Origin of the sequence: Nitrobacter sp. 62-23, from assembly GCF_001897285.1 — a bacterium.
Taxonomy (GTDB): domain Bacteria; phylum Pseudomonadota; class Alphaproteobacteria; order Rhizobiales; family Xanthobacteraceae; genus Nitrobacter.
The window spans coordinates 1-44,773 of the sequence record NZ_MKSM01000114.1 but is presented as its reverse complement, the minus strand read 5'-3'; the positions used below and the strand labels follow the sequence as shown (position 1 = coordinate 44,773).

39 protein-coding genes are annotated in these 44,773 nt (G+C 61.6%); 26 read left to right on the top strand and 13 right to left on the bottom strand.

Annotated elements, in window-relative coordinates; all coding sequences use genetic code 11:
- The first annotated feature begins 322 nt into the window (after positions 1-322).
- From BGO16_RS12970 to BGO16_RS12925, 10 genes are all read left to right on the top strand, one after another.
- Entirely contained in the window at positions 323-2,650 is a 2,328-nt protein-coding gene (locus BGO16_RS12970; protein ID WP_292619147.1) for an EAL domain-containing protein, read from the top strand.
- A gap of 195 nt (positions 2,651-2,845) precedes the next feature.
- Positions 2,846-3,589: a hypothetical protein gene (locus BGO16_RS12965; RefSeq protein ID WP_292619146.1), complete on the top strand. Its 744-nt coding sequence runs from the start codon at positions 2,846-2,848 to the stop codon at positions 3,587-3,589.
- 317 nt (positions 3,590-3,906) lie between these two features.
- Positions 3,907-4,404, top strand: coding sequence for a peptidoglycan-associated lipoprotein Pal (gene pal, locus BGO16_RS12960; RefSeq protein ID WP_292619145.1), 498 nt, complete (start codon positions 3,907-3,909; stop codon positions 4,402-4,404).
- Between the two features lie 362 nt (positions 4,405-4,766).
- On the top strand, positions 4,767-5,255 hold the full coding sequence (locus BGO16_RS12955) for a Na+/H+ antiporter subunit E (RefSeq protein WP_292619144.1): 489 nt from the start codon (positions 4,767-4,769) through the stop codon (positions 5,253-5,255).
- Positions 5,248-5,517 (top strand): monovalent cation/H+ antiporter complex subunit F, encoded by a 270-nt coding sequence (locus BGO16_RS12950; RefSeq protein ID WP_292619143.1) that lies wholly within the window; start codon positions 5,248-5,250, stop codon positions 5,515-5,517. The genes BGO16_RS12955 and BGO16_RS12950 overlap by 8 nt, the downstream gene beginning before the upstream one ends.
- Positions 5,514-5,801, top strand: coding sequence for a monovalent cation/H(+) antiporter subunit G (locus BGO16_RS12945; RefSeq protein WP_292619142.1), 288 nt, complete (start codon positions 5,514-5,516; stop codon positions 5,799-5,801). The genes BGO16_RS12950 and BGO16_RS12945 overlap by 4 nt, the downstream gene beginning before the upstream one ends.
- Positions 5,798-6,751 carry a hydrogenase subunit MbhD domain-containing protein gene (locus BGO16_RS12940; protein ID WP_292619141.1) on the top strand — a complete coding sequence of 318 codons (954 nt, stop codon included), beginning with the start codon at positions 5,798-5,800 and terminating at the stop codon, positions 6,749-6,751. Before BGO16_RS12945 ends, BGO16_RS12940 begins: the two co-directional genes overlap by 4 nt.
- Complete coding sequence (locus tag BGO16_RS12935; protein WP_292619140.1) at positions 6,748-7,086, top strand: NADH-quinone oxidoreductase subunit K; 339 nt, start codon at positions 6,748-6,750, stop codon at positions 7,084-7,086. The genes BGO16_RS12940 and BGO16_RS12935 overlap by 4 nt, the downstream gene beginning before the upstream one ends.
- The gene (locus BGO16_RS12930; RefSeq protein WP_292619139.1) at positions 7,086-8,585 is read left to right on the top strand and encodes a proton-conducting transporter membrane subunit; all 1,500 of its coding nucleotides are present in this window, start codon (positions 7,086-7,088) and stop codon (positions 8,583-8,585) included. Before BGO16_RS12935 ends, BGO16_RS12930 begins: the two co-directional genes overlap by 1 nt.
- The gene (locus BGO16_RS12925; protein WP_292619138.1) at positions 8,582-10,192 is read left to right on the top strand and encodes a complex I subunit 5 family protein; all 1,611 of its coding nucleotides are present in this window, start codon (positions 8,582-8,584) and stop codon (positions 10,190-10,192) included. Before BGO16_RS12930 ends, BGO16_RS12925 begins: the two co-directional genes overlap by 4 nt.
- A 59-nt stretch (positions 10,193-10,251) precedes the next feature.
- Here the strand turns inward: BGO16_RS12925 and BGO16_RS12920 are convergent, their stop codons facing one another.
- Entirely contained in the window at positions 10,252-10,962 is a 711-nt protein-coding gene (locus BGO16_RS12920) for a carbonic anhydrase family protein (RefSeq protein WP_292619137.1), read from the bottom strand.
- Between the two features lie 550 nt (positions 10,963-11,512).
- On the opposite strand from BGO16_RS12920, the gene BGO16_RS12915 reads away from it, so the two are divergent.
- Positions 11,513-12,586, top strand: coding sequence for an alpha/beta fold hydrolase (locus tag BGO16_RS12915; RefSeq protein WP_292619136.1), 1,074 nt, complete (start codon positions 11,513-11,515; stop codon positions 12,584-12,586).
- 204 nt (positions 12,587-12,790) lie between these two features.
- On the opposite strand, the gene BGO16_RS12910 is transcribed toward BGO16_RS12915, so the two are convergent.
- A complete protein-coding gene (locus BGO16_RS12910) occupies positions 12,791-13,261 on the bottom strand; it encodes a DUF992 domain-containing protein (RefSeq protein WP_292619135.1) in 471 nt (156 codons plus the stop codon).
- Positions 13,262-14,128: 867 nt separating this feature from the next.
- Between BGO16_RS12910 and BGO16_RS12905 the strand changes: the two genes are divergently transcribed.
- The 7 genes from BGO16_RS12905 to BGO16_RS12875 all read left to right on the top strand — a co-directional run bounded on the left by BGO16_RS12905 (position 14,129) and on the right by BGO16_RS12875 (position 24,278).
- The gene (locus tag BGO16_RS12905; RefSeq protein ID WP_292619134.1) at positions 14,129-14,437 is read left to right on the top strand and encodes a hypothetical protein; all 309 of its coding nucleotides are present in this window, start codon (positions 14,129-14,131) and stop codon (positions 14,435-14,437) included.
- A gap of 60 nt (positions 14,438-14,497) precedes the next feature.
- Positions 14,498-15,400: a polyphosphate kinase 2 family protein gene (locus BGO16_RS12900; protein ID WP_292619133.1), complete on the top strand. Its 903-nt coding sequence runs from the start codon at positions 14,498-14,500 to the stop codon at positions 15,398-15,400.
- Positions 15,401-15,414: 14 nt separating this feature from the next.
- Entirely contained in the window at positions 15,415-17,067 is a 1,653-nt protein-coding gene (locus BGO16_RS12895) for a Na/Pi symporter (RefSeq protein ID WP_292619131.1), read from the top strand.
- A 41-nt stretch (positions 17,068-17,108) separates the two neighbouring features.
- A complete protein-coding gene (locus tag BGO16_RS12890) occupies positions 17,109-19,307 on the top strand; it encodes an HAD-IC family P-type ATPase (RefSeq protein ID WP_292619130.1) in 2,199 nt (732 codons plus the stop codon).
- Positions 19,308-19,309: 2 nt separating this feature from the next.
- Entirely contained in the window at positions 19,310-19,837 is a 528-nt protein-coding gene (locus BGO16_RS12885) for a cation transporting ATPase C-terminal domain-containing protein (protein ID WP_292619148.1), read from the top strand.
- 263 nt (positions 19,838-20,100) lie between these two features.
- Complete coding sequence (locus BGO16_RS12880; RefSeq protein WP_292619129.1) at positions 20,101-21,216, top strand: efflux RND transporter periplasmic adaptor subunit; 1,116 nt, start codon at positions 20,101-20,103, stop codon at positions 21,214-21,216.
- A complete protein-coding gene (locus tag BGO16_RS12875; protein ID WP_292619128.1) occupies positions 21,213-24,278 on the top strand; it encodes an efflux RND transporter permease subunit in 3,066 nt (1,021 codons plus the stop codon). Before BGO16_RS12880 ends, BGO16_RS12875 begins: the two co-directional genes overlap by 4 nt.
- Before the next feature lie 294 nt (positions 24,279-24,572).
- Here BGO16_RS12875 and BGO16_RS12870 read toward each other — a convergent pair whose 3' ends face one another.
- Both BGO16_RS12870 and BGO16_RS12865 read right to left on the bottom strand, forming a co-directional pair.
- Positions 24,573-26,582: a TonB-dependent receptor gene (locus tag BGO16_RS12870; protein WP_292619127.1), complete on the bottom strand. Its 2,010-nt coding sequence runs from the start codon at positions 26,580-26,582 to the stop codon at positions 24,573-24,575.
- A gap of 386 nt (positions 26,583-26,968) precedes the next feature.
- Positions 26,969-27,247 (bottom strand): hypothetical protein, encoded by a 279-nt coding sequence (locus tag BGO16_RS12865; RefSeq protein WP_292619126.1) that lies wholly within the window; start codon positions 27,245-27,247, stop codon positions 26,969-26,971.
- Positions 27,248-27,509: 262 nt separating this feature from the next.
- Between BGO16_RS12865 and BGO16_RS12860 the strand changes: the two genes are divergently transcribed.
- The gene (locus tag BGO16_RS12860; RefSeq protein ID WP_292619125.1) at positions 27,510-28,949 is read left to right on the top strand and encodes a GntP family permease; all 1,440 of its coding nucleotides are present in this window, start codon (positions 27,510-27,512) and stop codon (positions 28,947-28,949) included.
- Between the two features lie 353 nt (positions 28,950-29,302).
- The gene (locus BGO16_RS12855) at positions 29,303-29,959 is read left to right on the top strand and encodes an urease accessory UreF family protein (protein WP_292619124.1); all 657 of its coding nucleotides are present in this window, start codon (positions 29,303-29,305) and stop codon (positions 29,957-29,959) included.
- Positions 29,960-29,965: 6 nt separating this feature from the next.
- Here the strand turns inward: BGO16_RS12855 and BGO16_RS12850 are convergent, their stop codons facing one another.
- Genes BGO16_RS12850 through BGO16_RS12825 form a run of 6 tightly spaced genes read right to left on the bottom strand, consistent with a single transcriptional unit; the run spans position 29,966 to position 34,569 of the window.
- Entirely contained in the window at positions 29,966-31,009 is a 1,044-nt protein-coding gene (locus BGO16_RS12850; protein WP_292619123.1) for an urea transporter, read from the bottom strand.
- Between the two features lie 56 nt (positions 31,010-31,065).
- Positions 31,066-32,769 carry an urease subunit alpha gene (gene ureC, locus BGO16_RS12845; RefSeq protein WP_292619121.1) on the bottom strand — a complete coding sequence of 568 codons (1,704 nt, stop codon included), beginning with the start codon at positions 32,767-32,769 and terminating at the stop codon, positions 31,066-31,068.
- 9 nt (positions 32,770-32,778) lie between these two features.
- Positions 32,779-33,084, bottom strand: a complete 306-nt coding sequence (locus BGO16_RS12840) for an urease subunit beta (protein WP_292619120.1) — start codon at positions 33,082-33,084, stop codon at positions 32,779-32,781.
- Positions 33,085-33,094: 10 nt separating this feature from the next.
- Positions 33,095-33,397, bottom strand: coding sequence for an urease subunit gamma (gene ureA, locus BGO16_RS12835; protein WP_292619119.1), 303 nt, complete (start codon positions 33,395-33,397; stop codon positions 33,095-33,097).
- A gap of 27 nt (positions 33,398-33,424) precedes the next feature.
- Positions 33,425-34,159 carry an urease accessory protein UreD gene (locus tag BGO16_RS12830; protein WP_363092014.1) on the bottom strand — a complete coding sequence of 245 codons (735 nt, stop codon included), beginning with the start codon at positions 34,157-34,159 and terminating at the stop codon, positions 33,425-33,427.
- Between the two features lie 26 nt (positions 34,160-34,185).
- On the bottom strand, positions 34,186-34,569 hold the full coding sequence (locus tag BGO16_RS12825) for a hypothetical protein (protein ID WP_292619150.1): 384 nt from the start codon (positions 34,567-34,569) through the stop codon (positions 34,186-34,188).
- Between the two features lie 90 nt (positions 34,570-34,659).
- Here BGO16_RS12825 and BGO16_RS12820 point away from each other — a divergent pair, with 90 nt between their 5' ends.
- Positions 34,660-35,211: an urease accessory protein UreE gene (locus BGO16_RS12820; protein ID WP_292619117.1), complete on the top strand. Its 552-nt coding sequence runs from the start codon at positions 34,660-34,662 to the stop codon at positions 35,209-35,211.
- 34 nt (positions 35,212-35,245) lie between these two features.
- Positions 35,246-35,878, top strand: a complete 633-nt coding sequence (ureG, locus tag BGO16_RS12815) for an urease accessory protein UreG (RefSeq protein WP_292619116.1) — start codon at positions 35,246-35,248, stop codon at positions 35,876-35,878.
- Between the two features lie 298 nt (positions 35,879-36,176).
- On the opposite strand, the gene BGO16_RS12810 is transcribed toward ureG, so the two are convergent.
- Together BGO16_RS12810 and BGO16_RS12805 are read right to left on the bottom strand one after the other, a co-directional pair.
- Complete coding sequence (locus tag BGO16_RS12810; RefSeq protein WP_292619115.1) at positions 36,177-36,734, bottom strand: DUF1269 domain-containing protein; 558 nt, start codon at positions 36,732-36,734, stop codon at positions 36,177-36,179.
- A gap of 45 nt (positions 36,735-36,779) precedes the next feature.
- Entirely contained in the window at positions 36,780-37,265 is a 486-nt protein-coding gene (locus BGO16_RS12805; protein WP_292619114.1) for a DUF992 domain-containing protein, read from the bottom strand.
- Between the two features lie 795 nt (positions 37,266-38,060).
- On the opposite strand from BGO16_RS12805, the gene BGO16_RS12800 reads away from it, so the two are divergent.
- A complete protein-coding gene (locus BGO16_RS12800) occupies positions 38,061-39,755 on the top strand; it encodes an alpha/beta-hydrolase family protein (RefSeq protein WP_292619113.1) in 1,695 nt (564 codons plus the stop codon).
- Between the two features lie 21 nt (positions 39,756-39,776).
- Here BGO16_RS12800 and BGO16_RS12795 read toward each other — a convergent pair whose 3' ends face one another.
- Complete coding sequence (locus BGO16_RS12795; protein ID WP_292619111.1) at positions 39,777-40,478, bottom strand: sulfite exporter TauE/SafE family protein; 702 nt, start codon at positions 40,476-40,478, stop codon at positions 39,777-39,779.
- Between the two features lie 613 nt (positions 40,479-41,091).
- On the opposite strand from BGO16_RS12795, the gene ybgF reads away from it, so the two are divergent.
- The 3 genes from ybgF to ftsH form a co-directional block, all read left to right on the top strand.
- Positions 41,092-42,048, top strand: a complete 957-nt coding sequence (gene ybgF, locus BGO16_RS12790) for a tol-pal system protein YbgF (RefSeq protein WP_292619109.1) — start codon at positions 41,092-41,094, stop codon at positions 42,046-42,048.
- Between the two features lie 149 nt (positions 42,049-42,197).
- Complete coding sequence (tilS, locus tag BGO16_RS12785) at positions 42,198-43,232, top strand: tRNA lysidine(34) synthetase TilS (protein ID WP_292619108.1); 1,035 nt, start codon at positions 42,198-42,200, stop codon at positions 43,230-43,232.
- Between the two features lie 388 nt (positions 43,233-43,620).
- Positions 43,621-44,773, top strand: a 1,153-nt coding sequence (gene ftsH, locus BGO16_RS12780) for an ATP-dependent zinc metalloprotease FtsH (protein ID WP_292619107.1), incomplete at its 3' end; no start/stop codon positions are given.

Here is a 44,773-nt window from a genome sequence, read left to right as displayed (position 1 = left end):
GGGAATCCTTATTGAGTACGGACCCTAGTGGTCCAATTCTAACATTTGCATCCCGTTGCCGCAGGGAGTTCTTGCAAATGTTAGAATCAAAGGGCCACTAGCAGCTATCAGGTTTCTAGTGGAGTTTTGAATTTGACATTCGCCTGACAAGTTCGCTGCAAAGTGGGTAGCGAATGTTAAATTCGCTCCACTAGCTGCCTGATTCAGGAGGCAAATCCGTTTTTCTGCGATCGGCTCAATGTCTCGCTAACGATGTTCGCTCAGAAAGGCTTCACCAGCGTTCGGTAACACTGTGCATCTCGAATAAGGATGCGCGCGCCCGATGCAATTGGCCGATCACCATCGCGATACTGATACGATGTCGCCGGCGATATACGCCGCGCTCGTGGGGTCGCTGTTTCAGAATCCGGCGCCGATGTTCGCCGGCGCGGTTTGTGCGGCGATTGCCGCCACCATGACCGCGTTGAAGACCGGCAACCATCTGTTGTGGCCCTGCGCGGTATCGCTCGTTCTGGTCGGTGCGCTCCGCAGTTACGACATGGTGAAGTACAAGCGCCGCCGTTCGGACCTGACCGTGGCGGAGGCAGCCAGTTGGGAGATACGGTACCAGGTCGGCGCGGTGCTCTACGCAATTGCGCTCGGCGCGTGGTGCGCCATCTCGCTTTTGATGACCGACGATGCGGTTGCGCATATGATCTGTATCGCGGTCACCACGGGATACGTGGCGGCCGGCGCCGGCCGCGCCTACGGGCGCCCCTGGATCTTCCACCTCCAGATTCTGCTGACCTGCGGACCGATGGCCACGGCGATGGCGCTGCGTCTGGACCCCTACTACGTGGGAATGGCGCTTCTCACCGTGCTGTACTTCCTCGGCCTTGAGAGGATCACCACGCGATTGCAGGCGATTTTCGTCCGTGCCCTGATCGCGCGTGAACGCGAAGCCGCACTCGCCGCCCAGTTCGACACTGCGCTGAACAACATGCCGCATGGCCTGTGCATGTTCGGCGCCAACGGCCGCCTCGGCGTGATGAACTATCGCTTCAGTGAAATGATGCATCTCGCCGAAGGATTCGTGCGTCGCAATGTCGGCGCGGCGGACGTCATCGCGGCATGCGTGGCGGCCGGAAAGATGTCGTCCGAAAACGGGCGGACGATCATTTCGGAACTCGAGAATTCGCAGGCTGGCGCGATCGTGACCGCCGATGCGGACGCCGAACACGGCCGGGCGCTATCCTGGACGTTCCAGCCGATGGCTTGCGGAGGAACCGTCGTTCTGGTCGAGGACATCACCGAGCGGCGCAAGGCGGAGGCGCGGATCAGCCACCTCGCCCGTTTCGATTCGCTGACGGAGTTGCCCAACAGGCTCAGCTTCCGCGACGAAATCGAACGTCTGCTGGCATTGCCGGGCGGCGAGTTGCGGCTCTCGGCGCTGCTGTTCATCGATCTCGATCAATTCAAGCAGATCAACGATACGCTTGGCCATCCCTGCGGCGACCGCCTGTTGTGCATCGTCGCCGACCGGCTCCGGGGAATGCTGCGCCCGGAGGATTTCGTGGCGCGATTCGGCGGCGACGAATTCGTCGTGTTCCAGCAGAACATCCAGTCGCCGGAGGAGGCGGCCGCGCTGGCCCGTCGCATCGTCGAACGACTCACCGAGCGATACGAAGTCGATCGCCACCTTGTCGAGATCGGCGCGAGCATCGGCATCGCGCTGACGTCGCCAGGCGCCACCGCCGACACCCTTCTCAAGAACGCCGATATGGCGCTCTACCGGGCCAAGGCGGGTGGTCGCGGCGCATTCTGCTTCTTCCGCAGCGAGATGGCGGAAACCGTCGAAGCGCGCCGCACCCTCGAACTCGATCTGCGCAAGGCGCTGGCCAACGAAGAGTTCGAGCTGTTCTATCAGCCGCTGGTCAATCTGAGGTCGGGACGGATCATGGCTTGCGAGGCGCTGCTGCGCTGGAATCATCCGACGCGCGGAACGGTGTCGCCGATAGACATCATTCCGGTGGCGGAGGAGATGGGCCTCATCATCGATCTCGGCCGCTGGATTTTGCGCAAGGCCTGCATGGAATGCATGACGTGGCCGGAGGCCGTCAGCGTCGCCGTCAATTTCTCGTCGCAGCAGTTCCACCAGCGCGAGATCCTGAGCGAAGTCCGCTATGCGCTGGAGGTCTCAGGTCTTCCGGCGCACCGCCTGGAGATCGAGATCACGGAATCGTCCTTGCTGCGCAATACCCAGTGGACGCTTGATGCCCTGACTCAGTTGCGCTCGGCGGGCGTGAAGATTTCCCTCGACGATTTCGGCACCGGCTATTCGAGCCTCAGCTATCTGCACAACTTCCCGCTTCAGAAGGTCAAGATCGACCGCTCGTTCCTCGAAGGGATCGATACGGACCGCCCGCTGACGCTATTGCGCGGCGTGGCGCGGCTGAGCGCCGATCTCGGCATGTCCGTTGTCGTCGAAGGCATCGAAACCAACGAGCAGCTCGAACTGATCAGCGCCGATGGCACGGTAACGGAAGCGCAGGGCTATCTGTTCAGCCGGCCGGTGTCCGCGGCCCGTATCCGTCAACTGCTGGATGCCTCCCATGGACGGCGTCAGCGCGGCGACAATGTAAAAATCCTCCCGTCACGGTCGATTGCCTGAATTTTTTCCACGATTCTCCCGACCTGAAATTGAAATCTTCTCATTCGATGAGGAGTGCAACCGATGCGATTTAACACTATTGTTATGATAAGAGGATACGGATTAACGCTAATGCTTTGTTGTCTTTGCAATGTGTTAGCAAAGCGTTAACCTTCGGTTGTCGGCTGGGATTCAAGGTGGATCGGGGGTGTTCCAATGAGTTCAGCTCAACAGACGATTACCAAGCCAGCAGATCGCGGCATCGAGCTTCTCGATCGCATCGACTATCGCCTGATGGACACGCGGGCGGAGAGGGATCTCATCTATCGCCTGCGATATCGGGCCTATTTGAAGGAAGGGGCGATCGAGCCCAATCCCGATCATAAAATCACCGATCGGTTCGACGATATGCCGAACTCCTGGGTTTTCGGCGTTTATCTGGATGGCGTGCTCGCCAGTTCCATCCGCCTCAGCATTTCCTCGCCGGAATCTCCGCTTTGTCCGTCGGTGGAGGTGTTCCAGGATTATCTTCAGCCGGAGGTCGATCAGGGCAAGGTCATGGTTGACCCGACCCGCTTTGTCGCCGATCCCGAAATCGCGGGACGATTTCCGGAATTGCCATACCTCACGCTTCGGCTGTGCTTCGTCGCCTGCAGCTTTTTTCACGCCGATCTTGGTCTGGCCACCGTCCGCGCCGAGCACCGAACATTCTACACCCGCCTGTTCAACCATCAGCCGCTGAGCCCGCCGCGCCTCTATCCGGGGCTGATCAAGCCGATTTGCCTGATGGCGGTCGATTTTCCGGCCTCGCGCGAAAAGGTCTTCGCCCGCTATCCTTACCTGCGCTCGAGCTATTTCGAACGGCGGATGTTGTTCGAGCGAAGGAGCGGAGCCGCGGCGTCTGTGCTGACCGGTTCTACGCTTCCGTTCGCGCGAGTCTCGACCGCCCCGAAGTTTTGATCCGGAACCGGTCGTCTCTCCGTCCTGTCAGGCTCGATGGACCATCCTCGATAGGCCGACCGCCCCTCCGGTATGATGCCTGACTCCAAACGCTGTGGCCCGAAAACGATATTGAATGTGAATCGCGCCGTGAAAACCGGTGGCACTTCACCGTCACGCCACATTTGCAACTCATTAACTATTGCAGCGCTTCTTTTCGCAAAACTTGGCATTTGATGCAGTCGGGCAACGTCTCATCAAGGTTGACGGAACGTTCGCTTAACCATCGCCCTGTAGAGCGGATGACAGTGGAAAAACGTGAGCGTGGAGGCTCCGGAATGTTACATCAGAAGCGAATCCTCCGGGGATTGAAGCTGGTCGCCGTGCTCGCGGCGGCGCTGTCGATGGGGGCCTGCGCCAACAAGAACGGCATGGGCGGCGCGGATGGCGCCATGGCCGGCGCCGCTACGCCGGGCAGTCAGCAGGATTTCGTGGTCAACGTCGGCGACCGCGTCTTCTTCGAAAGCGACCAGACCAACCTGTCGCCGCAGGCAATTACGACGCTGGAGAAGCAGGCGCGCTGGCTGCAGACCTATCCTCGCTATTCTTTCACGATCGAAGGCCATGCCGACGAACGCGGCACCCGCGAGTACAACATCGCGCTTGGCGCACGTCGTGCGCAAACGGTTCGGGCCTTCCTCGCATCGCGCGGCATCGACGCGGGCCGGATGCGTACGATCTCCTACGGCAAGGAGCGACCGGTCGCCGTCTGCAACGACATCTCCTGCTGGTCCCAGAATCGCCGTGCCGTCACGGTGTTGAACGCCAGCTCCTGAAAACGTCGCGCATCTCTAGTTTCCGACCGGCGTCCCTTCGGGCGCCGGTTTTGTTTTGAAGCGGTGTCCGAGAATTTCGAACTGGCGCGTTTTTTAGCGATCGCCGCTGTGATCCGGCTCGACGCCCGGAATCAGTTTGAGTGCTAGGGAGGACGCGCAAACGGTGATGAGCGAAATGCAGGCCGTGGTGGTCGCGTGCATCGCGGCTCGAGCTACGCGAGACAGCGTGTCGATCCGGGTAAGGACCAGCCTGCCGGAGTCTCGGGAGCGATCACTGTCCGGCAGGACAGCCATGAAAACGTTGCTGACCATGCGCGAGGATGTTAGCCTGAATGCTCAAATCGAAGAGGTGAGCTATTTCGATGTCCGGTCATACGCCTTTGATGATGAGGGCTGCCGTTGCTCGTCTCGTCTTCTTTCTTGGCATATGGCTTGTGATTGCGGGTTGGAGCGAAGAGAATCTTGCCGTCGGTTTGGTGGCGTCCGCGCTTGCTCTGTGGATCAGTCTGTCGCTCTTGCCGCCCAGCGCGGTCCGCCTGCGTCTTGTCCAGCTTGCCAGACTTAGCTTTCGTTTTCTGAGTTGCTCGATCATCGCTGGCGTGGATGTCGCCCGCCGCGCGCTTCTGCCGCGCGTTGATCTACGTCCTGGATTTGCCGACGTTCCCGTTACCCTGCCGCCCGGCGGAGCTCGCAATGTCTTTCTCGTCTATCAGAGCCTTCAGCCGGGTACCTCGCCGATAGGTGTGGAAGGCGACATGCTTCAGGTGCATTGCCTCGACATTTCGCAGCCGACAGCGGAAGCCATCAAGGCGGACGAGACCCTGTTCAAAGCGGCGATCTGTCATGAATGAACTGCTTCTCGCCGCGGCGGGCCTGATCATACTCATGGTTGCGGTTGGACTTGCGCGCATTTCGCGCGGCTCGGACGTGGAAGGATTGATGGCGGTCCAACTGCTCGGTACCGGCGGCATCGCAGCATTATTACTGATTGCGTATGCGACGAGCGTTCCCGGCGTGGAGGATGTTGCGCTGGGTCTTGCCTTGCTCGCCGCGTTTGCCACCATTGCTCTGGTCAATCTGCTCGATGCTGAACAAGGAGACGGGGAAGCGTGATCGCGTTTCTCGACCTCTTGAGTATCGCCGCCATCGCTGCCGGCACGTTTTTCTTTTTCGCCGGAACAGTTGGCCTTCTGCGTTTTCCGGATTCGCTCAGCCGTCTGCATGCTCTGACCAAGGTCGACAATCTCGGCCTTGGCCTGATCGTGCTTGGCCTGCTCCCGCGTGCCGAAAGCGCGCTTTCAGCGCTTAAGCTGGTTGTCATCTGGGCCTTGGTTCTGCTCTCCGGCGCCTCGACTGCGCAATTGATTGGTCGCGCGCTGAGGCGAGGCCGCAAATGAGTCTTCTCCCCTATCTCGACATCTGTCTCGCCCTTTTAGTCGTCGCCGTCGCCTTCTGGACCATCGCGGCGCGAGACCTGTTCGCTTCGGTGGTCGGCTATGTCGCCTACGGGTTGTTGCTCGCTTTCGTCTGGATCCGCCTCTATGCGCCGGATGTTGCCTTGACCGAGGCGGCCGTTGGCGGAGGGGTCACCGGCGTCCTGCTTATTACCGCCGGCAAAAGACTCGGAGGGCTCAGGAATGTCGGGCAGGGCGAGCGACCGGGATTCGGCCTCAGCCTCGTCGCCGGCGTGCTCGCCGCGGCTGTCGCCGGCGCCTTGTGCGCTGTCATCCTGATGCTGCCTGATCCGCCGCCGTCGCTCGCACCGGAAGCCGTTGCCGCCATCCACGGCGCCGGCGCCGGCCTTGGCAACCCCATCACGGCGGTGTTGATGTCCTATCGCTCCTTCGACACCATGCTTGAGAAGATGGTTCTGATCCTGGCTGTAGTCGGGGTCTGGTCGGTGGGCGCCGACAACGCCTGGGGCGGAGCGCCGGCGCCGTTTCGCGTATCCAAACCCGACGCTCCCATGGTTTTCCTCGCCCAGATGCTGGCGCCAGTCGGCGTGCTCATTGGCATTCATATATTTTGGGTCGGCGCCGACGAGCCCGGCGGCGCCTTTCAGGGCGGCGCCCTGCTTGCGGCCATGTGGATGGTGACGATGATGGCGGGAGTGGCGCAGCCGCCCCGCGTCGACGCAAGGTGGCTCCGCGTGGCGCTGGTCGCCGGACCTGCGGTATTCCTCGTCATCGGCCTCGCGGGCGGTGTTGTGGCAGGAAGCTTCTTTGCTTATCCGCCCGCCCTCGCCAAGCCGATCATTCTGTTCATCGAAGCGTTCATGGTGTTGTCCATAGCGGCGGCGTTGCCGATGCTCGTCGCCGGTTCACCGGGCGAGAGACCTGATCGATGACGCCATCGGTTATAGCAGGATTGCTCGGCGCGGCTCTGGTTGGTCTCGGACTCTATGGTCTCATTCTCCATCCACATCCGTTGCGCAAATTACTCGCCTTCAATCTGATCGGCAGCGGTGTTTTCCTCGTTTTCGGCATCGTGGCGCGGCGCGGCGCGGCTGCCGGCTTGCGCTTCGACCCGGTCCCGCAAGCCATGATCATCACCGGAATCGTCGTCGCCTTCGCCGCCAGCGCGGTTGCGGTGGCGCTCATCCTGCGCCTGTCCGCGGTGGGCAGGCGCGTCACGTTGGACCCCGAGGTCCCGACCCGGCCGGACGGCGGGGACGCGAAGTGATGACCGAGCTGTGGACGACCACGCCTGGCGGCTACCTCATCGTTCTTGCGATTCTGCTGCCGCTTGCAGGAATCATTCTGTCCTTCACGCTTGGGGGCCGCAGCGCCGAGCGCGTCGCTCTCGGCTCGACGCCATTCGGACTGGCGCTGGCCTGTGCGATCGCGCTCCATGTCGGTCGAGCGGGCAAGCCCATCGTCTACGTGATCGGCGCGCTGGAGCCGCCGCTCGGTATCGCTTTGCGCGCCGACGGCATATCGGCGATCATGCTGATCACCACCGCGGTTATTGTAACGGCCGCCGCATTATACGCCCGCGCGAAATTCGCCACGCCTGACGGCATCCGGGAAAGCCGAAGCTCCCTGATTTTCTGGATCATGCTTCAGTCGATCTGGGCCGCGCTGATCATCATTTTCGTCAGCGGCGACCTCTTCAACCTTTACGTCGCGCTGGAACTGCTTACCTTCGCTGCGGTGCCTCTCGTTTGTATCGATGGCCGCCCGGAGACGCTCGTCGCCGCATTGCGCTATCTCCTCTTCGCCCTGTTCGGATCGATTTGCTATCTGCTTGGCGTCGCCCTGCTCTACGGGGCGCACGGAACGCTGGACATTCCGCTTCTCGCCCAAAGGGTTCAGTCCACGCCCGTTGTTTGGACGGCAGCCGCTCTTATGACCGGCGGTCTGCTCGCCAAGACGGCTCTTTTCCCTTTGCATCTCTGGCTGCCGCCCGCTCACGCCAACGCGCCGGCGGCGGCAAGCGCGGTGCTGTCCAGCCTGGTTGTCAAAGGCTCGTTCTTTCTCACGCTGCGGCTGTGGTTCTATGTCCTTCCCGGCCTTTCCGCGGATCAGGCAGCGATGGTTATCGGCTGTCTCGGTTCGGCGGCGATTATCGCGGGCAGCGTCATGGCATTGCGTCAAGCGCGGCTGAAATTGTTGATCGCCTATTCGACGGTGGCCCAGATCGGTTACCTCTTTCTGGTGTTTCCGCTCGCTACAGGCGCGCAGAGCTGGAGCGCGATGAGCTGGAGTGCCTGCTTCATGCAGATTCTCGCCCATGCATTCGCGAAAGCCGCGATGTTTTTCTCCGCTGGCCTGCTCGCCGAAGCGCTTGGCCATGACCAGATCGCAAGGCTTGGCGGCGCGGCGCGCGTGCTGCCTTTGACCTTCCTGACCATCGCTCTCAGCGGATTGTCCCTGATGGGATTGCCGCCGAGCGGCGGCTTCAGCGCCAAATGGCTGATGCTGCAAGCTTCCATCATATCAGGCCAGTGGTTCTGGACGCTTCCCATTCTAGCCGGCGGGCTGCTTGCCGCCGGCTATGTCTACCGCATTCTCGCGCCCGCATTGTCCGATGACCGGATCTCGTTGAAATCGTCGCCGAAGCGCAGCCAGGAGGTTCTTGCGCTTGGTCTTGCGATGATCGCCATCGCACTCGGCTTCATGCCGCAGACTTTCTCTGACATTCTTGAAATAGGCCGTCCAATAGCGGCGGCGCTGCCATGACTGATCTTTTCCCCATCTTGCTGGTTGCGAGCCTGGGCACGCCCCTGGCCTTCCTTGCCGCCTGCTTTGTCAAAGGCTGGCGGCGTCAGGTCCTTGCCCTGCAATGGCTCGCCCCAACGCCCGCTCTCGCGACCGGTCTGGCCGGCCTGACCCGTGCGCCGCTCACCTACGACCTGCCTGTCTCGGGCTTCACCCTGCGCCTCGATCCGCCAAGCGCGCTGCTTCTCGCCGGCGCGGCGCTGCTTTGGATCATCATCAGCGCCGCGATTTGGCGCGACCGCCAGCCGGATAACCGCTGGGGCCTTTCCTGGCTTCTCACCATGACAGGCAATCTGGGGGTCTTTATCGCGGGCGACCTTGTCTCATTCTATCTTTTGTATGCGCTCGCCAGCATTCCTGCCTACGGCCTGTTCGCGTTTTCCGACGACGGCGAGCGCAAACGTGCCGGCGCGATCTATATGGCTTTCACCATTCTCGGTGAGGCGCTTCTGCTGCTTGCCTTCGCAATGCTCATCGCAGGCGAGCCGCACGGCAGCGCGAACATCGCCGATGTCATGGCCGCCTTGCCGACCTCACCCTGGCGAGATGCCATTCTGGGGCTGATCATTGCCGGCTTCGGAATGAAGATGGGCATGATCCCTTTCAATGGCTGGATGCCGCTGACCTATAGCGCGGCGCCTATTCCTGCCGCCGCGGTGCTGAGCGGCGCGGGCGTCAAGGCCGGCGTGATCGGGTTGCTGCGCTTCCTGCCGCTTGGTCTTCCGCTGGAAGGGTGGGGCGATGCCCTGGTGGTCATGGGCTTTCTTTGCGCCTTTTACGGTGTCGCTTTTGGCCTGGTCCAGCAAAACACCAAGGTCGTGCTGGCATATTCCAGCATCAGCCAGATGGGCGTCATTATGGCTGCCTTTGGCGTGGCGCTCGTGAAAGGACAAGCCGGCGCTGCTCTGGAGGTCGGCTTTTATGCCGCAAACCACCTGCTGGTCAAAGCTGCCTTGTTTCTGACTATCGGCGTGCTGGCGATACGAGGCGGAAGGCTTTCCCGCGCGACGTATATTCTTGCTGCCCTGCTTGCCCTGAGCCTTGCCGGCTTGCCGTTGACAGGCGGCGCCCTGGCCAAGATTGCAACGAAGGCGCAATTCGCCGGCGGCGCGGAGGCGGTTCTCGCCACCCTGTCTTCAATCGGCACCGCGATGTTGATGACACATTTCCTGATCTGTCTTGCAACCTCGCCGTCCGGCGCCGCACAGGAATGCCCGGCCGGCTTCGTCCCTCTCTGGCCCGGCATTGCGCTTGGCGCGATCCTGCTGCCGTGGGCCTTTTATCCGGCAGTCGGCGATATCTCATATGCGTTTGAATGGGGCACCCTTGTCGATGGGCTCTGGCCGGTGGCGCTCGGTGTTGGCCTTGCTCTGATACTGCGGCGGATCGACCGGTTCTTGCCCCGCGTTCCGGTCGGCGACAGCATTGTCCTTGAGGAGGCCGCGTTCGGCCGCCTTCTGGGTATCGGCTCATCCTTCAAAGCGCTTGACGCCCGTCTCTGCCAATGGTCGGCGGCGTGCGTCTCATTGCTTCTGATCACTCTCGCTCTGCTGGCGGCGAGTCTTTAGGACGTTTTCGAGAGCGTTGTAAACGATCGAAGCCGTCGGCTGTCGTCGCTTCGCTTTCCTTAACTCAACCACTTCACCCGTCCGGTGGCGAGATCGTGCATGGCGGCAACGGTGCGCAGTTCACCTTTCTCTGCCAGCGCCTTCAGGATCGTGCTCCGCTTTGTCAAATCCGCCGCGGCCATGCGGGCGTTGGTCTCGGCCACCGCCTGGACGAAGGCGTCGTTTTTCGATGAAGGCTTGCCCTCGGCCTTGGTGGCCGAAACCGCCGGCTGAATGTGGGCGAGCGCTCCGGTCAGATGGCCGAGCTTGACGCCATCGATTGCGCCCATGACCGCGCCGCAACTGGAATGTCCGAGCACCACGATGGCGCGCGCGCCGGCGACCTGGGTAGCGAACTCCAGACTGCCGATGATGTCGTCGTTGACGAAGTTGCCGGCAATACGGGCGCAGAATACGTCGCCGATGCGCTGGTCGAACACCAGTTCAGGCGGGACCCGCGAATCGATGCAGCCGACGATGGCCGCGAACGGTGCCTGCGCCTTCGCGGTCTCGCGAACTTGCGCCATCAGATCGCAATTGACGGTTGCGCCGGCGACGAAACGATCATTGCCGGCCTTGAGGCGTGCGATCGCCTCGTCGGGACTGGTGTGCTTCTGCCGGTCTGGCGTGAACACCGCACATTCCGCAGGCTCGGCGCGCGCGCTCCCGGCGGTAGCGCCTGCAAACAGAGCAAACGAAACGCACCCACAGAACAAACGGCGATTCAGCATTGGAAAGCTCCTTCCGGGACCGGGGATGTCCCGCTCTCTGTCTGTCAGAGTCTTGAGAGCGGTACTTTGCACGGCATCGAGCTTAGGCGGGCTTTTGCTGCGGGACAAGGGAGCCGGAGTGGCGCGCCTGAGTAGTTTCAGCGGCGCCTTGGTGGTGAGCAATTGCTTTCGGAAGATGGCGATCGGGTGTGTCCGGATCTCAGCAGGATGTCAGCTTCAATCGGTCGAACGGTCTCCAATTTATCGCGAGCGGGAATCGAAACCGGGCCCTTGGATGGCGATCTTGTCTGATAACGGGAAACCGGCTAGACGTGAACGACATAAGCCATGTACTGCATTCATTCATGACTTTGCCTTGGCCGAGCACCGGAAATACTTCCGGACCACCTGCCCCTTCGAAAGCACCTTCGCCGTCGGGCGTTACCGTACTATCCGATCGACGGTGTGCGTCGAACAGGGGTGCAGTCGCGATGGTTTTCAGGCCGGTCACGGGCGCACCGGAGAAGCCGGCGCCGATTCAGGGAGTGATCTTTTGACCTGCAGGATTCGCTTGCTGACAGTAGCGGCCCTGGCGTCCACGATTTTTTGCGGGGGATGCGCAGGACAACTGGCGCAGGGCGCATTGGTGCCGGTCGAGCCGGTCAATGTGAACGGAATCTCGCATGTGCCAGTGCTCATCGCCACGACGCGAAGCCGCTCGGCAGCCGATGCCGGTGAAATGTTCAACGGCAGCCCGGCGGGCGCCATGTCGTACGCGTCAGTCACTGTGTCGATCCCTCCTGATATCCTGCGAAGGACCGGCGAGGTGCAGTGGCCCACCTCTGCGCCGGGTGATCCCCGGCAAAATTTCGTAACTGTTTCGGCGAACTATCTGGAAAAGCCAACCTTCGTCTCGGACCTTTCGGCCGCCGCCAAGCGCAACGGGCGCGGCAAGGTGCTGGTCTTCATTCACGGGTTCAACAACCGGTTCGATCAGGCCGTCTATCGTTTCGCCCAGATCGCGCATGACTCGGGGGTTTCTGCTGTACCTGTCCTGTTTTCCTGGCCGTCGCGCGGCTTTGCCAGTCTGCGCGCCTACGAGGACGACCTCAATATCGCAGAGACATCCAGCGGAGCCATCGCGCAGTTGCTCGACACGATCGTGAAAAACCCCGACGTGCAAGAGGTGACGGTCCTGTGTCATTCGATGGGTTGTTGGCCCACGGTGGAGGCGCTCCACGCAAGCGCGCAGCGGACTGGCAGGATCGCGAACAAGATCAAGAATGTGATGCTGGTTGCGCCCGATGTCGACGTCGATCTGTTTCGTGCGCGGATGCTGGAAATGGGAAAGAAGAGGCCGCGTTTCGCATTGTTCGTGTCACAGGACGACCTCGCCCTCAGATTGTCCGGATCGATCCGGGGCGGAGCCACACGGCTCGGCAAGGTCAATCCCGATCAGGAGCCTTACAGGAGCGAGTTTCGACGCGAAGGCATCTTGGTGTTTGATTTGACGGGCATGCGCGGACTTGCGCACTCGCGCGCGTTTCGCGAGGTCACATCGGTCATGGGCATGATCGAGCGACGGTTCGCCGAAGGTCAGCAGATGACGGACACTGGTCCCGGAACAGAAGTCGCAGGCCGATAAATTCCAGGAATTTCAAAGGCGGGCAAGCCGCCGTGGGTCAAGCCCGAAAACATGCTTCTCTATAAAGGCTGTAAAACGCATGAAGCCCCGCTTCTGATGGAGAAGCGGGGCTTCTATGGTTTAGTTTGACGCGTTTTCGTTACACGGCATCCAATCCCCGCATTGAGTCCAAGGACATGCTTTGTTCGAAAACGTTGTGCGTGCTTATCGCAGCGTCAACTTCGATACGCCGAGCGCCAGATTCACTCCGATCTGACCCTCGACCGATAGCGGCTGGAGGGAAATCGTGCGGTGGGATCCGCCGACGAGAACATTGGCACCCAGCCCGACACCGATCGACGCGCTGCCGCTTACCCCGGCATAGCTGCCTCGCAGCGAACCGCACGCCACATGTGAGGTCGGCGCGAAGACCGCCCACAACAGCCTTCCGCCGCCGGTGATGCCGACATCGAGTCCGACGCGGCCGATGGTTCCGTTATAGTTACAGCGTCGGGCGTTGGCATTCGGGGTAAAGACACATTGCAGATGCTGCACCGAGCCGACGATTAATCCGACTCGCGGCGCAGCGTGACACGTCAATCCGCCGACACGAGCTTGCTGCGCTCGTGCGGAAGCCGGTGCCGTCAAGGCGACCGTGGTCGCACAGAGAATGGTCGCGAAGCAGAGTTTCCACATTTGTCTCTCCAACCAGGTTTTTCTTGTGACGTTTCGCCATCGGGCATTTTCGCCTCGCACAAGCGAGGCGCAAAAGAAAGTCTAAACAAACTTCCACCTCAGTTAAGCTCGCCGGCAACATGCTATGTCACCGTCGATCTCGTTCTTCGGCCGTCAACGAGAGCATTTGGTGAAAACAGGATCGTCGCCAATGCTCTGTCTCTTGAGCTTACGCAATTCCGGACACGCAACCGCCCGCACTTTTGCCTGAACTGCTCCAAGCGATGCCGGTATCGTAGACGAATGAATCCCTGCAGAACTGCAGCGTCAGTAAATCTGCCGAAGTAGTATGACTTTGCATCGGGAGGAGCCGATCTGAATATCTGGCGGAGATCTATAGGAGATCTATAAACGGCTGCGTCGTATCTTGTTTTACTGCATCGCATATGATGACAGATGAGACAAGTGGCTCGAAATACCGACGTCGGTCTCTTGTGAAGGTCGGAAATGCGCGGCTCTCTAATCTTGGCGGCATGAGCGCCGACGCGCGGATACCTTGGTGCAGACTGCTTGAACCAACTCATCACGCTTGCGGCGTGGGCGGCCATGCGTTTGTGCTTCTCGTAACGCTCTCGCAGATCACGCCGATCTGTCTCTGGACCGCGAGAGGAATTGCGCTTGAACACACGGCGCTTTTCTCATGTTGGACGATCCTGGTCGAACGATCCGACTTTGCTGAGTTGGATCAGTGGATTGGAGCATATTAGATTTGGCACATTTTCTAGATCGGAGCACGATTGCAATGTCCGGGGCGAATGCAATCTCCGCGACCGATCATCACTTTGTCTATTTTTGAAGCGTGTTGGCTGACAGTGTTAATTTGACAAAATGATTGCTCGCGTTGCAGATTCCGCATGTACAGCAGTTGGACAAGTTTTTCTGGCGTTAATTCCGGATGTGAATTCCTGGTTTTGCGGCTGCGGAGGCAAGCGCGACTATTTTGTCTTATCCCGACTCATTTCCGGTTTTCTTTTTCTGATCCATTTCCGGAAAAATATGACGGCGTGGTTTGTTCGTGACCGCGAGGCGCGGGACGTGTCGTTCCCCCGCCATCGACGGCTGCCGCCGCCGCGCAGCGATAATCAGGGAGAAGGGAGAGAAAAGCAGGATCAGGCCGCCTCGAAGTCTCGTATTTGAGGGTGCCCTCGTACTTTGAGGACAGCCTTCTGAGGACAACTCCCAATGGCTCGAAGTGTAATGACTCGAAGTGAAATAGTCGACGCGGTCAAGAAATACACCGACCCATTTCGAGTACAGAAGGGGAGGGGATTCCGCCTGAAGGACTTCGATCCGGGCGACACGCTCGGGCTCAAGATGAACAAGCAGGAGGCGTCACGGCTTCTCCAGCGCGGCTCGGAATGGCTCGCGATGGAGCAGGACATGCTTTATGCGCAGGACTCCTGGTCGGTGCTGCTGGTGTTCCAGGCCATGGACGCGGCGGGAAAGGACGGCACGATCAAGCACGTCATGTCGCGCGTCAATCCGCAGGGCTGCGACGTGTTTTCGTTCAAGCAACCGTCGAGCAAGGAGCTGTCGCACGATTTCCTTTGGCGCTATGCCCAGATGGCGCCCCGGCGTGGCCGCATCGGCATCTTCAACCGCTCCTACTACGAGGAGACGCTTGTGGTGCGGGTGCATCAGCAACTGCTCAAGGCGCAGAAGATTCCTGCCGAACTGGTCGGGCGAAACATATGGGATGAGCGCCTCGCCGATATTGCCCGCTTCGAGGACTATCTGACGCGGCAGGGCACCGTCATTCTGAAGTTCTATCTCAACCTGTCATATGAGGAGCAAAAGAAGCGCTTCATGCAGCGCCTCGACAGGCCCGAGAAGAATTGGAAATTCTCGGCAAGCGACGTTCGCGAGCGCCGCCACTGGGACGACTACATGAAGGCTTATGAAGAGGCGATCCGCGCGACCGCCTCGAAGGCCGCGCCCTGGTTCGTGGTGCCCGCCGACAACAAATGGTTCACGCGCCTTGTCGTTGCCGCCGCCATCGTCGAAGCCATGGAGAAGCTCAACCTCGAATACCCCAAGGTCTCGCCGGAGCAGATGAAAGATCTCGCCGCGGCGCGAGCGGAACTCAAGCAACAAAAATAGGCGCCGGACCGTCCATGTCGACCGCGATTGCGATTCTTGGAGGCGTCGGGCTGTTCCTGCTCGGCATGACCGTCATGACCGACGGATTGAAAGCGCTGGCAGGATCTTCCTTGCGCACCGTGCTTGGCAAGGCGGCGGCCACGCCGCTCTCGGGCGCCTTCTGGGGCGGAATCATAACCCTGCTGGTGCAGTCGTCGAGCGCGGTGACCATGACGACGATTGGTCTCGTCAACGCCGGGCTGCTGACCTTTCCGCAAGGGCTCGGCTTGGTGTTCGGCGCCAATGTCGGCACGACCGGAACGGGCTGGCTGGTGGCGTTGATCGGCGTGCGCGTCTCGCTTTCGGCCTACGCGTTGCCGCTGATCTTCATCGGCGCCCTGACCAAGCTGCTGGCCGGCGGGCGGATCGCGTCGGCGGGCAGCGCGCTCGCGGGCTTCGCGCTGGTGCTTTATGGGCTGACCACGCTCCAGCAGGGCATGGGCGGCCTTGCGGAGAGCCTGAACCCGTCCGACCTCCCCGCGGTGATCGGCATGCCGGGGATCGGTTGGGCGGCCGGTTGGGGAGGCCTTTTCATCCTGATCATCGTCGGCCTCGCCATGACGGCGGTGATGCAGTCCTCCACGGCGGCCATCGCCGTCACCATCGCGGCCTTCTACGCCGGGGCGGTGAGCCTGGAACAGGGCACCGCCCTGATCATCGGGCAGAACATCGGAACAGCGACGAGTTCGGCCATGGCGGCCATCGGCGCGAGCGTGACGGCCAAACGTCTCGCGCTCGCTTATGTGCTGTTCAAGCTGATCGCGGCCGTGATCGCAATCCTCGCCTTCCCACTGACCGTGACGCTGATGGCGCGCCTCACCGCGTCGGCCGACGGGACGACGCTGCTTGCCGCCTACCACACCGCCTACAACGTCGTCGGCGTTGCGGTGCTGCTCCCCGCGACGCAGTGGTTTACGCGCGTCGTGGAACGGATCCTGCCGTCGAAGGAAACTGCGCTGGAGCGCGCGCTGGATCCGAGCGCGCTCTCCAACCCGGTGATCGCAGTCGAGACCGCCCGGCGCGTCGTGGCGGATATCCTCGGGACGACGGCCGCCTCGGCCGCCTCCGGCGGAGTCCCGCCGGGTATCGCGGCGGCGGCCGCTACGCTCGAGCAGGTTCGGGATTTCCTTTCGGACATGAACGCTCCGCCCGAGACCGAAGCCGAGCGGCACCGCATGACGAGCACCTTGCACGCGCTCGAGCATGCCTCGCGGCTTATCGAGATTCTCGGGGAGGGCGAGTCCGCAAGGACGGGACCCGCCGCCTCGCATGATCCGCGCGCGGCCGCGCTTTGCGAGCAGGCCATGCGGGCCACGCAGACGATCAGCGCGTCCATCACAGCCGAGTCCGCCCTCACCGTGCAGGCGGAGCCGATCGGATGGGCGGCGTCGGCCGAGGTCGCCGCGGCTCTTGCCGAGGCTGAAAAGGCCTCGACCGCGCTCGACGCCATGCAGCGCGATCACCGCGCCGCCACCCTTGCCGCCGTGGCGCCGGGCGAACTGACCGCAACCGAAGCTTTCGCCCAGATCGATGCCGCGCGCCGGATCGACCGGATCGTGCATCACGCCTGGCGCTCGGCGGCGCATCTTCTCGGCCGCGCCAGCCCCCGAGCGGGCGCAACCGCCTGAGCCGCGCGGGCTCCACATCCACCGCAACCGGAGAAACCAGCATGAACGAGGTCGCGGCTCCAGGGATAGCATCGACGCCGTGGCACGCGATGCCGGCCGAGGACATCGAGAAGCAACTGCGTGTCGAGCGCGCGCGCGGCCTCGATGCGGCCGAGACGGCCGTGCGGCTGAAGAGCCATGGGCCGAACCGCCTGCCTCAGGGCAAGAAGCAGGGACCGCTGATGCGGCTTCTCGCCCAGTTCAACAATATTCTCATCTATGTCTTGCTCGCGGCGGGCTTCGTGAAGCTCATGCTGAGCCTGTGGCTCGACGCTTCCATTATCTTCGCGGTCGTTATTCTCAATGGGCTCCTGGGTTTCCTGCAGGAGGGACGGGCCGAGAAGGCGCTCGATTCCATCCGCAACATGCTCTCCGCGGAGGCTCGCGTGGTGCGCGGCGGGGAAACCCGCATGATCCCGGCGGAGGATCTCGTACCGGGTGATGTCGTGCTTCTGGAATCGGGCGACAGGATTCCCGCGGACATGCGCCTTCTCGACGTGAAGAATCTACGCACCGAGGAAGCGGCGCTGACGGGCGAGTCCGTGCCTGCCGAAAAGCTCACCCTGCCGGTCCCCGTCAAGGCGACCGTCGGGGATCGCGAGAACATGGCGTTCTCCGGCACCATGGTCGTGTCGGGCCGGGGCACCGGCATCGTCGTGGCGACGGGTGGCGAGACGGAGCTTGGCCGCATCAACCAGATGCTCGCAGACGTGCAGATGCTCGAAACGCCGCTGCTGCGTCAGATCAAGAAATTCGGCTACGTCATCACCGCAGCCATCGCCGTCATCGGCGTTCTGCTTTTCGCCTGGGGCCATTGGCTCGGCCACATGAGCTTCGTCGAGTTGTTCCAGGCCGTCGTCGGCATTGCCGTTTCGATGATCCCGGAGGGGCTTCCGGCGTTGATCACCATCACGCTCGCCATCGGCGTCCAGCGCATGGCCCAGCGCAACGCCATCATCCGCCGTCTTCCGGCGGTCGAAACCCTCGGATCGGTCTCACGCATCTGCTCGGACAAGACGGGTACGCTGACGCTGATGGAGATGATGGTGACCTCCGTCGTCACGGCAGGCGAAGCCTATGAGGTCACGGGAGACGGCTACGCGCCCGAGGGCGAGGTGAAGGCGAACGGTCAGCCGGTCGGCAACCTGCCCGAAACGCTGGTGCTGATGGGCCGCGTATCGTTGCTGTGTAACGATGCCGAAATTTTTCGGGACGACGGCAAGTGGAAGGTCGAGGGTGATCCGACCGAGGGCGCGCTCTATCCCTTCGCCGCCAAGCTCGGCATGGACCGTGCGGCGGAAGCCGCCGCCGCGCCTCGGATCGACGGAATTCCTTTCGAATCCGAACACAAGTTCATGGCGACCTTCAACCGCGGGGCTAGCGGCGAGATGCTGCTGGTGAAGGGCGCGCCCGAGGTGATCCTCGATCATTGCGACCGCCAGCAGACGGCGTCCGCTCCGGCGCCCCTCGACCGCGACCGCTTCATGCGGGAGGGCGATCGGCTCGCCGCGCAGGGCGAGCGCGTGCTGGGGCTCGCGTGGCTGCCCGCGCCGAGTCTAGCGGCAGGCGGCCTCAAGGCCGAGGACCTTCCGAAGAACCTGATCCTGCTGGGCCTCGTGGGACTGATGGATCCGCCGCGCAAGGAGGCGATCGACGCCGTCCGGGAATGTCACGGCGGCGGCATCCGGGTGACGATGATCACCGGCGACCATAAGATCACCGCGGCGGCCATCGCGAAAATGCTCGGCATCGGCGACGGCAAGACCGCCGTTGCCGGCACCGAGATCGAGGCCATGAACGATGCGGCCTTGCAGGATTGCGTGCGCGACGTGGACGTCTTCGCCCGCGCAAGCCCGGAGCACAAGCTGCGGCTTGTGAAGGCGATTCAGGCCAACCGGCAGATCGTCGCCATGACCGGCGACGGCGTGAACGACGCGCCGGCGCTCAAGAAAGCGGATATTGGCGTGGCGATGGGCATCAAGGGCACCGAGGTCACGAAGGAAGCGGCCGGGATGATTCTCGCCGACGACAATTTCGCCTCGATCTCTGCGGCGGTGAAGGAGGGTCGCACCGTCTACAACAATATCGAGAAGGCGATGCTTTTCCTGCTGCCGACCAATATCGCCCAGGGGGCGGTGATCGCGGTCGCGATTCTGTTTGCATTTACTCTCCCGATCACCGCCCGCAGGTGCTGTGGGTGAACATGGTCACGTCCGTGGCTCTCGGCCTCGCCATTTCCTTCGAGCCGCATGAGGCGGACGTGATGTTGCGGCCGCCGCGCGCAATGGATCGGCCGATCGTCACCGGCTTCGGGATATGGCGCATTCTCTTCGTCGGCGCGGCGCTCGTGCTCTATACGCTCGCGGCCTTCTTCTGGATGAAGGCGCACGGCGCCTCTGACCCGTTGGCGCGCACTGTCGCCGTCAACGCCATCACGATGGGGCAGATCTTCTATCTCCTCAACAGCCGCTATTTGCTCGATTCCTCCCTGTCGGTGCGCGCCCACATGGGCAATCCCTATCTTTGGTACGGAATTGGCGCGGTCGTGGTGTTGCAGCTTCTGTTCACCTATGCGCCGCCGCTCCAGGCAATCTTCGACACCGAGGCGATGCCGCGATCCGCCTGGCTTTGGCTGGTTGCCGGGGGAGTCGTCTTTTTCCTCGTGGTGGAGATCGAGAAGTTCATCGTCAGATCAAGTCCCGCGCTGAGAAAGGCCGCGACGGCTCGTTAGAACGGGACAGGCGGATGAACGTCAGCCAGATCGCCGTGCGGATGAGACCTTGCGGATGAGATCGGGGTCGGTGGGCTCAGGGTTTATCTTCGAGGCGGAATCTATATAAGATCATGCTAAACGATATTGTCGCCACGCCACCGGCCAGAGCATTTTCGGCGAGACCAGAATCGCCTCCGATGTTCTATCTCTTTAGTTTTCACGAATTCCGGACGCAGAACCGCTGCGCATGTTTGCCGGAACGGCTCTAATGTGAGGTTCGAATGTCCTCGTCAGTTCACCCCGGCATGGTTGCCCGAAGCCGATCCTGCCTGTTGCTTGCGGTTGCTCCGCTGCTCGTAGTCATGCTGTCCGGCTGCGAGCGCGAGGTCGCCAAGGAAGCGCCGCCGCCGCGTCACGTCCGCACCGTGGTCGCCGAAAAGGGTGGTCTAGGCGAATCCATCGTCTTGACCGGACAGCTTCAGGCGGAAAAGGAAGTCGCGCTCGCCTTTCGTATCGGCGGCCGGATCATCGAGCGCCTGGTGGATACGGGCGATCGCGTCACGCCGGATCAGTTGGTGGCCAAGCTCGATCCGCAGAACGAATTGAACTCGCTTCGCTCCGCGCGCGCCGCGCTCGCGGCCGCCAACGCCCGGCTGGAGCAGGATTCCAATCATTTCGACCGGCAGGAGACATTGCTGCGGCAGGGCTGGACCACCCGCGCCAATTTCGATCAGGCCCAGCAAGCCCTGCGCACCGCGCAGGCGGCAGTGGATAATGCCAAGGCCCAGGCTGAAATCGCCGAGGACCGCGTCAGCTACACTGAACTCAGGGCGGGCGTGACCGGCACGATCACTCGCCGCGCGGCGGAATCGGGCGAGGTAGTGCAGGCCGGGCAGACGATCTTCACGGTTGCGCGCGATGCCGGCTGGGACGCTGTGTTCGACGTTTCGGCTCAGGTGTTGCGTACGGCGCCGGGCGACGCCGATGTGACCATTGCTCTGACCGACGATCCAAGCGTGACCGCCAAGGGTCGGGTGCGGCAGATCGATCCGCAGGCCGACCCGGTCACGCGCACGTTCAAGGTCCGCGTGGCGGTCAATGATCCGCCGCCGGCCATGCGGCTCGGCGCAACCGTGACGGGCCGGGTGGACGTCGACCATGGCCACGGAATTTCACTGCCTGCGAGCGCCTTGACGGCCACGGACAAAAGGCCGGCGGTTTGGGTGGTCGATCCGAACAGCCTGACCGTCAGTCTCAAGCCTGTCGAGGTTGCGCGCTTTGATCCCGGGACAGTGGTGCTTTCGGGGGGACTCGACGGCGGCGAGATCGTCGTCACCGCCGGCGTTCAGGCGCTGGTTCCGGGCCAGAAGGTCCGCCTTGAGGGCGCGCGGTCATGATCGGCCCCAATCTTTCCGAATGGGCGCTGAAGCATCGCTCATTCGTCGTCTTCATGATGCTCGCGATCACGGTCATCGGCCTGTCGTCCTATTACCGTCTCGGCCGCAACGAGGACCCGGCCTTCACCTTCCGCACCATGATCGTGCAGGCCGCCTGGCCCGGCGCGACCATGGAAGACACGCTGACGCAGGTTACCGAGCGGATCGAGCGCAAATTGCAGGAGACCACGGGCCTCGACTACCTGCGGTCCTATACGACCCCCGGCCTGACGACGATCTTCGTCAATCTCAAGGGCTCGACCTCGCCCAAGGAGGTGCCGGACATCTGGTATCAGGTGCGCAAGAACATCGGCGATATTCGCGGCTCGCTGCCCCAGGGCGTGGTCGGCCCCGGCTTCAATGACGATTTCGGCGACACCTATGGCCTGATCTATGGCTTTACGGCCGACAACGGCTTCAGCCACCGCGAATTGCGCGACTATGTCGAGGAGATGCGCTCGAAGCTGCTGCAAGTTCCCGACGTCTCCAAGATCGAGATTCTCGGCGCGCAGAACGAGCAGATCTATGTCGAATTCTCGACCCGCCAGCTCGCCGGGCTCGGCATCGACCGCGCCGCGCTGATCGCGGCGATCCGGGCGCAGAACGCGGTCATTCCGGCCGGGTCGATCCAGACCGGCGACGAGAAATTGTCGATCCGCGTCAGCGGCGCCTTCAAATCCGAAAACGACCTGCTCGACCTCAATTTCCTGTCCAACGGCCAGCTGATCCGCCTGCGCGACATAGCCGAGGTACGCCGCACGCTTTCGGACCCGCCGCAGCCGATGTTCCGCGTTAACGGCAAGCCTGCCATCGGCCTCGCCATCGCCATGCGCGACGGCGGCGATATTCTCGGCCTCGGCGCGAATGTGAAGAAAGCGGTCGCGGACGAAGTTCAGGAACTGCCGCTCGGCGTCAATGTCGCGCTCGTCTCCGACCAGCCGGTCGTGGTCAAGACGGCGATCGGCGAATTCATGGAATCCCTGTGGCAGGCCATCGCCATCATCATGGCGGTGAGCATCATCAGCCTCGGCCTGCGGCCGGGAACGGTGGTGGCGCTGACCATCCCGCTGACGCTCGCCATCGTCTTTCCGATCATGGAGGCGCTGCACATCGATCTTCAGCGCATCTCGCTCGGCGCCCTGATCATCGCGCTCAGCCTGCTGGTCGACAGCGCCATGACGACCATCGACGTGATGATCGTGCGCCTCGGCCTCGGCGACAGCAAGGAAAAGGCGGCGGCGTTCTCCTATGACAGCGTGGCCGCGCCGATGCTGACCGGCTCCTTCGTCACGGCGGCCGGCTTCGTCCCGATCGGCTTCGCCCGGTCCTCGGCCGGCGAATATACGTTTTCGATCTTCGCGGTCGTCACCATCGCGCTGATCGTCTCCTGGTTCGTCGCAGTGATCTTCGCGCCGCTGCTCGGCGTCTGGCTGCTCAAGCCGGAGGCGAAAAAGGAGGAAAAGCCGAGCCGGGTGATGAATGTTTTCCGCTCGGTCCTGCTCGTCGCCATGCGCTATCGCTGGATCACGATCGGCATCACAGTCGGCTGTTTCGTCCTGTCGCTTCTCGCCATGCCCCTGGTGCCGCGTCAGTTCTTCCCGGCCTCGGACCGGCCGGAGCTGGTGGTCGATCTTACCTTGCCGCAGAACGCCTCGATCTTCGCCAGCGACAAGGTCGCCGAGAGGCTCGACGCCGTTCTCAAGGAGGATCCGGACGTCGCCAGCTGGAGCACCTATGTCGGCCGCGGCGCGATCCGCTTCTACCTGCCGCTCAATGTGCAGCTTGCCAATGACTTCTTCGCCCAGGCGGTGGTTATCGCCAAGGACGTTGCCGCGCGCGAGCGGCTGCATGCCAAGCTGGAAAAGACGCTCGCCGAAAATTTCCCCAGCGTCGTCTCGCGCGTCTCGCCGCTGGAACTGGGGCCGCCGGTCGGCTGGCCGGTGCAATATCGCGTCAGCGGTCCCGATCTCGGGCAGGTGCGCGCGATCTCCTTGCAGCTCGGGGCGATCCTCGGCAATGAAGGCGCGTTACGCCGCGTAAATTTTGACTGGATGGAGCCGGCGCGCCAGGTGCGGGTCGAGATCGACCAGGATCAGGCGCGGCTGCTCGGCCTGAGCTCTCAGGCCCTGTCGTCCTTCCTCAATACGGTCATGACCGGCGCGCCGGTCACGCAGGTGCGCGACGACATCTATCTCGTCGACATCATCGCCCGCGCGAAAGGGGAGCAGCGCGTCTCGCTCGACACATTGCAATCCTTGCAGGTGCCCCTGCCAAGCGGCCAAACGGTTCCCCTGAGCCAGATCGCGCGCTTTGAGTACGACCAGGAATATCCGCTGGTCTGGCGGCGCGACCGCGTGCCGACGCTCACGGTTCAGGCCGATGTCGCGCCCGGCGCGACGCCGGAAGGCGCGGTCGCGGCGCTCGCGCCGGCGATCGCCAAACTACGGGCGGACCTGCCGCGCGGCTATCATATCGCGGTCGGCGGCACGGTCGAGGAAAGCGCCGCGTCTCAGGCTTCGGTCTATGCGGTGGCGCCGGCCATGCTGTTCCTGATGCTGTTGTTCCTGATGGCGCAGTTGCACAGTTTCAGCCGCCTCGCCATGGTGCTCCTGCTCGTGCCCATGGGGTTAATCGGCATCGTTCTGGCGCTGCTGTTGTCCGGCCGGCCGCTGGGCTTCGTCGCCATCCTCGGCATTCTCGCTTTGATGGGCATGATCGCGCGCAATGCGGTCATTCTCATCGAGCAGATCGAGGCCGAGCGCAAACAGGGCCGCGACCTGTGGAACGCCATCGTTGAAGGCGCGGTGTCCCGATTCCGGCCGATCATGCTGACCGCGATCTCGACCGTGCTCGGCTTCATTCCGATCGCGCCGACGGTGTTCTGGGGGCCGATGGCCTTCGCCATCATGGGCGGCCTGTTCGTGGCCACGGTGCTGACACTCCTCGTCCTGCCGGCGCTCTATGTGATTTTCTTCCGCGCTAAGGAAGTGGAGAGCCAGCCAAGTCCGGCACTCGTTGATTGAGATGGAGGGCGGCGATGCGGTCGGCGGAAGAAGGACGTGGCGCCATTGGACGGCGAAGGTTGCACGGTGTTTTCGCGCCAAGCCCATCCTCGGGCTTGCCCCCGAGGATGGATGACAGGTTCGCATGAAGAAAACGCACGGGATCAAAATCATAGCGCCGCGCTTCTGATCCCGTCAGAAAGCAAAAGGCTCTAGAAGTCTGCTTCAACGGCGTTGAATCAGGCTCGTCGCCCGTCTTCTTTGTTTGAGCATGATCGTGTCCGAAAACCGGTTTCCACGTTTCGGGATCAGGCTCTAAAACCGTCCTGTAACGGTGAGCCGGACGGCGAACGGCTCGACCGGATGCAGCACCCGGTCCATGACCCCGGTCGAACAGACAGCCGCCGGCGGAATATTGGCAAGGCACTGCGCAAATAGCGCATCCGACTTCAGCAGCGATCCGTAAGCGTAGGTGATCTGGTCGGTCCGGCTGTTGGTCAGGTTGAACGCATCGAGTTGAACCCGCCAGCCGTTCTCGAATCGATAACCGATCTGTCCGTTCAACAACCCGGTCGCGGGCGAGGTGAACGCGTTGTCCTCGGTCAGCGGGCGCGGTCCGAAATAACGATAGCGCAATGCGCCGAACCAGCCGATCGCTTCGCCAATCCGCATGCCCGCCGACGCGATCATGTTCGGCGCGCCGGGAATGTAGTTGCCGGGCGCGTTGCCGATCTGGCTTTCCGGATAGCCGGCGAGTTCGGCATAGGCCGCGGCCTGATCGGGCTGGTCTCCGCGAAAGCGCGCGTGGGTGAGCGCGATATCGCCATCAAATCTCAACCATGATGCCGGTTGATAACGATTGGTCCATTCGATGCCATAGCGTCGGCTGGGGCGGCTGGCTTCGGTGTCGCCGGCATCACCCACGAACAGGATTTCAGAGGCCGAATCCAGAATGAACACGCTGACCGCGCTATCGAGGCCGGCGATGGCGCGGGAACGGATGCCGATTTCGGCGCCGCGCGTTCTGACCAGAAACGGCGAGGAGTCGACCGGAGAGCCATCGGTTGGCGATTGCGTGATGGTCACGCCTCGCGCATCGTTGCTGTGAAAGCCTTCGCCCGCATTGATGAAAAACTCGGTGTTGTGGAACGGCCCGAACACGACGCCGGCCTTCGGACTTCCGATTGCGGCCTGTGCCCTGCCGGAATTCGCTGCGTTGAAAATCGAATCGACATTGGTGGCATAGAAATCGCCGCGATAGCCGAGCGTGGTGCGGAGCCAGTCGGTCCATCGCACGGTGTTGCTGATGTAAAGGCCGATGCTGCCCTCCTGCACCTTGTCGCTGCGCACATCGGACAGGAACTGCCGCTGCACGGTGTTGGTCAGCGCGACATCGATGTCGTCATAGCGGCTTTGCAGGCCGATCTCGGTCTCCGTCGGCAGGCCGGCGAGGCTCACGCTAAACGTATGCGAGGCGTCGACGCCGCCTACCAGGCGATCGTCATGCTGATGGAATTGGTCGCCGTTGACGGGATCGTCGAGGAAGAAGGTGAAGTTGTTCCACAGATCGAGCGAACTCTTGATGACGTAGACATTGGCCCGCGAGACGCCCGCCTCGCCGGACTGCGCCCATTGGCCCGACAGCGAAAAGCGGTCGGACCTGCCGCCATCTGTCGGATCGAGCGCGCCATAGCGTCCGATCTCGCCGGATTCAATGGCGCGCAGCGGGATCTGGTCGGTCGAATTCCAGCGGTTGGAATAGGCCATCGCGGTCAGCGAGAACCCGTCGTCGGGCGTGCCGTGGCTGTAGCGTACGACGCCGTTGAGCTTGCGCAGATCGTCGGGATTATCCCACGGGCCGTTATATGCGTTGACTTCGCCTGCCGCCAGCAGCGTGCCGTCGCCCACCTTGTTCGAGGTGATACCGAGCCCGCGCCAGTAGCCGAAACTGCCCATGGTCAGTGAGGCCATCGAGCCGGGCATGCCATTGATGAGATTGATATGCGCGGCGCCCACGGATGAGAAATCACCTTCGTCGGCGAAATACGGCCCCTTGCGGATGTCGATGGAGCCGATCAGCTCCGGGATCAGAAAGTTCAGGTCAGCGTAGCCTTGCCCGTGGCCGTGGGTCCGCATGTTCACCGGCATGCGGTCGACCGTGATTGCGAAATCGGTGCCGTGATCGAGATTGAAGCCGCGCAGAAAGTATTGGTTGGCCTTGCCGTCGCCGCTGTGCTGGGTGACGATCAAGCCGGGCACGACCTCGAGTGCCTCGGCCGGACGCGAGAAGGGCCGGGTGTTGACCTCGGTGCCGCTGACGACCATTTCACTCGCCGCTGACAACTCGGGCCGGGGCGATCCCGGAGATGACCCCGAACCGGACGTTGCGGGAGCAGGCGATGGGACCGTGGCGGCGGGCGCGGCCGGTCGCGCCGTGGCGTGGTGAGAGCGGCTAGCGGTGGCGCCCCTGACCTGTGTATGCCGAGTCCGCCCGTCCGACACGACTTCGATGGTCGGCAACGCGTTCCGCTGCGATGACGTAGATGGCACCGCGTTCTGGGCCTGAGCCGACTGTACCCAGGCAGCGCTTGTCATGTACATCAAAACGGCTATTCGCGGGGACGCTCGCGGTCGCGTCCTTGAGTTCATAGCTTATCCCCGTCGAAAATCTTGCCACCTGCCTCCGGCAAGCCGGCCACGAAGAGACGATGTCAATGAATGTCATCGGTAATGAAGTCATGCCAAAATGTGGTGCTTGGCGAGCGGCGAAATTCACGGGATCCATTGAGCGCTCGCTTCATTATGGGCAGATATTTCGTTTGCATCAAGAGTTTGCGGGCGTCATACTTTGCACAACCTGCCTCGCGGGAGATGAACAGCATCTTCAGCAGGCAACGAATCCGTTGTCGTCTTTTTCTCTTTTTCTCTTTCTCTCGGCTTGCTCTTCCTCCTGGCTTTTTATGAGGTTTGCCTAGCTCGATCCAACGCATGCATCTCCCATCTATTGGCGCCGTATCCACCACATTGAAGTCCCGCACTGGCGTCCGTCCCCGGACCGACAGCGATCTTTGCAGTGCGCTCGTCTGTAAATTAAATTCATTCAATGGAATACTATCAGAACCGCGCTTCCGACGTGCTACGTTCCGACGAACTGGCTCGCGCGTCGAGTAATTTTGCGAGCGTTGACATCCTGCCTCACGGGGGGCGGGCAACGACGTCGTTGCTGTCATCCTGAATTCAAGGGATTTAGATATGGGGCTTCTCGGAATATTGGTCGGACTCGCACTTCTGATGTGGTTCGCCTATCGAGGGTGGAGCGTTCTCCTCCTTTCCCCGGCCGCGGCGCTCCTTGCCGCCTTGATCTCGGGCGAGCCCCTTCTTGCTCATTGGACGCAGACTTTCATGAGCGGTACGGCCGGGTTCGTCGCGCGATGGTTCCCGCTGTTTCTGCTCGGCGGCATCTTCGGCAAACTGATGGACGATAGCGGCTCGATCACGTCGATCGCGCGCTTTCTGACGGAACGTCTGGGCGTGCGCCGGACGATGCTTTCAGTCGTGCTTGCGTCCGCAGTGGTGACCTATGGCGGCGTCAGCGTATTTGTCGCGTTCTTCGTTCTGGTCCCGATGACCCGTGAGATGTTCAAAGCCGCGAACATCCCCGCCCGGCTGATGCCAGCGGCGATCGGGCTTGGCGCCTTCACATTTACCATGTCGGCGCTTCCCGGAACCCCGTCGACCAACAACGCGATTCCGATGCCCTATTTCGGAACGACAACGTTCGCGGCTCCGGGCCTGGGCATCATCGCATCCATTGTCACCTTTGTCTTCGGCATGTGGTGGCTGGCGCGGGCGGAGGCCGCCGCGCGCAAGGCCGGCGAGGTTTATGTCGAGGACTCCGAAATGCCCGCCATCGACGAGAAGGTTCGCGAACAAGCGACCTTGTCGGGCGATTTCGATCCGGCCGAACTGTCCCACGGCCATCGCGCTGACCGCTACCCGCCTTTCATCTTCGCCTTGCTGCCGCTTATTGTCGTCATCGTCGTGAATTTCATGATGGCGCTGGTCATTCTCCCGCGCATCGACTTCTCCTTCCTCACCGTGGCCCCGTGGAATCTGGATGTCGGAGGGCTCATCGGGGTGTGGTCTGTCCTGATCGCACTCGCAGCCGCCATTCTGACCCTCATAGCCGTCAACTTTCAGCGGCTCACTGCGCTGCGCGAAAGCCTGGATGCCGGTGCGAATTCGTCAGTCCTGCCGATTCTGACGGTTGCCAGCCTCGTCGGTTTTGGCGCCGTGGTGGCAGCGATGCCGGCATTCACCATCGTTCGCGACGCGGTGTTGCAGATTCCGGGAGGACCGCTGGCATCGCTCGTGGTGGCCATGAACGTCCTGGCCGGGCTCACGGGGACAGCGTCCGGCGGAATGGCCATCGCGCTGAACGCGCTGGGCAGCGAGTACATGCGTCTCGCGCTTGAACATGGCATCGATCCGGCGCTGATGCATCGTCTGACGGTGATCAGCGCAGGGACGCTTGATGCCTTGCCGCACAACGGCACGGTTCTCCTGCTACTTCAAATCAGCAAGCAAACCCATGCCGACAGCTATTTCGACATGGTCATGACCGTGATCGTCAGCGTGATTATTTCGCTCGTGGTCGTTCTTGTCCTGGGCTCGATGTTCGGATCGTTCTAGTGGAGTGAATTTGACATTCGCTACCCACTTTGCAGCAAACCCGTCAGGCGAATGTCAAATTCAAAACTCCACTAGAAACCTGATAGCTGCTAGTGGTCCTTTGATTCTAACATTTGCAGGAACGCCCTGCCGCAACGGGATGCAAATGTTAGAATCGGACCACTAGCTGAAGAATTTTTCAGCGAGGTGAATCGGTTGCCAGCATAAAGTGGGATTAGGCAATAATCCCTGGAGCATGATTGGATTCAACTCGATCAGATCACGCTCCAGCGGAAAGGCGTGCCGGGACATGCGGAGACCCGGCAGCCTCAAATCAGAGAAGGCATGTGGTTTATCACGACGGCCCCGGAGTAATGCCGCTTCACCTGCTGCGTCTGGCTAGCCTGAGCCTGCCCGTGGGAGCGTTCTCCTATTCCCGCGGTCTGGAAGCGGCCGTCGCCGCGCGCATTGTCGTCGACGAGGCCAGCGCGTGCGAATGGATACTGGGAACGCTCGAACACACCTACGCCGTGCTCGATGGCGCGCTGTTCTGGCGCATGACCTGCGCATTGAAGCATGACGACAGCGAGCGATTCCTGGCTTTGGATGCCTGGCTCGCGGCGGGCCGCGAGAGCCGCGAACTCGCGCTCGAAGACACACGGATGGGCGAAGCACTGCTGCAGCTTCTGCTCGATCTGGAGGTGCCGCTCGCCCGGCGCGCTCCCGGGCGCGCTGTCACTTATCCGGCGATGTTCGCGATCGCTGCCCATCATTGGCGGATCGCATCGGCCGATGCGCTCAAAGGTTTGATGTGGAGCGTGGTCGAAGCACAGGTGGCGGCTGCGATCCGTCTTGTTCCGCTCGGTCATACCGCCGGCCAGCGCATTCTGATCGCGGCGGTGCAGGTGATCGAACGCGCGTCCGCGAATGCCGCTTCGCTTCCGGATGATGAAATCGGCAACGTCGCGCCGGCACTGGCCATGGCCAGCGCTTGGCATGAGACACAGTACAGTCGCTTGTTCCGCTCCTGAACGAACTCAGGTCTGCGAACGCTCGCTTTCTTCAAGATAGCGCCGCCGGTTGTCTTCCGGAGTTGTCGCCTCGGCGGGAGGAACGGGTACGAGCGCTTTGAACGCATACTGGCCGATCAGCATGGTCCAGGTGACGATGACGAAGGTGGAAGTCAGCACGGGCATGCCGATGGGCTTGAGAAAGATGGCGATCGACGCCCAGAGCCATGCTGAAACGATGGCGCCGAATACGGCGTAAAGGAAGCTGCTCCAGGTCAGCACCAGAAAGAAACCGCCCAGAGCGATCGCCGTAAGCGCCGCATTATAGCCGAACAGGCCGTCGCGAATGGCGCCCTCCGGCCCTCCGAACATCACGGCGACAACCGTGCCGATCACCGCGCCGAGAAACGCCATCGTGGCGCTGATCCGCGAATTGATCGCCATGCCGACAATGATGATGTAACCCGTGATCCAGTTGTCCTGGAAAAAGATCTGGCCGATCGACGTGCCTATTCCCTCATACCATGTTCGAAGATCATAGGGCGCGTCATAGGGAAATTGATCTGGCGAGACCGGCTTCGCCATCGGTCCGGCATCGATGGCGTCGAATTTCAGGACGGCGAACAGAAACAGCCAGCCCACGAACACGAAAGGCATCGTCAGCGGCGCGACCTTGTGGGGGCCGAGCAATGCCGCAATGCTTGCAAAGGCCATCGTGGTGAGCGCCGCGGCGCAGATCAGATAGGCCAGCATGGCGACGGACGGTATCGCGCCGGCGCGGAAATCCTCGCTCGTAAACGCAACGAGCGCGAGTGCGACCAGCGCACCGTTGAAGCCGAACAAGCCATCACGAATAAGCGCCTTGTCGGCCTTCAGAACGATGGCGGTCAATGTGCTCGCGACCACTCCGACGACGCAGATTGCGGCATATATCCACGAATTGACGAGAAGGCCGGCAAGGATGACCAAGCCGGCCAACGGATTATTCTGAAACACGACCTGGCCGACGCCGCGGAGCGTCCAATCGACGAAGCCCAAGACGGCATGGTTCTGAAACCGGTCAACACGCATGGAAGCCCTCCGATTCTCGACAAGATCAACCCTGCGTTTCCGGGCGCGGTCTCAGATCAGAACAGAAAGTATCGCTGCGTCATGGGTAATTCGCGCGCCGGCTCGCAGGTGATGATCTGGCCATCGACGCGGACCTGATAATTCTGCGGATCGACCTCCAGCTTCGGCGTGAGTCCGTTGTGGATCATGTCTTTCTTGCGAATGGTCCGCGTCCCGCGCACGGCCACGAGTTGCTTGCTGAGCTTAAGCTTGCCGCCGATATCGTCATCAAGCGCCGCCTTGGAAACGAAGGTGACGCCGGTCGAGCCGAGGGCGCGGCCAAGCACCCCATACATCGGCCGGTAGTGCACGGGCTGCGGTGTCGAGATCGAGGCGTTGGGATCGCCCATCGGGGCGCTGGCAATCATGCCGCCAATCATGACAAGGGCCGGCTTCACACCAAAGAAAGCCGGCTTCCACAGGACGAGGTCGGCGCGTTTGCCGACCTCGATGGAGCCGATCTCGTGCGCGAAGCCATGCGTGAGCGCCGGATTGATGGTGTATTTGGCGACATAGCGTTTCGCGCGGAAATTATCGTTGCGCGCGCTGTCCTCCGGCAACGGCCCGCGCTGCACCTTCATCTTGTGAGCCGTCTGCCAGCAACGTAGCGTGGTCTCGCCGATGCGGCCCATCGCTTGCGAGTCCGACGACATCATCGAAAACACGCCGAGATCATGCAGGATGTCTTCCGCGGCGATGGTCTCCTTGCGGATCCGCGATTCGGCGAAGGCGACGTCCTCCGGAATCTGCGGGCTGAGGTGATGGCACACCATCAGCATGTCGAGATGCTCGTCGATGGTGTTGATCGTGTAGGGACGCGTCGGGTTGGTGGATGACGGCAGGATGTTCGCTTCACCCGCCGCCGTGATGATGTCGGGCGCGTGGCCGCCGCCCGCGCCCTCGGTGTGGAAACTGTGGATCGCCCGGCCTTTCATCGCGGCAAAGCTGTCGCGCACGAACCCGCTTTCATTCAGCGTGTCGGTGTGCAGCGCGACCTGGATGTCCATTTCATCCGCGACGGTCAGGCAGTTGTCGATCGCGGCAGGCGTCGTACCCCAGTCTTCGTGGAGCTTGAGGCCGACTACACCCGCGCGAATCTGTTCCCGCAGCGGCTCCGGCAGGCTGGCATTGCCCTTGCCCAGCAATCCGACATTGATCGGCAGCGCCTCGACCGCCTCCAGCATCCGGTGGATCGCCCAGGGACCCGGCGTCACAGTGGTTGCCAGCGTGCCGACGGTCGGTCCCGTGCCGCCTCCCACGAGCGTTGTGGTGCCGCTGGAGAGAGCTTCCTCGGCCTGCTGGGGCGCGATGAAATGGATGTGGGTATCGATGGCGCCCGCCGTCAGGATCCGGCCTTCGCCCGCGATCACGTCGGTGCCCGGCCCGATGACAATGGTCACGCCCGGCTGAATATCCGGATTGCCGGCCTTTCCGATGCCTGAAATACGGCCGTTCTTGATGCCGACGTCGGCTTTGACGATGCCCCAATGGTCGAGGATGATGACGTTGGTGATGACGAGATCGGCGACATCGCCGGCCAGCCGCTGGCTCTGTCCCATGCCATCGCGAATGACCTTGCCGCCGCCGAAGCTGACTTCCTCACCGTAAATGGTGTGGTCCTTTTCGACCTCGATGATCAGCTCGGTGTCGGCAAGACGCAGCCGGTCACCGGTCGTCGGGCCGTAAAGGTCCGAATACGCCTGGCGCGTGATCGTAGCCATCTGCGTCTCCTACAATTTGCCCATGATCTTGGCGTTGAAACCATAGACCTTGCGGTCGCCCCCCAGCGCCACCAGCTCCACCGAGCGGTTCTGGCCTGGCTCGAAACGGACGGCCGTGCCTGCCGGAATGGCGAGGCGGAATCCTTTTGCCTTCTCGCGATCGAACACGAGCGCGGCATTCGTTTCATAGAAATGATAGTGAGAGCCGACTTGAATGGGACGGTCTCCGCTGTTCGCGACGTCCAGCTTGCGAACCTCGCGCCCTGCATTCAGTTCGATGGAGCCATCCTCGATAAAATACTCACCGGGAATCATGGTGGCCTCGTTATGGAATCGGGTTGTGAACGGTGACGAGCTTTGTCCCGTCGGGGAAGGTGGCTTCGACCTGGATGTCGTGGATCATCTCCGGCACCCCTTCCAATACATCCGCTCGGGTGAGTAGCGTGGCGCCGTATGACATCAGCTCCGCGACCGTCTTGCCGTCGCGGGCGGCCTCGAGAATGGCTGCGGAGATATAGGCGATCACCTCGGGGTAATTGAGCTTGACGCCCCGCGCCTTTCGGCGTTCCGCCAACAATCCGGCGGTGAAAAGCATAAGTTTATCTTTCTCACGCGGCAACAGTTCCATTGCCTGACCTCCCACCTACATTTCGTCTCATGTCGCCCATATGCGCGGCGTCGCGGCTCGCTTGCCCTGTCCGGCCTCACGCAGCACATCCCACACGCGGGTGAAGAGCGATTTGCCCTCGGACATCATCTCACCGAGATAACGGCAGACAATTCCCTGATCGCGCTGGCTCACCGAGAAGACATTGCGCGCCTTCTCCCCGAGACAGTCGCGAACACGCTCCGCCGCGTTGTCCGCGATGGGGCCGACATAAATCATGGTGCCGACGATCGGTCGTCCGCCGAGTGCGAACGCCGCACGGTTCAAGGGCGCGTCGCCTTGAAGAAAAAGCCGCTCGAACCAGACAGGACGACCACCCAGCGACACCTCGATCCGCTGCTGCACCGAACCTCTCGCAAAACGCTCGCCCGCGGCAGGTCGTCCCAAACTCAGGAAATCCCAGCCGACATAGGTCGCATCCGCGGCCGCGAGCGTCACGCGCGTTCCGACGTGAGCGTCAGCGCCATCAAAAATAATGGTCTCCTGGGGAAGATACTCGCAGACGGCGCCGGCGCCGACATTGATCGAGGTTGTCTGTTTGCTCAGGCCGTTTACGCTGCGGTAAAACTTTGTCGCGCCAGGCGTCGTCAGGACGGCGCGCGTTCCTGGCTCAAGATGACAGGTGATCTCAAGCCTGTCGCCACCGGCAATTCCGCCGGGCGGGTGCAACAGGTAGATATGGGCTGTGCCATCTGACTCAGGATGGAAGGGACGCTGTACCACAAGCGGTCCGACATGACGGCGGCGCATCAATCGTGTTTTGCCATCATGGTGTTCGAGCCAAAGTTCAAGCTCTGCACGCCAGCAATCTTCGTCCAAGGAAAACCCCCGTGCTGCGGCGCCATGATCGCCATGCGAGCATAACGCGAAAGGATGCAGCCCACAAGATGCCGACGGAAGAAGTAATCCGGACAGCGGAATGACACAGGGAGCCTATGCAAGTCGGTACGTGGCTTGAGGCGGCATGCGAACTGCGGCACACCTGTAACCGCTTTCCGAAGTTCATGTAAGGTTATGACATTTGCTCTTGACGAACTTGGGAAAGCAAAGAGTGCGAGCAGCTTTATGCTTCCAGTACCGCTTTCGATTTGAAAGACCTGAATTTGAAAGATCTGAAGATGAACGCGCTGCATGGGGTGCATGAATTTTCAAATCGGCGGGACTGGCTTTCGCCCCGAGATTCTGCAAAACCTTTACAACTGAACTGACAGAGAGAACGCAGCATGTTGCGGGCGATCGCTATTCAAGCCGCCTCGAAGGCGGGTGTTGACACACATGCACCGTCCCCTTTTGGCACGGCGGTGTTGCAGCACGATGAACGTCATCTGCGCCGCAAGGCGATCAAGCTGACGGATGGCAGCAAGGTCCTGGTCGATTTGCCCGAGCCTGTTGTCCTGGCCGCGGGGGACGCGCTTCTTCTCGACAATGGCGCTGTCGTTGCCATCGTCGCCGCCGACGAACCGCTCTACGAAATCACGGCGCGTAATAGCGCCGATATCGCTCAACTCGCCTGGCACATTGGCAACCGCCATCTGCCGGCTGCGATCGCGGCTGACAGGATTCTGATTTTGCGCGATCATGTCATCAAGGCGATGCTGATTGGACTTGGCGCCACAGTGCGTGAAATCACGGCTCCCTTTAACCCGTTGCGCGGCGCCTATTCAGGGCACGGACATCAGCATGGTCACGATCATAAGCACGACCATGCGCACGACCATGACCATGATCATTCACATGACCATGATCATGGCCATCACCACCATCATCATGATTGAAGCGAACTCTTGAACGGAATTGAGGACGGTGGTCATGGCATCGCGTAACGGTCCCCTCCGCGTGGGCATCGGCGGACCTGTCGGCTCGGGCAAAACAACGTTGACGGAGAAGCTGTGTCAGACACTGCGCCGGAAATTCTCGATCGCCGTCATTACGAATGATATCTACACCAAGGAAGATGCGCTGATCCTTGCGCGGCACCAGGCGCTTCCGGAGGACCGGATATTGGGAGTCGAGACCGGGGGCTGTCCGCACACCGCCATTCGGGAAGATGCATCCATCAATCTCCAGGCGATCGCCGAGATGAACCGCAAGTTTCCGGATCTCGACGTGATCTTTATCGAGTCGGGAGGCGACAATCTTGCCGCAACGTTCTCTCCTGACCTGGCCGATCTCACGCTCTATGTAATTTCCGTTTGTCAGGGCGAGGATATTCCGCGCAAGGGCGGTCCCGGCATCACGCGCTCGGATTTCCTTGTGATCAACAAAAGCGATCTTGCGCCTTACGTGAAGGTCGACCTCGATGTCATGCGCGCGGACGCCAAGCGAATGCGCGGCGACCGTCCGTTCGGTTTTACCGATCTCATGCGCGGCGACGGCGTTCAGATCGTTATCGATTTTCTCATGGAGAGCGGCGGATTGGATATGGCTGATCGGACAGCCTGATGCATACGACTCGATGCGCGCGACAGAAGCTGTCGCGCGATCCGGTGGTCAAGAGCCTGTTTGAAACGTTTGCTGTCCGGGTGTCCCGGGTGCGCTGCGGCACGAAGTGACGCCGCGCAGACCCGGAATCGTTGCAGACCCGGGATCGTTGCAGAAAGCCTCGCAAAGACCCCGGCTCAGCAGCGCACCGTTTCACGCTGCGCTGCGTCCGGGGAATAGCCGGCAGATGCCCGGTGACTTTCCGAACAGGCCCTTAAGCGAGCATCGAGCCTGTTCTCCGCTGCCCGCCTCAATCACCCTAACGTGCGGCCTTGGCCCCCTCCACGCCGTCACTCGGGCTCGGTGCGTGCGCCTGCGCGAGCGCTGCCGTGAGCTTGGCCTCCTGTTCGGAGGACAGAGACGAGCGAATGAGATGCCCTTTGTATCCGGCAAGCTCCTTGAGAACCTTTTCCGGCTGTGCCTTCCGAATCAAAAGAAACAGGGCGGATGTATCCGGCTTGAGCGTTTCGCCGATCGACTTGATGAAGTCATCGTTGATTCCGAAATCCATCAAGCTGCCGGACAGAGCCCCTGAGCCGGCTCCAACCAATCCGCCTACCGCGAAACCAGCAAGTGGATTGAGAAACAGCAGGCCCACCAAGCTTCCCAGGATCGCCCCATTCAATCCGCCGGTGGTTGCCCCGATGCGAACGAGATTGACGGACTGCTTAATGCGAACGCTGCCGTCACTATCGCGGATGGCAACAACGGCATCTTCAAGGTCTATGAGATATTCCTTCTGCAATCGGGTGAGGTCAGTTAGAACCCGATCTGCATCATTCTGATTTTCAAAGCCTACAATTACCAGATCAGACATTCTGAAATTCTCCAGAGCAAGAGTTGGTCTCGATGGTGTTATGCTTTAGCGCGGCCCCCTCGGTCCCAACGTAAGACGCGTTACTCCCACCGCGAGATTGATGCCGACATTCAGTTCGACGGACAGCGGCTGCAACACGACCGATCTCCGCGACCCGCCGATCAGAACGTTCGCGCCCAGACCAGGTCCGAAGGCAACATTGCCGCTGGCGCCGACATAGGTGCCCCTCATGGTGCCGGGACCGATGCGGGAATTTTTAGCGAGAACTGCCCAGGACAAGATGCCACCCTGAGTAATGCCCAGATCGAGACCCACCCGGTTGATGCGCCCTTCATAGATATAGCGGCGCGCCGGACGAACCTTGTGGAACACGCAACGAAGCGACTGCGTGGATCCCAGCACCAATCCAACCCGTACGTCTGCCGAACATATCAATCTGCCGACGCGAAGGAGATCGGCGCGCGCGGGCGATGTGACAATGCACATCCATGTGATGGCGCCCACGACACCGATCAGACTTGTTCTCAACATGCCGGGATCCTTTCAATTCCTGCCATTGCGCTCGTTTCACGCCCTCAGGGGCAGAAATCCCGGAAAGCCCGGACCCGGTTGGTATAGTACGGGCAGAGGTGCCGTGCGGGCGGTTCTGTCCGGAAGGACGGCCGCGGCAGTCATAAATCCTGCGCCGCACTGGCTGGTCGCCGCGACGACCGCTGCGGATCCGGCGGGCGGGGACGACTTTTGTCCTTGCGCGCGTTGCGCATTGAAGTCCGAAATCACTACAGATATCTCTGCCCGAGCGATGATGATGTCATGAAGCCGACAGGACAAACGGAAGCACCCATGACAAAACAAGAATGCAAAAACACGAATGCAGAAGTCGACGCACAGGCACCGTCCTTAATTATTGAGCTTGCTTGCGCCTGAGTTGGAGCACTTCCGGCGAAACTATAGAATCGCCCCGATACTCCATATCTTTAAATTGTCCGTCCCTTTTCTCTAACGAGTTTTACGCAATTTCCGAAGCCGCTACGCACGTTTGCTGGAATGGCGCCGGCTCAAATACATTGCCGAATGTCCTTGATTGACAACAACCTTCGGTCAGACATCACAGCAGAGAAAAAACGATAGATCAAGACAATATCATCGTTACGAACGTTAAACGTCAGCATCTTAGGGCCTGATGAATCCGGTTGCCGGTAACGTGCTCCTTCGCAACAATCAAAAACGCCCCAGATTTATCGCACCACATTGTGGTACGATTCTCCGTTTCAATCAGGTTACGTTGTTGAGGAAAATCGTCCATTGGCCATTTTGAGATATTCCATGGAGATCGTCCGGCGGCAGATACAATCGTTGTCCGGTGTCGGGCTTCTGCTGGGGGCCGTGTTCTTTGCGGCTGCGCTCACGCCGTCGCTGATTCCGCGGCACTATCTGACACAGGGCGCCCTTGCGGGAGGTTGTTTTGCGATCGGTTACGGCGCCGGCGTGTTGTGGCGCTGGTTGTGGCGCTATCTCGAACTTCCCCAACCTTCCGACCGAATTCGCTCCGTCACCAACGTTGGTGTCTCGGTTCTGTGTCTTGCAGTCATGGTCACCTTTCTCTGGAAGGCAACAGGCTGGCAGAACTCGATTCGCGCCGTCATGGGCATGGAAGCGGTCGAAAGCTCCCGTCCTTTCAAGGTATGCGCAATCGCAGCGATCACGTTCCTGGCGATCCTGGTGGTGGCACGGCTTTTCAAGACCGTGACCGGCTTTCTCTCCACCCAGATTCGCCGTTTCATTCCAAGAAAAATAGCCAATGCTATCGGCCTGCTTCTGGCGGCGCTATTGTTCTGGTCGATTACCACGAACTTCCTTATTCGTACCGCGTTTCGAGCGGTTGATACGTCGTTTCGCGAACTCGACGCCCTGTTCGAACCCGAACGGCAGCAGCCGACTTCTCCTGGAAAAACGGGAAGCGCGGCGTCCCTGCTGACATGGAATGAACTCGGTCGAACCGGCCGCCGGTTCGTGGCGTCGGGGCCCAGCGCTGACCAGATCCGCGCATTGACGGGACGGCCTGCCCTGGAGCCCATCCGCGTTTATGTCGGCCTGCGCAATGCCGCTACAGCGCGCGAGCGCGCCAGACTCGCGCTGGCCGAGTTGAAGCGCCAGGGCGGCTTTCAGCGTTCCACCCTCATCATCGTTACGCCGACCGGTACAGGCTGGATCGATCCGTCGGCGATGGATTCGGTCGAATATCTTCACGACGGCGACATCGCCAGCGTCGCGATGCAATACTCTTATCTGAACAGCCCGCTTTCGCTGATGTTTCAACCCGAATATGGCAAGGAGGCGGCGCGCGCACTGTTCGCCGAAATCTACGGATATTGGACCACGCTGCCGAGAAATGCGCGTCCTAAACTGTATCTGCACGGCCTCAGCCTCGGTGCCTTGAACTCGGAGAGATCGTCGGAGTTGTTCGAGACGATCGGCGATCCCATCGCTGGCGCCCTTTGGAGCGGGCCTCCCTTCGAGAGCCGAATCTGGCGCTCGATCACGGCAAATCGCAACGAGGGGTCTCCTGCCTGGCTGCCGCAATTCCGCGATGGCCGCTTTGTGCGATTCATGAACCAGGACGGATCGACGGTCCCCGCCGACGCGCCCTGGGGTCCGATGCGCGTCGTCTATCTGCAATATGCAAGCGATGCGATCGTGCTGTTCGCATATCGATATGCGTATCAACGCCCGGCCTGGATGCAGGAGCCCCGCGGCCCGGACGTTTCTCCGGAATTGCGGTGGTATCCGATCGTCACCATGCTTCAGCTCGCCGTCGACATGCCCGCCGCGAACAGCACGCCCATGGGGTATGGCCATGTCTATGCGCCGGAACATTACGTGGATGCATGGATCGCCGTAACGGACGTGCGCAACTGGTCTCCCGAAGCGATCGCAAAGCTCAAGACGTATCTCGCGAACAGGGCAAGGCGCGAAGTCGACACAGCGGCCGACAATCCCTACTCGGACCGTGGCGGATGAGCATCCAGCCTGCGATGGCGGCTATAGCGTTATCAGTACCGTCTGGACGATCGTATTCAACCCGATCGATATGGTGACAACACCGACCACGACCTGCAGGCCCCGATTGACCCAGGTCAGGAATTTCGCCGATGCCGCGATCGGCAAGGCGATCACCGTGGATAAGGCGCCCATTCCAATCATCGAGCCGACGCCGAAAAGCAGCACGTAAAACAATCCCTGCATGGGATCCTTGGTCTGCGATACGGTTAGCACGAGCAGCGCGGCCGATCCGGCCATGCCATGCATCAGCCCGACCAATAGCGAGCGCCAGCGAAAGCCATGGCTGTGCTCGTGCGCACTCAAGGCATGCGGCACTTCCTCGCCGGCGTGACCGTGGACATGAATGTGCCGCCTGCCGTCACCATGGGTATGCTGATGGAAGTGAACGCGATCGCGCCACAGCCGCCACAATACGTGAACGCCGAGCCCGACCAGCATGATGCCCACCGCCGTCTCCAGCCGTTGCTCGAAATGTGCGGGGATCGCCTGGCCGAGCACCAGCGCCACGCCGGCGAACAGGAATAGCGTGATGGTGTGCCCCATTCCCCAGGTCAGCCCGTGCTTGACGATATCGCCGATCTGGCTTCGCCGCGCAGCAATGCTCGACACCGCGGCGATGTGATCGGCTTCCAGTGCGTGTTGCATCCCCAGCACGAAGCCAAAACCCAGAAATGCCAGCATCTCAAAATGGCTCCAATTGAATGGGACGACACTAGAGCATTTCCAGCAAGAATGCGCAGCGATTTTGCGTCCGGAATTGCTCCGGCCGGCATTCATTCGCCCATCGACCTGCCCCTTTTCTGACTGCGTCACAGATCTTACTGCGTCACAGAGTGTCGCCGCTTATTGTGCAACTCGGGCCGCACACCATGGATACCTCGATGCGAGGCAGTCACCCGCGGCGCCGGGAGAATAGGGGCGGACCGCTGGTTTTCGTCGAGCGTGCGCGCTTCGCTGCGCCACCTTCCTGCTCCGGTCAATGCGGCGCTCGTCATCCGCCGTGATGGTTCGAGCGGTAAACGCCACAGCGTTTCGAGCGAAGCATAGTCTCGGGCTTGACCCGAGGATGGATACCGGTTCGCGTGAAGAAAACGCATCGAAACAATAATCAGAAGCGAAAATGCTCCAGGCGCAGGGCAGTGAGCGCCGACCAAGACAAAATATAGACAGGAGACGGGCGGAGAAGATCGTTGTAAAGTGATTGCCGGTGTTGGACCAAGTCACATTTTCGGCGCAGTCGGGTTTTCAATGGGTGCGCTTTCGATGCGACGTTCATTTCAATCGTCAGGCCAAAATGTCATCCATAGCCCCGAGGCTTGTGCGCGCAGCGGCCGTTGCCGCGGTGCTTGCGCTTTCGTCACCCGCGTTCGCGCAATACGACGTCGATCCTGAAATCCGCATTCAGCAACTGGAAGACCAGTTGAGGACGCTGACCGGGCAGAACGAGGAACTGCAACATCGGAATCGGATGCTCGAGCAACAGTTGCAGCAGCTGCAGCCGGCAGGCGCGCCGCCCGCCGTTGCCGCCGCTCCGCCGGCGCAATCGGCCCCGACCTACCGTCAGCCGGCCTATGATCCGGGGGGAGGGCAGGCGCCCGTCGTCCAGGAGCAACCGGTCAGCGTGCCGGCGCAAGGCCGTCGCGGTGATGCTTTCGATCCCAGCCGAAATCCCAACGCGCCGGGTGCGCCGCGCGCGCTCGGTGGCGGGCGCATGCCGATGCCGGAACAAGCCGTGGGGTCGCCCGGCAGCCGGGAAGCCGGCGCGCCGCTCGACCTCGCCAACACCAGTCCGCGCCGTCCGGGAGGCTACCCGGCGCCCGACGCAACGCCGCCCCATACCGGCGGCCTGACCACGCTGCCGCCGTCGGCGACGCCGCGCGACGAATTCGATCTCGGCATCGGCTACATGCAGCGCAAGGATTATGCGCTGGCCGAGGAAACCATGCGCAATTTCACCCAGAAATACCCGTCCGATACGCTGACGGGCGATGCGCAGTACTGGTTGGGCGAAAGTCTGTTTCAGCGCCAGAAATATCGCGAGGCGGCCGAGGCTTTCCTCGGCGTCACCACGAAATACGACACCTCGGCGAAAGCGGCCGACGCCTTGCTGCGGCTCGGACAGTCCTTGGCTGCGCTGAAGGAGAAGGAGGCCGCCTGCGCCGCGCTCGGCGAGGTCACGCGCAAATATCCCCGCTCCTCGGCGGGCGTGAAGCAGGCGGTGGACCGCGAGCAGAAGCGGGTGAAGTGCTGAGGAGCTAGCGTCGGGGACCACTTTCACCGGACCACTTCCATCCATGCGTCCGGCACCCATGCGTCCGGATGGCGCAGGCTTTGCCGGCGCATCGGGAGTCTTTTCGCTTCTGATGGAATCAGCAGCGCAAAGGCTCTAAATATGGCGGCATGATCGAGGACGACGCCTCGCCGATCTCGGCAACGGAAGCCAAACCGTTCTTCGCGAACTGGAAGGCCGCCCGCGCGCTGGTTTTAGCGGTGTCCGGCGGTCCTGATTCCATGGCGCTGATGTGGCTCGCGGCGCGCTGGCGGCGGGCCATGACGCGTGGTCCCGATCTGATCGCCGTCACCGTCGATCATGGACTACGGCGCGAAGCGGCACGCGAGGCGCGTAACGTGAAGCAACTCGCCAGTTCTCTCGGTATGACCCATCGCACCTTGCGCTGGACCGGCGAGAAGCCGGTGACCGGGCTGCCCGCGGCCGCCCGCGAGGCGCGATACGCGCTGCTGTTCAAGGCGGCGCGCTCCCATGGCGCGAGCCACGTCCTGACCGCGCACACCCTGGACGATCAGGCCGAGACGGTCTTGATGCGGATGTCACGTGGCAGCGGCATCGCCGGTCTGTCTGCTATGACGCGTGAAACGATGCGCGAGGGGTTCATCCTGGCCCGCCCGTTCCTGCATGTTCCGAAATCGCGGCTGATCGCGACGCTGGACAAGGCCGGGATCGGCTATGCGGAGGATCCGACCAATCGCGATGTCGGCTTCACGCGCCCGCGGCTGCGCGCTCTGATGCCGGCGCTGGCGAAGGAAGGATGCGACGCTCGAAATCTGGCGCGGCTGGCATCGCGCCTGGCGCGGGCCAATGCCGCGCTGGAACTTCTGGTCGACGGGGCCGAGCGCTATCTGGCGCTGCAGGATCGCACAGCGCGACGTCCGGGCTTTCAGGCAAGGGCCTTCGCGTCTCTCGCTCCGGAGATCAAGGTCCGATTGCTGTTGCGGGCGATCGATCGCGTCGGCTGCGAGGGACCCGCCGAATTGGGCAAGGTCGAGACCCTGCTGCTGGCGCTCGACCGCGCGGCCGCGGGCGGCGGCGTTCACGGTCGCCGTATTTTGCTGAGAAGAACCTTGGCTGGAGCGCTGGTGACGCTCACCGCCGAGCGGATCAGCGTCGAGCGCGCGCCGCCGCGGCGAGCCCGCTGACGCATCGCGGGCGTTAACCCGTTAACCGTTGTCCGAAAAATACCGCGCCATGATGAGCCGGAACGGCTCCGTCCCGGCGCCTGGGCCCGCCCGTGCGCTGAAATGCGCTGGAGCGAGGGAGTAATGGCCCGCCTTTCTGGCTATTGAAAGGTGAAGCGGATCAAAGAGGTGATAGAACAGAAGCCGGCCGGGTCCGGCACCATTCGGCGCGGCCTTGCGGCCTTGTGTCAACTTGTTCCAGTTGACGACGTTTATTTATTAAGACCCGCGCGGTTCCCTTGGCAGCGGCACCCTCCGCGCCTAGATTGTATCCGTATCGGCACCCCCTATCTATTGAGTCGATACAGGGACACCCGGCTGCGATCCGCGCGGCCTCGAAGGAAAATCGATGAACGCCAATATGCGCAACTTCGCCCTCTGGGTCATCATTGTCTTGCTCCTGTTGGCGCTGTTCACGCTGTTCCAGAATCCCGGCCACCACACAACCGCGCAGGACATCTCGTTCTCGCAGTTGCTGACGGAAGTCGATCAGAACAATGTTCGCGATGTCGTGATCCAGGGACAGGAAATTCACGGCACGTTCACCAACGGCTCCGCTTTCCAGACCTATGCGCCGACCGATCCGGGTCTGGTGAAAAAGCTCTATGACGCCAAGGTGCAGATTACCGCGAAGCCTCCGGGCGACAGCGTGCCATGGTTCGTGTCGCTGCTGGTCTCCTGGCTGCCGTTCATCGCGCTGATCGGCGTGTGGATTTTCCTGTCGCGCCAGATGCAGGGCGGCGCCGGCAAGGCCATGGGTTTCGGCAAGTCGCGCGCCAAGATGCTGACGGAAGCCCACGGCCGCGTCACCTTCGAGGATGTGGCGGGCGTCGATGAGGCCAAGCAGGACCTGCAGGAGATCGTCGAGTTCCTGCGCGACCCCGGCAAGTTCCAGCGCCTCGGCGGACGCATTCCGCGCGGTGTGCTGCTGGTCGGCCCCCCCGGCACCGGTAAGACGCTGATCGCGCGCGCGGTGGCGGGCGAAGCCAATGTGCCGTTCTTCACCATTTCGGGTTCCGACTTCGTCGAGATGTTCGTCGGCGTCGGCGCGAGCCGCGTCCGCGACATGTTCGAGCAGGCCAAGAAGAACGCGCCATGCATCATCTTCATCGACGAAATCGACGCGGTCGGCCGTCACCGTGGCGCCGGTCTCGGCGGCGGCAATGACGAGCGCGAGCAGACGCTGAACCAGTTGCTGGTCGAGATGGACGGTTTTGAGGCCAATGAGGGCGTGATCCTGATTGCCGCGACCAACCGCCCCGACGTGCTCGATCCCGCGCTGCTGCGTCCCGGCCGCTTCGACCGTCAGGTCGTGGTGCCTAACCCCGACGTCGTTGGTCGTGAGCAGATTCTGAAGGTGCATATCCGCAAGGTGCCGCTGGCGCCCGATGTCAACATCAAGACCATCGCCCGCGGCACGCCCGGTTTCTCCGGCGCCGACCTGATGAACCTCGTCAACGAGGCGGCGCTGACGGCCGCCCGTCGCAACAAGCGCATGGTGA

Coding starts and splice junctions, on each gene's coding strand:
- BGO16_RS12970 (WP_292619147.1), top strand. CDS start 323: ATGCAATTGGCCGATCACCATCGCGATACTGATACGATGTCGCCGGCG.
- BGO16_RS12965 (WP_292619146.1), top strand. CDS start 2,846: ATGAGTTCAGCTCAACAGACGATTACCAAGCCAGCAGATCGCGGCATC.
- pal (WP_292619145.1), top strand. CDS start 3,907: ATGTTACATCAGAAGCGAATCCTCCGGGGATTGAAGCTGGTCGCCGTG.
- BGO16_RS12955 (WP_292619144.1), top strand. CDS start 4,767: ATGTCCGGTCATACGCCTTTGATGATGAGGGCTGCCGTTGCTCGTCTC.
- BGO16_RS12950 (WP_292619143.1), top strand. CDS start 5,248: ATGAATGAACTGCTTCTCGCCGCGGCGGGCCTGATCATACTCATGGTT.
- BGO16_RS12940 (WP_292619141.1), top strand. CDS start 5,798: ATGAGTCTTCTCCCCTATCTCGACATCTGTCTCGCCCTTTTAGTCGTC.
- BGO16_RS12935 (WP_292619140.1), top strand. CDS start 6,748: ATGACGCCATCGGTTATAGCAGGATTGCTCGGCGCGGCTCTGGTTGGT.
- BGO16_RS12930 (WP_292619139.1), top strand. CDS start 7,086: ATGACCGAGCTGTGGACGACCACGCCTGGCGGCTACCTCATCGTTCTT.
- BGO16_RS12925 (WP_292619138.1), top strand. CDS start 8,582: ATGACTGATCTTTTCCCCATCTTGCTGGTTGCGAGCCTGGGCACGCCC.
- BGO16_RS12920 (WP_292619137.1), bottom strand. CDS start 10,962: ATGCTGAATCGCCGTTTGTTCTGTGGGTGCGTTTCGTTTGCTCTGTTT.
- BGO16_RS12910 (WP_292619135.1), bottom strand. CDS start 13,261: ATGTGGAAACTCTGCTTCGCGACCATTCTCTGTGCGACCACGGTCGCC.
- BGO16_RS12905 (WP_292619134.1), top strand. CDS start 14,129: ATGATTGCTCGCGTTGCAGATTCCGCATGTACAGCAGTTGGACAAGTT.
- BGO16_RS12900 (WP_292619133.1), top strand. CDS start 14,498: ATGACTCGAAGTGAAATAGTCGACGCGGTCAAGAAATACACCGACCCA.
- BGO16_RS12895 (WP_292619131.1), top strand. CDS start 15,415: ATGTCGACCGCGATTGCGATTCTTGGAGGCGTCGGGCTGTTCCTGCTC.
- BGO16_RS12890 (WP_292619130.1), top strand. CDS start 17,109: ATGAACGAGGTCGCGGCTCCAGGGATAGCATCGACGCCGTGGCACGCG.
- BGO16_RS12885 (WP_292619148.1), top strand. CDS start 19,310: ATGGTCACGTCCGTGGCTCTCGGCCTCGCCATTTCCTTCGAGCCGCAT.
- BGO16_RS12880 (WP_292619129.1), top strand. CDS start 20,101: ATGTCCTCGTCAGTTCACCCCGGCATGGTTGCCCGAAGCCGATCCTGC.
- BGO16_RS12875 (WP_292619128.1), top strand. CDS start 21,213: ATGATCGGCCCCAATCTTTCCGAATGGGCGCTGAAGCATCGCTCATTC.
- BGO16_RS12870 (WP_292619127.1), bottom strand. CDS start 26,582: ATGGTCGTCAGCGGCACCGAGGTCAACACCCGGCCCTTCTCGCGTCCG.
- BGO16_RS12865 (WP_292619126.1), bottom strand. CDS start 27,247: ATGCGTTGGATCGAGCTAGGCAAACCTCATAAAAAGCCAGGAGGAAGA.
- BGO16_RS12860 (WP_292619125.1), top strand. CDS start 27,510: ATGGGGCTTCTCGGAATATTGGTCGGACTCGCACTTCTGATGTGGTTC.
- BGO16_RS12855 (WP_292619124.1), top strand. CDS start 29,303: ATGCCGCTTCACCTGCTGCGTCTGGCTAGCCTGAGCCTGCCCGTGGGA.
- BGO16_RS12850 (WP_292619123.1), bottom strand. CDS start 31,009: ATGCGTGTTGACCGGTTTCAGAACCATGCCGTCTTGGGCTTCGTCGAT.
- ureC (WP_292619121.1), bottom strand. CDS start 32,769: ATGGCTACGATCACGCGCCAGGCGTATTCGGACCTTTACGGCCCGACG.
- BGO16_RS12840 (WP_292619120.1), bottom strand. CDS start 33,084: ATGATTCCCGGTGAGTATTTTATCGAGGATGGCTCCATCGAACTGAAT.
- ureA (WP_292619119.1), bottom strand. CDS start 33,397: ATGGAACTGTTGCCGCGTGAGAAAGATAAACTTATGCTTTTCACCGCC.
- BGO16_RS12825 (WP_292619150.1), bottom strand. CDS start 34,569: ATGCAGCGCGTTCATCTTCAGATCTTTCAAATTCAGGTCTTTCAAATC.
- BGO16_RS12820 (WP_292619117.1), top strand. CDS start 34,660: ATGTTGCGGGCGATCGCTATTCAAGCCGCCTCGAAGGCGGGTGTTGAC.
- ureG (WP_292619116.1), top strand. CDS start 35,246: ATGGCATCGCGTAACGGTCCCCTCCGCGTGGGCATCGGCGGACCTGTC.
- BGO16_RS12810 (WP_292619115.1), bottom strand. CDS start 36,734: ATGTCTGATCTGGTAATTGTAGGCTTTGAAAATCAGAATGATGCAGAT.
- BGO16_RS12805 (WP_292619114.1), bottom strand. CDS start 37,265: ATGTTGAGAACAAGTCTGATCGGTGTCGTGGGCGCCATCACATGGATG.
- BGO16_RS12800 (WP_292619113.1), top strand. CDS start 38,061: ATGGAGATCGTCCGGCGGCAGATACAATCGTTGTCCGGTGTCGGGCTT.
- BGO16_RS12795 (WP_292619111.1), bottom strand. CDS start 40,478: ATGCTGGCATTTCTGGGTTTTGGCTTCGTGCTGGGGATGCAACACGCA.
- ybgF (WP_292619109.1), top strand. CDS start 41,092: ATGTCATCCATAGCCCCGAGGCTTGTGCGCGCAGCGGCCGTTGCCGCG.
- tilS (WP_292619108.1), top strand. CDS start 42,198: ATGATCGAGGACGACGCCTCGCCGATCTCGGCAACGGAAGCCAAACCG.